The 55257-nt window shown below is 62.3% G+C and carries 60 protein-coding genes and 1 tRNA gene (2 of these 61 cut by a window edge); 30 read left to right on the top strand and 31 right to left on the bottom strand.

Annotation, left to right across the window (positions count from 1 at the left end):
• From C437_RS18690 to C437_RS18650, 9 genes are all read right to left on the bottom strand, one after another.
• Window positions 1–447, bottom strand: the 5' end (the start) of a protein-coding gene (locus C437_RS18690) for a PAS domain S-box protein (RefSeq protein ID WP_004518574.1). It extends 2574 nt beyond the left edge of the window; the window shows 447 of its 3021 coding nt (coding positions 1–447); it begins with the start codon at window positions 445–447; its stop codon lies off the left edge, out of view.
• 107 nt (window positions 448–554) lie between these two features.
• Window positions 555–3806 (bottom strand): carbamoyl-phosphate synthase large subunit, encoded by a 3252-nt coding sequence (gene carB / locus C437_RS18685; RefSeq protein ID WP_004518573.1) that lies wholly within the window; start codon window positions 3804–3806, stop codon window positions 555–557.
• 156 nt (window positions 3807–3962) lie between these two features.
• A complete protein-coding gene (locus C437_RS18680) occupies window positions 3963–4193 on the bottom strand; it encodes a hypothetical protein (protein WP_049919903.1) in 231 nt (76 codons plus the stop codon).
• Window positions 4194–4280: 87 nt separating this feature from the next.
• Window positions 4281–5048: a hypothetical protein gene (locus tag C437_RS18675; RefSeq protein WP_004518571.1), complete on the bottom strand. Its 768-nt coding sequence runs from the start codon at window positions 5046–5048 to the stop codon at window positions 4281–4283.
• Window positions 5049–5097: 49 nt separating this feature from the next.
• Window positions 5098–5631: a DUF5815 family protein gene (locus C437_RS18670; RefSeq protein WP_004518570.1), complete on the bottom strand. Its 534-nt coding sequence runs from the start codon at window positions 5629–5631 to the stop codon at window positions 5098–5100.
• Between the two features lie 54 nt (window positions 5632–5685).
• A complete protein-coding gene (locus tag C437_RS18665) occupies window positions 5686–6459 on the bottom strand; it encodes a DUF7847 domain-containing protein (protein ID WP_004518569.1) in 774 nt (257 codons plus the stop codon).
• A 66-nt stretch (window positions 6460–6525) separates the two neighbouring features.
• Window positions 6526–6942, bottom strand: a complete 417-nt coding sequence (locus C437_RS18660; RefSeq protein ID WP_004518568.1) for a DUF7124 domain-containing protein — start codon at window positions 6940–6942, stop codon at window positions 6526–6528.
• A 52-nt stretch (window positions 6943–6994) separates the two neighbouring features.
• Entirely contained in the window at window positions 6995–7219 is a 225-nt protein-coding gene (locus C437_RS18655; protein WP_004518567.1) for a hypothetical protein, read from the bottom strand.
• Window positions 7220–7267: 48 nt separating this feature from the next.
• Window positions 7268–8518 (bottom strand): NAD(P)/FAD-dependent oxidoreductase, encoded by a 1251-nt coding sequence (locus tag C437_RS18650; protein ID WP_004518566.1) that lies wholly within the window; start codon window positions 8516–8518, stop codon window positions 7268–7270.
• A gap of 121 nt (window positions 8519–8639) precedes the next feature.
• Here C437_RS18650 and C437_RS18645 point away from each other — a divergent pair, with 121 nt between their 5' ends.
• A complete protein-coding gene (locus tag C437_RS18645; RefSeq protein ID WP_004518565.1) occupies window positions 8640–9248 on the top strand; it encodes a DUF6149 family protein in 609 nt (202 codons plus the stop codon).
• Between the two features lie 39 nt (window positions 9249–9287).
• Here C437_RS18645 and C437_RS18640 read toward each other — a convergent pair whose 3' ends face one another.
• Both C437_RS18640 and C437_RS18635 read right to left on the bottom strand, forming a co-directional pair.
• Window positions 9288–10646 carry an NAD(P)/FAD-dependent oxidoreductase gene (locus C437_RS18640; RefSeq protein ID WP_004518564.1) on the bottom strand — a complete coding sequence of 453 codons (1359 nt, stop codon included), beginning with the start codon at window positions 10644–10646 and terminating at the stop codon, window positions 9288–9290.
• 11 nt (window positions 10647–10657) lie between these two features.
• On the bottom strand, window positions 10658–12886 hold the full coding sequence (locus C437_RS18635; RefSeq protein ID WP_004518563.1) for a sensor histidine kinase: 2229 nt from the start codon (window positions 12884–12886) through the stop codon (window positions 10658–10660).
• A gap of 123 nt (window positions 12887–13009) precedes the next feature.
• Between C437_RS18635 and C437_RS18630 the strand changes: the two genes are divergently transcribed.
• Window positions 13010–13885: a homoserine kinase gene (locus tag C437_RS18630; RefSeq protein ID WP_004518562.1), complete on the top strand. Its 876-nt coding sequence runs from the start codon at window positions 13010–13012 to the stop codon at window positions 13883–13885.
• An 87-nt stretch (window positions 13886–13972) separates the two neighbouring features.
• Here the strand turns inward: C437_RS18630 and C437_RS18625 are convergent, their stop codons facing one another.
• Window positions 13973–14425: a peroxiredoxin gene (locus C437_RS18625; RefSeq protein WP_004518561.1), complete on the bottom strand. Its 453-nt coding sequence runs from the start codon at window positions 14423–14425 to the stop codon at window positions 13973–13975.
• A gap of 106 nt (window positions 14426–14531) precedes the next feature.
• Here C437_RS18625 and C437_RS18620 point away from each other — a divergent pair, with 106 nt between their 5' ends.
• The 8 genes from C437_RS18620 (at window position 14532) to dnaK (ending at window position 21461) form a co-directional block, all read left to right on the top strand.
• On the top strand, window positions 14532–15182 hold the full coding sequence (locus C437_RS18620) for an adenylate kinase (RefSeq protein WP_004518560.1): 651 nt from the start codon (window positions 14532–14534) through the stop codon (window positions 15180–15182).
• 87 nt (window positions 15183–15269) lie between these two features.
• Entirely contained in the window at window positions 15270–16160 is an 891-nt protein-coding gene (locus tag C437_RS18615; RefSeq protein ID WP_004518559.1) for a DUF106 domain-containing protein, read from the top strand.
• 45 nt (window positions 16161–16205) lie between these two features.
• Window positions 16206–16784 (top strand): (d)CMP kinase, encoded by a 579-nt coding sequence (cmk, locus tag C437_RS18610; RefSeq protein ID WP_004518558.1) that lies wholly within the window; start codon window positions 16206–16208, stop codon window positions 16782–16784.
• A 4-nt stretch (window positions 16785–16788) separates the two neighbouring features.
• Window positions 16789–17679: an RNA-guided pseudouridylation complex pseudouridine synthase subunit Cbf5 gene (locus tag C437_RS18605; RefSeq protein ID WP_004518557.1), complete on the top strand. Its 891-nt coding sequence runs from the start codon at window positions 16789–16791 to the stop codon at window positions 17677–17679.
• A 92-nt stretch (window positions 17680–17771) separates the two neighbouring features.
• Window positions 17772–18392: a hypothetical protein gene (locus tag C437_RS18600; protein WP_004518556.1), complete on the top strand. Its 621-nt coding sequence runs from the start codon at window positions 17772–17774 to the stop codon at window positions 18390–18392.
• A gap of 45 nt (window positions 18393–18437) precedes the next feature.
• Entirely contained in the window at window positions 18438–18629 is a 192-nt protein-coding gene (locus C437_RS18595) for a DUF1328 family protein (RefSeq protein WP_004518555.1), read from the top strand.
• Between the two features lie 75 nt (window positions 18630–18704).
• On the top strand, window positions 18705–19391 hold the full coding sequence (gene grpE, locus C437_RS18590; RefSeq protein ID WP_004518554.1) for a nucleotide exchange factor GrpE: 687 nt from the start codon (window positions 18705–18707) through the stop codon (window positions 19389–19391).
• Window positions 19392–19556: 165 nt separating this feature from the next.
• Window positions 19557–21461, top strand: a complete 1905-nt coding sequence (gene dnaK, locus C437_RS18585; protein ID WP_004518553.1) for a molecular chaperone DnaK — start codon at window positions 19557–19559, stop codon at window positions 21459–21461.
• Between the two features lie 701 nt (window positions 21462–22162).
• Here the strand turns inward: dnaK and C437_RS18575 are convergent.
• Window positions 22163–22972 (bottom strand): TrmB family transcriptional regulator, encoded by an 810-nt coding sequence (locus C437_RS18575; protein WP_049919890.1) that lies wholly within the window; start codon window positions 22970–22972, stop codon window positions 22163–22165.
• Window positions 22973–23603: 631 nt separating this feature from the next.
• Here C437_RS18575 and C437_RS18570 point away from each other — a divergent pair.
• On the top strand, window positions 23604–23912 hold the full coding sequence (locus C437_RS18570; RefSeq protein WP_004518550.1) for a HalOD1 output domain-containing protein: 309 nt from the start codon (window positions 23604–23606) through the stop codon (window positions 23910–23912).
• Between the two features lie 74 nt (window positions 23913–23986).
• On the opposite strand, the gene C437_RS18565 is transcribed toward C437_RS18570, so the two are convergent.
• Window positions 23987–24505, bottom strand: coding sequence for a hypothetical protein (locus tag C437_RS18565; protein WP_004518549.1), 519 nt, complete (start codon window positions 24503–24505; stop codon window positions 23987–23989).
• Window positions 24506–24616: 111 nt separating this feature from the next.
• Here C437_RS18565 and dnaJ point away from each other — a divergent pair, with 111 nt between their 5' ends.
• Window positions 24617–25768, top strand: a complete 1152-nt coding sequence (gene dnaJ, locus C437_RS18560) for a molecular chaperone DnaJ (RefSeq protein WP_004518548.1) — start codon at window positions 24617–24619, stop codon at window positions 25766–25768.
• Here the strand turns inward: dnaJ and C437_RS18555 are convergent, their stop codons facing one another.
• Window positions 25769–26074 carry a MazG-like family protein gene (locus tag C437_RS18555; RefSeq protein ID WP_004518547.1) on the bottom strand — a complete coding sequence of 102 codons (306 nt, stop codon included), beginning with the start codon at window positions 26072–26074 and terminating at the stop codon, window positions 25769–25771.
• 79 nt (window positions 26075–26153) lie between these two features.
• Here C437_RS18555 and C437_RS18550 point away from each other — a divergent pair, with 79 nt between their 5' ends.
• Window positions 26154–26903, top strand: coding sequence for a hypothetical protein (locus tag C437_RS18550; RefSeq protein ID WP_004518546.1), 750 nt, complete (start codon window positions 26154–26156; stop codon window positions 26901–26903).
• A 106-nt stretch (window positions 26904–27009) separates the two neighbouring features.
• Window positions 27010–27195 (top strand): DUF7333 family protein, encoded by a 186-nt coding sequence (locus tag C437_RS18545; RefSeq protein ID WP_004518545.1) that lies wholly within the window; start codon window positions 27010–27012, stop codon window positions 27193–27195.
• A gap of 359 nt (window positions 27196–27554) precedes the next feature.
• Here C437_RS18545 and C437_RS18540 read toward each other — a convergent pair whose 3' ends face one another.
• Window positions 27555–28310 carry a hypothetical protein gene (locus C437_RS18540; RefSeq protein WP_004518544.1) on the bottom strand — a complete coding sequence of 252 codons (756 nt, stop codon included), beginning with the start codon at window positions 28308–28310 and terminating at the stop codon, window positions 27555–27557.
• A 128-nt stretch (window positions 28311–28438) separates the two neighbouring features.
• On the opposite strand from C437_RS18540, the gene C437_RS18535 reads away from it, so the two are divergent.
• Window positions 28439–29095, top strand: coding sequence for a halocyanin domain-containing protein (locus C437_RS18535; protein WP_004518543.1), 657 nt, complete (start codon window positions 28439–28441; stop codon window positions 29093–29095).
• A 15-nt stretch (window positions 29096–29110) separates the two neighbouring features.
• On the opposite strand, the gene C437_RS18530 is transcribed toward C437_RS18535, so the two are convergent.
• On the bottom strand, window positions 29111–29641 hold the full coding sequence (locus C437_RS18530) for a type II toxin-antitoxin system RatA family toxin (RefSeq protein WP_004518542.1): 531 nt from the start codon (window positions 29639–29641) through the stop codon (window positions 29111–29113).
• Between the two features lie 142 nt (window positions 29642–29783).
• On the opposite strand from C437_RS18530, the gene C437_RS18525 reads away from it, so the two are divergent.
• Both C437_RS18525 and C437_RS18520 read left to right on the top strand, forming a co-directional pair.
• The gene (locus C437_RS18525; RefSeq protein ID WP_004518541.1) at window positions 29784–30059 is read left to right on the top strand and encodes a MarR family transcriptional regulator; all 276 of its coding nucleotides are present in this window, start codon (window positions 29784–29786) and stop codon (window positions 30057–30059) included.
• Between the two features lie 100 nt (window positions 30060–30159).
• Complete coding sequence (locus C437_RS18520; RefSeq protein WP_004518540.1) at window positions 30160–31233, top strand: tubulin/FtsZ family protein; 1074 nt, start codon at window positions 30160–30162, stop codon at window positions 31231–31233.
• 46 nt (window positions 31234–31279) lie between these two features.
• On the opposite strand, the gene C437_RS18515 is transcribed toward C437_RS18520, so the two are convergent.
• The 3 genes from C437_RS18515 to C437_RS18510 all read right to left on the bottom strand — a co-directional run bounded on the left by C437_RS18515 (window position 31280) and on the right by C437_RS18510 (window position 33507).
• A complete protein-coding gene (locus C437_RS18515; protein ID WP_004518539.1) occupies window positions 31280–32623 on the bottom strand; it encodes an alkaline phosphatase family protein in 1344 nt (447 codons plus the stop codon).
• 87 nt (window positions 32624–32710) lie between these two features.
• Window positions 32711–32836 carry a hypothetical protein gene (locus C437_RS21170; RefSeq protein ID WP_004518538.1) on the bottom strand — a complete coding sequence of 42 codons (126 nt, stop codon included), beginning with the start codon at window positions 32834–32836 and terminating at the stop codon, window positions 32711–32713.
• A gap of 137 nt (window positions 32837–32973) precedes the next feature.
• Window positions 32974–33507, bottom strand: coding sequence for an inorganic diphosphatase (locus C437_RS18510; protein WP_004518537.1), 534 nt, complete (start codon window positions 33505–33507; stop codon window positions 32974–32976).
• A 297-nt stretch (window positions 33508–33804) separates the two neighbouring features.
• Between C437_RS18510 and C437_RS18505 the strand changes: the two genes are divergently transcribed.
• Window positions 33805–34164 carry a PadR family transcriptional regulator gene (locus C437_RS18505; protein ID WP_004518536.1) on the top strand — a complete coding sequence of 120 codons (360 nt, stop codon included), beginning with the start codon at window positions 33805–33807 and terminating at the stop codon, window positions 34162–34164.
• 84 nt (window positions 34165–34248) lie between these two features.
• Here the strand turns inward: C437_RS18505 and C437_RS18500 are convergent, their stop codons facing one another.
• Genes C437_RS18500 through C437_RS18490 form a run of 3 tightly spaced genes read right to left on the bottom strand, consistent with a single transcriptional unit; the run spans window position 34249 to window position 35835 of the window.
• On the bottom strand, window positions 34249–34803 hold the full coding sequence (locus C437_RS18500) for a DUF7108 family protein (protein WP_004518535.1): 555 nt from the start codon (window positions 34801–34803) through the stop codon (window positions 34249–34251).
• Window positions 34796–35392 carry a ribonuclease HI gene (rnhA, locus tag C437_RS18495; RefSeq protein WP_004518534.1) on the bottom strand — a complete coding sequence of 199 codons (597 nt, stop codon included), beginning with the start codon at window positions 35390–35392 and terminating at the stop codon, window positions 34796–34798. The genes C437_RS18500 and rnhA overlap by 8 nt, the downstream gene beginning before the upstream one ends.
• Window positions 35393–35439: 47 nt before the next feature.
• The gene (locus C437_RS18490; protein WP_004518533.1) at window positions 35440–35835 is read right to left on the bottom strand and encodes a hypothetical protein; all 396 of its coding nucleotides are present in this window, start codon (window positions 35833–35835) and stop codon (window positions 35440–35442) included.
• 100 nt (window positions 35836–35935) lie between these two features.
• Between C437_RS18490 and nreA the strand changes: the two genes are divergently transcribed.
• Window positions 35936–37225 carry a DNA repair protein NreA gene (gene nreA, locus C437_RS18485; RefSeq protein WP_004518532.1) on the top strand — a complete coding sequence of 430 codons (1290 nt, stop codon included), beginning with the start codon at window positions 35936–35938 and terminating at the stop codon, window positions 37223–37225.
• 93 nt (window positions 37226–37318) lie between these two features.
• Here nreA and C437_RS20265 read toward each other — a convergent pair whose 3' ends face one another.
• The gene (locus C437_RS20265) at window positions 37319–37474 is read right to left on the bottom strand and encodes a DUF7560 family zinc ribbon protein (RefSeq protein ID WP_139175260.1); all 156 of its coding nucleotides are present in this window, start codon (window positions 37472–37474) and stop codon (window positions 37319–37321) included.
• A 189-nt stretch (window positions 37475–37663) separates the two neighbouring features.
• Here C437_RS20265 and C437_RS18480 point away from each other — a divergent pair, with 189 nt between their 5' ends.
• Window positions 37664–38092 carry an arsenate-mycothiol transferase ArsC gene (locus C437_RS18480; RefSeq protein WP_004518531.1) on the top strand — a complete coding sequence of 143 codons (429 nt, stop codon included), beginning with the start codon at window positions 37664–37666 and terminating at the stop codon, window positions 38090–38092.
• A gap of 144 nt (window positions 38093–38236) precedes the next feature.
• Here C437_RS18480 and C437_RS18475 read toward each other — a convergent pair whose 3' ends face one another.
• From C437_RS18475 to C437_RS18460, 4 genes are all read right to left on the bottom strand, one after another.
• Entirely contained in the window at window positions 38237–39094 is an 858-nt protein-coding gene (locus tag C437_RS18475) for a hypothetical protein (RefSeq protein WP_004518530.1), read from the bottom strand.
• Window positions 39095–39226: 132 nt separating this feature from the next.
• Window positions 39227–39300: transfer RNA gene (locus C437_RS18470), tRNA-Ile, on the bottom strand.
• 81 nt (window positions 39301–39381) lie between these two features.
• On the bottom strand, window positions 39382–39945 hold the full coding sequence (locus C437_RS18465) for an FxsA family protein (RefSeq protein ID WP_004518529.1): 564 nt from the start codon (window positions 39943–39945) through the stop codon (window positions 39382–39384).
• Between the two features lie 71 nt (window positions 39946–40016).
• On the bottom strand, window positions 40017–41393 hold the full coding sequence (locus C437_RS18460) for a cytochrome P450 (protein ID WP_004518528.1): 1377 nt from the start codon (window positions 41391–41393) through the stop codon (window positions 40017–40019).
• 81 nt (window positions 41394–41474) lie between these two features.
• On the opposite strand from C437_RS18460, the gene C437_RS18455 reads away from it, so the two are divergent.
• Both C437_RS18455 and C437_RS18450 read left to right on the top strand, forming a co-directional pair.
• A complete protein-coding gene (locus C437_RS18455; protein WP_004518527.1) occupies window positions 41475–43088 on the top strand; it encodes a DUF255 domain-containing protein in 1614 nt (537 codons plus the stop codon).
• Window positions 43089–43164: 76 nt separating this feature from the next.
• Window positions 43165–43971, top strand: coding sequence for a TrmB family transcriptional regulator (locus C437_RS18450; RefSeq protein WP_004518526.1), 807 nt, complete (start codon window positions 43165–43167; stop codon window positions 43969–43971).
• 180 nt (window positions 43972–44151) lie between these two features.
• Here C437_RS18450 and mptA read toward each other — a convergent pair whose 3' ends face one another.
• From mptA to ahbB, 3 genes are all read right to left on the bottom strand, one after another.
• A complete protein-coding gene (gene mptA, locus C437_RS18445; protein ID WP_004518525.1) occupies window positions 44152–45081 on the bottom strand; it encodes a GTP cyclohydrolase MptA in 930 nt (309 codons plus the stop codon).
• A gap of 87 nt (window positions 45082–45168) precedes the next feature.
• Window positions 45169–45768, bottom strand: a complete 600-nt coding sequence (locus C437_RS18440; RefSeq protein ID WP_049919889.1) for a response regulator — start codon at window positions 45766–45768, stop codon at window positions 45169–45171.
• Between the two features lie 74 nt (window positions 45769–45842).
• On the bottom strand, window positions 45843–46880 hold the full coding sequence (gene ahbB, locus C437_RS18435; RefSeq protein ID WP_004518523.1) for a siroheme decarboxylase subunit beta: 1038 nt from the start codon (window positions 46878–46880) through the stop codon (window positions 45843–45845).
• A gap of 109 nt (window positions 46881–46989) precedes the next feature.
• On the opposite strand from ahbB, the gene C437_RS18430 reads away from it, so the two are divergent.
• The 8 genes from C437_RS18430 to C437_RS18395 form a co-directional block, all read left to right on the top strand.
• Complete coding sequence (locus C437_RS18430; RefSeq protein ID WP_004518522.1) at window positions 46990–48075, top strand: anthranilate phosphoribosyltransferase; 1086 nt, start codon at window positions 46990–46992, stop codon at window positions 48073–48075.
• Window positions 48076–48132: 57 nt separating this feature from the next.
• Window positions 48133–49065: an alpha/beta fold hydrolase gene (locus C437_RS18425; protein WP_004518521.1), complete on the top strand. Its 933-nt coding sequence runs from the start codon at window positions 48133–48135 to the stop codon at window positions 49063–49065.
• Between the two features lie 166 nt (window positions 49066–49231).
• On the top strand, window positions 49232–49780 hold the full coding sequence (locus tag C437_RS18420) for a peptidylprolyl isomerase (RefSeq protein WP_004518520.1): 549 nt from the start codon (window positions 49232–49234) through the stop codon (window positions 49778–49780).
• A gap of 40 nt (window positions 49781–49820) precedes the next feature.
• A complete protein-coding gene (locus C437_RS18415; RefSeq protein ID WP_004518519.1) occupies window positions 49821–50606 on the top strand; it encodes an MOSC domain-containing protein in 786 nt (261 codons plus the stop codon).
• A 192-nt stretch (window positions 50607–50798) separates the two neighbouring features.
• The gene (locus C437_RS18410; RefSeq protein ID WP_004518518.1) at window positions 50799–51140 is read left to right on the top strand and encodes a hypothetical protein; all 342 of its coding nucleotides are present in this window, start codon (window positions 50799–50801) and stop codon (window positions 51138–51140) included.
• Between the two features lie 266 nt (window positions 51141–51406).
• The gene (locus C437_RS18405) at window positions 51407–53254 is read left to right on the top strand and encodes an ABC transporter substrate-binding protein (protein WP_004518517.1); all 1848 of its coding nucleotides are present in this window, start codon (window positions 51407–51409) and stop codon (window positions 53252–53254) included.
• A gap of 112 nt (window positions 53255–53366) precedes the next feature.
• The gene (locus C437_RS18400; RefSeq protein WP_004518516.1) at window positions 53367–54407 is read left to right on the top strand and encodes an ABC transporter permease; all 1041 of its coding nucleotides are present in this window, start codon (window positions 53367–53369) and stop codon (window positions 54405–54407) included.
• Window positions 54407–55257: the 5' portion of an ABC transporter permease gene (locus C437_RS18395; protein WP_004518515.1), read on the top strand. 613 nt of this gene lie beyond the right edge of the window; the window shows 851 of its 1464 coding nt (coding positions 1–851); it begins with the start codon at window positions 54407–54409; the stop codon falls past the right edge of the window. Before C437_RS18400 ends, C437_RS18395 begins: the two co-directional genes overlap by 1 nt.

Below are 55257 nucleotides of genomic sequence, written 5' to 3'. Positions count from 1 at the left end.
CGGTGACTTATCTATAAACAGCGAGAGCCGCTTTCGGCTCGCATCCAGTGCCCGCTGTGACCGGTACTGCTCGACCGCGTTCGTGATGCGGTTGGCGAGAATCGTGTACTGGTCAGTGCCCTGCTGCTTCTGGAGGTAGTCAGTCACACCGGCCGAAATCGCCTCACTGGCCACTTCCTCGGAACCTTTCCCAGTAAAGAGAATGAACGGGAGGTCTTCATCGACAGCCCGGACGGATTCCAGAAACTCGATGCCATCCTGCTCGGGCATATCAAAATCAGAGACGACACAGTCGATTGGTTCCTCGCTGAGCCGGGTGAGTCCCTCGTCCGCCGACGTTGCCGAGACCACGTCGAATCGGTCGTCGGTACGGCTGAGAAACGCCGCCGTCATCGACGCAAACTCGGGGTCATCCTCAACGTGTAAGACACGTACGGCATCGACCATGAATGGTACGTGGGCGTGTCCAACGAATAAGTATTTGCGTATTTCTGTTCGAATGATAAGAATATGGGCCGCTGCGGTGAGCGGTCCGCTTCCGCGGCTAGCCGGCGTTACTCAGCGCCCCACTCGCGCTGGGTCTTTGGCCGTTCGTCGATGGCCTGAACAGCGAGTGGCTGGTCGGCGGAGTTGATGGCTTCCAGCGCCGCCTCGGCGCTCTCGTGGGTCGAGAAGTACGTCACGGTCTCCTCAACACAGGCTTCCAGTACGTCGCGGTTGCGGGAGAGGACAAGGTCGACCTCGCCGCTCTGGATGGCGTCGATGATGGCATCGGTGTCCTCGTAGTCGTCGAAGTCCCGCACGTCGAAGTGCTCCTCAAAGCCGAGGATGGGCAGGTCGACGATAGCCGTTCCTTCGAGCGGGATTGCCTTGCCGACGGCCATCTGGGCCTTCTGGTAGGCCTTGCCGAAGGAACCGGCGGTCCCCATGACCTCGCCGGTAGATTTCATCTCCGGGCCGAGACGCGGGTCCGACCCCGGCAGACGGTCGAAGGGCAGGACGACCTCTTTGACCGAGACCTGCTCGGGAATCTGCTCCTGCACATCGAGTTCGGACAGCGTCGCGCCAGACATCACCTTGGCGGCGATTTTCGCGATCGGGACGCCGGCCGTCTTTGAGATGAACGGCACAGTCCGGGACGACCGCGGGTTCGCTTCGAGGACGAACACCTCGCCGTCACGCACCGCCAGCTGGACGTTCAGCAGGCCGACCGTATCGAGCGCATCGGCGATGTCCTCGACGACCTCGCGGATGCGCGGCATCACGTCCTTGATCTCCTGAGACCGGGGCGGAATCATACAGGCGGAGTCACCCGAGTGGATACCCGCTGTCTCGACGTGTTCCATCACGCCGCCGATGAGGATGTCGTCCTCGTCGGCCACGGCGTCGACGTCCAGCTCGACGGCGTCGGCAAGGAACTCGTCGACGAGAATCGGCTTGTCCGGGGAGACGCGGACGGCCTCCTCGATGTACGTTTCGAGATCGTCGTCGTTGTACACCACGTCCATTGCACGGCCACCGAGCACGTAGCTCGGGCGCACGAGGACGGGATAGCCGATGTCGTGAGCCAGATCAAGTGCCTCCTCCTTCGAGGTGGCGGAGCCGCCCTCGGCCTGTGAGATGCCGAGTTCGTCCATCAGTTTGTTGAACCGGTCGCGGTCCTCGGCGAGGTCCATCGCGTCGACGGACGTGCCCATGATCTCGCAGTCGAGGTCGCGGCGCTGGAGTTCCTGTTCGAGCGGGTGGCCGATGTCGACGGAGGTCTGGCCGCCGAACTGGACCATCACGCCGTCGGCGTCGGTCGCCTCGATGACGTCGGCGACCTCCTCGGCGGTGACCGGCTCGAAGAACAGCCCGTCGGAGGTGTCGTAGTCGGTCGACACTGTCTCGGGGTTGTTGTTGACGACGTGGGCGTCGATGCCCAGGTCCTCCAGCGCGCGGACCGCGTGGACCGAACAGTAGTCGAACTCCACGCCCTGCCCGATACGGATGGGACCGCCGCCGACGACCACGACGCTTTCGAGGTCGGGGTCGATCTGGAGTTCGTTGCGGTCGATGCCCGACAGCGGGTCCCGCGTCGAGTAGTAGTACGGCGTCGTCGCCTCGAACTCGCCGGCGCAGGTGTCGACCAGCTTGAAGTCGCGGTCAGTCGTGTCCGTCTCAACGGTGTCAACTGTGACACCAGAGCCGTCGGTCGCGGCTTCGACTTCCGCCTCGTCACCGCCGTCCTCGTCGAGGTCGGCTGGGAGCCAGGAGACGTGCGTGTCGTTGAACTCGCCGCCGGCCAGCGCGGTGATCTCCTGGTCCGTGAAGCCGGCCTGTGCGGCGGTCTCGTAGTCGCCCTCGCGGGCGGCGTCGGCGGCATCGGCGACCTCCTTGAACCGCTCGACGTACCACTCCTTGATGTCAGTGATGTCGACGACTTCCTCGACGGAGTAGCCGCGACAGAACGCCTCGAACATCGCGTACGGGCGGTCTGGCGTCGGCTTTTCGAGGTACTCCGTTTCGAGTTCCGTATCGTCGATCTCGTTGAAGTCGGCGGCCGGGTTGTACTCAGAGGACCGAAGTGCCTTCAGCAGGCTCTCGGGGAAGGTCCGACCGATGGACATCGCCTCGCCGGTGGATTTCATCGCTGTCGAGAGCTCGAACTCCGTGTCGCGGAACTTGTCGATGGGCCAGCGCGGGACCTTCGTCACGACGTAGTCGATAGCCGGCTCGAAGGCAGCGGTCGTCTCCCCGGTGATTTCGTTGTCGATCTCGTGGAGGCGCTTGCCGAGCGCGACCTTCGCAGTAACGCGGGCAATCGGGTACCCGGTCGCTTTCGAGGCCAGCGCCGAGGAACGGGAGACGCGCGGGTTCACCTCGACCACGCGGTACTCGCCGCCCGGCGTGCCGTCGTCGTGCCAGGCGAACTGGATGTTACAGCCGCCCTGGATGCCGAGGTCACGGATGACCTTCAGCGCGGAGTCGCGCATCTCCTGATGACCCTCGTCGGGGATGACCTGCGACGGGGTGACGACGGTCGACTCCCCGGTGTGGATGCCCATCGGGTCGATGTTCTCCATGTTGCAGATGATGATACAGGAGTCGTCGGCGTCGCGCATCACCTCGTATTCGAGTTCGACCCAGCCGGAGATTGACTCTGTGATGAGGACCTCGTTGTTGCGCGAGAGGCGCAGACCCTTCCGGACGCGTTCGATGAGTTCGTCCATCTCGTCGACGACGCCGGAGCCGGAGCCACCCAGCGTGTACGTCGTGCGTGCGATGACCGGGAGCCCGCCGACCTCGTCGACGGCTGCTTCGACGCGGTCCACGAGCGATTCCTCGTCTAAGTCAGTGACCGACTCGCCCTCGTCGAGCGTGATAGTCGTCGAACGCGGCACCGGTTCGCCGATGTCTTCCATCCGCTGTTTGAACAGGTCGCGGTCCTCCGTCGCGTAGATGGTGTCCAGTGGCGTCCCCATCACGTCCACGTCGTACTCGTCGAGGACGCCTTCCTCAGCGAGTTCGGCCGTGACGTTGAGGCCGGTCTGACCACCGAGACCGGCGATGACGCCGTCGGGGTCTTCCTTCCGGATGATCTCAGAAATCGCCTCGGTGTTGATGGGTTCGAGATACACCTTGTCCGCCATCTCCGGGTCAGTCATAATCGTCGCCGGGTTCGAGTTCACGAGCACGACGCGGGCACCCTCTTCTTGAAGGGCGCGACACGCCTGTGCGCCGGAGTAATCGAACTCGGCCGCCTGTCCGATCTTGATCGGGCCGCTGCCGATGAGCAGGATTGTACGGTCCTCGTCCGCTGTCATTGTACGAGCGGAGTCTACACATCGTAATAAGCCCGGCGAAACAATGCGAAGCTCGAAGTCTAATTTCGAATATCGTAATGCGTGAGCGTCACATGATTGGCTGTCTCATATGCGGTGCACAGGATAGAATTCGGCCGACAGCGGTGCCAAGAGCGGTCAGTTGTCGCGGTCGGGAACGCGATACCGGTAGGGCTGGCCCTGAATGACTTCGACCTCGCCGGGTTGGGCACGGCGACCGAGCACAGTCGCTACTCGGTGGGCACTCCCGAACGCCTCGCCGTGGTCTTCGAGCAGGTCACAGATTTCACGGGCCGTCAATGTGCCGTCGGCGTCGGCTTCTTCGAGCACCGTCAGGATGCGCTCGAACTCACCCTCACGCATAGCCATACACAGGTACAACACCGCAGCCACCATATAACACCGTCAGACAGCAGTCAGACGGCGGATTTCGGGAAATCAACCGACAGCGGCGTATCAGTGGCTGTCGGACAGTTCGGGGTCGCTGTCTGTCGCGTTCGGCCAGCGCTGTCGGACCCACGCCGGCCGGGAGATGGTCGTGTCGCCGACTGCGGAGTACCTGATTTCGTAGCTGACCGGGGCCTTTCTGGAACGGTCCCAGTACGAGACGGTGAGCGACCGGACGAGTCCGTCCGGCCGGACAGTCGCCTGCACGCTGTAGTTGTCGGCCGGTTGGAACGCCGCCGGTGGCTCCGTGGCCGTGAGTATCACCGGACAGGTGTCACAGCCGTCTCTCGGCCGCTCGACGCTGACGTTCGTTGCGAGGTATGCTTCGATGAGTCGAGCGGGGTCAGGGTCGAGGAGGTCGCCGACCGGAGCCGGCCGCCTCGTTGCGCTCCAGGCTCCCTGTGCGCGCTTGTCGCGGACATAGCGCCGATTCCGGTTATTGTACACCCGCTTGGTGTAATTCTTGTTGACGATTTCGGTCCGGTACTGGTAGCGATACCTGTCTTCGACGACGAAACTGACGATTTGTGTCCCCCATTCGAGTGACAGCCGCATCCCCAGCACATACGAGCGGTTCCGCGTCGCGCGCCGGTGGGCCGCCGCGAGTCGCGTAGCGTCGACAGCGTTCTCGGTCACGGCGGGGTCGGCCCGATTGTCCTCGGACTGCTCGGGGACCGGAACCGGCGTCACCGTCTGTCGCTCCGCCCCGCCGAAGGCTCCACAGCCCGGAAAAAGCAAGAGCGCGAGCACAAGCAGGACCGCAGTGCGACCCGCCATGTGTCACTGTGTGGGCCGGACCGACAAAGTACTCAGGTCCCGGTCTGTTTCAGATAGCGGTGTCAGACCGGCCGTCGAAGTTCCGCTCGTCGCGGTACTGCTCGACAAAGGCGTCGACGTCGAACTGGAGCATCTGCTCCTCGAACTCGGCCATCACGTCGTCGTCCTCGGCGTGGCTGATGGCGTGTTCCATCAGTTCCACAAGCAGTTCGACGACGATTTCGTGAAGCCGGCGGGAGTCGAAGTCGCTTACCCACGCCAGCGAGAAGCCGACCGACCCGTCCTCGCTGGTGTCGGCGGCGACGACCTTCTCCGGGAACTCCTCCATGACGACGCCCATCAGGTGAACGGTGGTGAACTCGTCGTAGTCGTCGTTGGTCTCGATGGTCGCGTGTAGCACCTCGGTGAGAAACTCCGGGACGAAGCGTGCCAGCGGGTGCGGGTCGAGCACGACAGCATGCGTGTTTCCGCAGTCACACGCGAACTCCCGCATACCGAGATGGAGGTCATGCGTGTCGACGAGTTCGCCACAGGCCAGTTCGAGTTCGGACTCGCGCCCGCCGGGAACGCGCGGTTCAGCCATTACCTGAGATTGGTTGTTCTCGGGGTTAAAGGCCGCGATACGAACTACAGTCGTTTAGAGCTCGCCGATGGACTCTGTTTGCTGTGTGTAGCCGGATTCCGCTACTTGGAGGTACGCTACGGTCGTCACAGCGATCGAGAACACGGTGACAACACTGGAGAGGACCGTCGATACCGTCGTCAGGACCATCGGAGGTAGCGATATCGGGAGAAGGCTGAAAGCCCCGCCGAGAACGAATCCGAGCACCGCGAGCACAACGGCAAGGACGAACGTGGCGAGGAGATTGTCGGTGACGATACCGACGCTGTTACTGATCGATTCGATGATTCCACTGTCGTTCAGCGCAATCTCCTGTCGGACAAAGAAAAACAGGAGTGCGAACACCAGTCCGGGGATAATAAGCAGAACAAGGCCGATACCCACTGCGATGGTTGTGAGAATGCCGGCTGCGATCGCGACCACAACAGTTTTTCCCAGTCGCCGACCCACGTTGTCGGGAATCGGTTCCCGGTCATCGCTGGCAAAGGCACGAATCGCGACGATGTTCAGCGCTTCGCTGACCACAAACAGCACGAGCGCGCCGACGGCAGCAACCGCAAGCGGGAGGTCGAGTGCCAGTGGCGTCCCACCAGCCATTGCCGCCTGGTTGACCTGTGCATCGCTCGGCAATTGCCCCAGAAACAGTTCTGTGAACGCCTGCGAAAGCGACGCCCAGACGACAGAGCTGAGCAATCCATAGACGATGAATACGCCGGCAAACACCGCCCCGCGCTCACTGAGTAGTTCGTCGATACCGTCTTGGAAGGCACGGCCGATTTGGAGGGCCATACACACCACCCGTAACCGGGAAAATATAAAACTACGCGACTTGTTGTCAGCCGGAGATGTCCGCGCCTACGGCCAGTCGTCGCGCTCTTCATTCTCGTCGGTTGTCGCGTCCGGCGTCTCCGGTTCGCCGAGGTCCCAGTCGGCCGCTTCCGCGGCCTGCGTGACGGGGAGGTACTCCCAGCCCGCCGCCTCGGCGAGGTCGGCGTCCTCGTCGTTCACACCGACAAAGACGTGCCGGTCGGTGTCGAACTGCTCTTTGACGTTTTCGAGGCTCTCTTCGCGACCGCGCGGTCCGGAGAAGAAGTCCTGTCTGATCCGGTGTTTCCGGGTAAAGTTGGTCACGACGTAGGTGGGCTGTTCGGAGATGACGCCGACGTACTCGGACCACTGGCGCGCGTCGTTGAACACGCTGTCCGGATAGGCCAGTTGCTTGAGGGCGTCGAGGTCGAACGCGAGTGTCATATCGCCGCTGCCGCCATCCATACGCGACTCTCCGCTTTAGGGCAAAAAAAGAGCGTCGTTCTCCCGCCGACAGTCACCGCTCGCGATGCTGGTCCTGTTCGGCGAGGCGCTCGGCTTCCGCCTGTATCTCAGCCATCTCGCTGGCCGCCTGCGTATCGCTCTGACCGTGGCTGTAGTTGACTGACGAATCGAGCAGCGACCCGGCAAAGGCGCTGTCGTCCGACGGGTCGGACTCGTCCGGCTTGCCAGATCCGCTTCCGGTGAGCCAGGTGACCAGTCGGCGGAGGGCATCACGCATATGCGGCCCTACGTCCACAACACGTAAAAATATCGGTGTCGGTGAGCCTTATTCGGCCGGCGCGGGCGTCTGTGCCTTCACTTCTTCGAGGTCCACGTCCTTCTCCAGTAGCAGTTCCTTCTTGTCGGCGACCTGGCGCTCCTCGCGGATGAGCTGTTTGAACGCCGACTGCTGTGAGAGGTCGCCGATCAGCACGCCGCCGACGAGCTGGCCGTCCTCGAAGGCGAGGCGTCGCCACTCGCTATCGGAGTACTTCCGTTCGGCCTCGTCGTCGCCGCGAGTCGGGTGCCCGAACGAGAGGAACGGGAAGTCAAAGTGCGTGATGGAGTACGAGGAGACCCAGCGGAACTCTTTCTCCTCCGCGTCCGCGACCATGTTCGTCCCGGCGACCGACCCCTGCTCCTTGGCTGAACCCCACGCGCCGTTTTGTGCCTGGGAGTCGAGGATGGTGTCGTAGAACTGGGTGAGGTCACCCGCAGCGTAGATGTCCTCGACGTTGGTCTGCATGTACTCGTCGACGACGACGCCGTCGTCGAGTTCGAGTCCGGTCCCGTTGACGAACTCGGTGTTGAAGTCCAGACCGATAGCGACGCCGGCCCACTCGCCGTCGTAGTGGTTGCCGTCGGGATCGACCGCGCCCGTGACCCGGCCGTCGTCGTCGACTTCGAAGTGGTCGACGCCGGATTCGAACACCGGCTCGACGCCGTTTTCTTCGAGGGCTTCGTGGATGATCTCCGCGCCGTCCTCCGAGAGCGCGTAGCGCCACCAGCGGTTGCCACGCATCAGGTACTTCGCATCGATTTCCTGTGCGGCACACACGGCGGCGAGGTCGATACCGAGCAGTCCCGCCCCGACGATGATGCCCTGGTCGGCCTCGTCGGCGTGCTCGCGGATGCCACGCGCGTCCTGGAACGTCCAGAAGTGGTGGATGCCGTCGGCGTCGCTGTTTTCGACCGGAAGCTGTGCCGGGGTCCCGCCCGTCGCCACCAGCAGCTTGTCGTACTCGTAGGTATCGCCCTCGTGAGTCTGGATCTCGTGGGCGTCGGGGTCGATGTCCGTCACATGGGTGTTCAGCTGCAGGTCGATGTCACGCTCGTCGTACCACTCCGGCTCGTGGATCGAGATCGGCGCTTCGGGCAGTTTCCCCTTGGCGAACTCCTTGATGAGGATCCGGTTATACAGTGCCTCCCCCTCGTCGGTCAGGACTGTGACCGACGCGTCCGGGTCCGCTTCCCGGATTGTTTCGGCTGCGGACGCACCCGCGATGCCGTCACCGATGATTACGTGCGACGTGCTCATGTACGGCCGATACGAAATCAGGCCTAATGTGGATTGCTATCTGAGTATCGGTTTCGATAGCGCACTGAACACACCGATAGTCGGGGATTTGAAGGCGCTCGGGCCCGTATCCGGGAATGAAATGAAAATCTACCAGAACCCGCGCCACTGGGCGAGCAAGAAGGCGCTGACCACGCCCGGTATCCGGTCGGTGGCCAACTACGGGCTGGTGAAACTCCACACCAAAATCTTCCTCGGGAAGGCCGACGAGGCCCACCGGGAGGAGCGCCGTGACCACCTCGATGGCTTCTTCGACGCCACGATGGACACCTACGTGGCCGCGCTCAAAGCCGATTACTCGGAAGCCGAAGCGCGAGAGATCACCCATATTCAGGCCAACTTCGACTTCTACAACCACGGCTGGACGGAGATGATGGAGTTCCCAGCCGACGAACTCGAAGCCCACTACGAGCGGTACGCGGAGTTCTTCGACGCCCACGACATCACTATCGACGACCCCCTCGGAACCTTCCGCCCGGCCGGCGGCATTGCCGGCGCGCCGTCGACGCCGGAGCGGCTGGACGAACCGGAGCACCCCCACGCCGTCGGTGGCTTCGCAGACGATGTCTACGTCGAAACAGAGGACGGCGAGATGATCGTCGGCGGCGGCCGCGAGGAACCGGACGACGTGAGCCCGACCGACGCGCCGGTCGTCGATGAGGACGACGTAGAAAGCGCGGCGGGCGACTGAGCGGAGCGGCGATTGCAGGGTTTCTTCGGCAGGACGCGCTCAGCGCTGGGCTTCCGAAAGCGGCGAATCGTCGTCCGTCACCGCTGTCGGTCCGCGTGCGATCCGGTCGGCACACTCAAAGCCCGCGACGATGCCGCCGTTGAGTGAGCGCTCGGGGTACTGTGCACGCGAGGCCATCCCGGCGTAGTAGAGCCCGTCCGCGACGGCGTCGCCGAGGTCGTAGGGGATGACCATGTCGAGATAGCCGCGCTCGTAGACCGGTGCTGTCCGGGGGTTTCGGCCCGTGCGGATCCAGTTGACGGCGTCGCGGTCGAACGCGGGGAAGAGCGATTCGATGCCGTCCAGCCACGTCTCGGCGACTTCGTCGTCGCTCTGTTGCCAGACGGCTTCGGACTCGTCCTGGATGTAGCGGGCGACGTACAACAGGTGCTCACCGCCGTACCGCTCGGGAGAAACGAAGTTCGTGTGTTCGATGAGCGCGCCGAAGGGGGCCTCGTCGGCGATGTTCAGCCAGTAGGTATCCAGCAGCGGCTTGTCCATACTGATGACCGAACACACCGTTCCCTGGAAATCGATGTCGCAGGTGTAGCCGGTCAGCCCCTCTAAGACGTTCGGCATCGTCGCGACGACGACGCTGTCGACCTCGTGGACCGTCGTCTCGGTCCCGTTCGTGGCTGTCAGCGACGAGACTGCCCCGCCGCTCGTATCGATGTCAGAGACGCGCGTGCCCGTCGAAATATTATCTCGGCCAACGGCGTCGACCAGCGCGTCGAGCAACCGGCCGAATCCGCCATCAAAGTAGCCCAGAATCTCGCCGTTCAAGATGTCTCGTTCGCCGCGGAACTTGACTCGACCGAGCAGCCACGCGGCGCTCACGTCGTCTTTCCGGTCGCCGAACTTCGCATCGAGCAGCGGCTCGAAGAAGTTCTCGTAGACGCCTCGCGTGGTGTGTTCGACGACGAACTCCTCGATGGGAACGTCCTCGAAGTCCTCCAGGCGTTCGTAGGTGTCGAACTTTGGGACGCCGCCGCGAACGTCGATATCGAGGACGAGCATCCCCAGCCGGAACGTATCGTACAGCGAGAGATGCGGGTACGAGAGGATTTCCCAGGGCTTGTCCATGGGGTGGACGACGCCGTCGACGTAGTAGGCGTTCTCTCCGATATGCCACTCGACGGCGTCACCGAGGCCCAGTTCCTCGGCGAGGTCGACGATAGTCTCCTCTGATTTCGAGAGGTGATGATAGAACTTCTCGATGGGGTCACCAGCCGTCTCGTAGGTCGCTGCCAGGCCGCCGAGGTCCTCGCTCGCCTCGAAGACACGGACCTCGTGGCCGCGTTGCTGGAGCCGGTACGCTGCCGAGAGGCCGGCGATACCGCCACCGACGACGCCAATCATGCATCGACCTATCAGCGGTTGTGGGATTTAGTTTGCGTTTCGGTCGCCGCCGTCCCGGTGTCAGCAGGCCGGTCGTCTTCGGCCTCGTTGCCTGTCACCGCCTGCTGGAATTCGAGGACAGCGACCGTCCCAGTCGGGTGATTGTCTTCGAACCAGAGCGTTCCGCTGTACAGCTCCATCATGACAGAAACGAAGTAGAGGCCGAAGCCGCCGGCAGTCTGGTCGGGCGAGAGGCCGCGTTCGAACACTGTCGTCTTTAGTTCATCGCTCATCCCGGGGCCGTCGTCGGCGATACGGACCTGTAGCCAGTCGCTCGCCTGCTGGACCGAGATGGATACCTGCGGGGTGTCGGCGTCGTTGTGCTCGACCGCGTTCCGGAGGATACTCAACAGGACCTCTTCGAGCAGTTCGTTCGCCTGCACGCTGTAGTCCCCGTCGAGTTCACAGGAGACCGAGACCGAATCGTACTCGGCCCGGGTCGACTCAATCGAGCGACGGAGTGTGGCGTTGAGGTCGACGGCGTCCAACCGCTCGGCTTCGCTCGCAGTCACCGTGTTGTTGATATCCCGGATCGTTTCGCTCATCTCTGTGAGTGTCCCACACCAGTCGCTGATGCTGTCGAGATGCCGCTGTTTCGACCGCGGTACGGCTTCTCTGATGTGTTCTGCGCGGCCGCGGATGACGACCATCGCGTTGTGCAGCGAGTGTCTGAGGACGCCGTTGAAGAACTCGATCTGCTCGCGGCGTCGTTGGACAGAACTACGGCTCTGGCGGAGCTCGCGCTCGCGTTCGACCTGATCGAGGGCCACCTGTGTCGTCTGTGCGAGAATTGCTGCGTATCGCCTGTCCTCCGTGGCGAGGGTGCTGTCGTGTGACGTGATCGCCATCACGCCGTGGGAGCCAAGCGGCAGCATGAGGGCGTTATCGAGTGGTTCGAGTCCGTCCCGATCCAGTGAGACGGCCTGTATTTCACCCGTCTCGTACGTCTTCCAGAGTTTGCTTTCGGGTTCGTCCGTCGGCGAACCGTACAGCAGTTCTTCATCGACGTTGTTTTCGAGCGACTCGCTGATGACGGCCGGCTTAAGCACGGAATCGTCTTCGAGGAACACGCCCGCCGCGTTCTGGTCGAGGACGGCTGTCGCGAACTCGACGGCCATCTCAGCAACTCCCTCGGCGGTCTCGGCCTCGATGAACTGCTGTGTTGCGGCCTGCAGCGCTTCGAGTCGGTCCTGCCGGCGCTGCTGGCCGGTCACGTCTCTGAGAACAACGAGCCGACCGCGTTCTGTTCCGAACTGGTCGGTGAGGCTCGTCGTCTGTGGGTTGTAGTACGTGAGCGAATCCCCGAACGAGAACACCTCGCCACGCTCAATGTGGTCGATGATTCCCGGGACAAGGTCATCGAGTGACGCTCCGTCTGGGTCCGGATGCTCCAGCGCGCTGGCCGCCGCAGCGTTGTAATCGATGATAACACAGTCGTCGTTGAGAGCGATGACCGGGTCGGGGAGGTTGTCGACGAGGGTATCACCCGATAGCGTCGTCACAGACAGCGGCTCGTCGTTGAATAGCACCCACCCGACGAGCACCGCGTTGAGCGAGAACGCTACCGGCGTAAGGTCGATAGCCGGATGGGGTGTGTAGCCGAAATCATACAGCACAGCGACGAGTATCGGGAGACCGGTTCCGACAATGATCGCCGCGGTCTGTCGCCGATAGACGTTCTGTGACCGGAACAGAAACTCAACGAGGAGTCCGTATCCGAGCAGTAACAGCCCGTAAGTAACAGCGAGAAGAATCCCGAAAGTTTGGCCGCGCTGAATGGTAATCAGCGTCGTTCCGAGTTGAGTGACAGGGACGGCTGTCACCTCGATGAGGTCGTGTGCCTGAGCCGTCAACAGCAGGAGCACGTCCGCGTTCACCACAAGAAACAGCGGCCCGAGCAACGATGGCCGAAGCCACGACTGGCGGCCAGTGTAGACGAGCGCGAAGACGATCCAGAGCCCGATGACCTGCATAGCGGCGGTTCGCGACAGCAGGTACACTGTCTTGACAGCGGCGGGGTCCGAAACGACTATCTGCCATATCGAGATAGCACACCAGCAGCCCCCAGCGGCCGCGAGCCAGCCGTACTGGCGAGCGCCGGGGACATCCTGGTTTCGGGCGGCGACAACGGCGATTGCGAAGCCAATGAGCGCCCCACCCGCGTTCCCGAGGATGGCGACCGTTGCGATGCCGACATCCATATCGGTATCTACTCCAACGTCAGGTTTGGCTGTCTTATGCCTTTGGGCCGCGTTCTCAGTACTGCAAAACGGCCACAGTGTCGGTTCGCTACCTTTTTGCCTACACTGCTGAAATTCCCGGGCATGCTGACAGTCCGGGCGCCGGCTACCAGTGCGAACCTCGGGAGCGGCTTCGACGTGTTCGGTGTCGCACTGGAGCGTCCGGCCGACGTCGTCCGTCTGGAGAAAGCCGACCGGGTCACCATCGAGATGACCGGCGCTGGCAGCCAGTACATCCCAGAAGACCCCGAGAAAAACACCGTCGGCGCGGTCGCTGACGCGCTCGATGCACCAGCACGCATTCAGATAGACAAGGGCGTCCGCCCCGCATCGGGGCTTGGTTCTTCCGCGGCCAGCGCCGCCGCAGCGGCCGTCGGGCTGAACGAACTGTACGACCGCGGCTACTCTCGCGAGGAGCTGGTCCCTATCGCAGCCAAGGGCGAGGCCGTCGTCTCCGGGGACGCCCACGACGACAACGTCGCCCCCTCGATCATGGGCGGGTTCACCATCGCGACCGACAAGGGCGTCACGCAGGTCGACGCCGACATCCCCCTCGTCGCCTGTCTCCCTGACATCGTGGTTTCGACGCGGGACGCGCGCAACGTCGTCCCGGAGACCGCCCGCGTCGACCAGATGGTAGAGACGGTCGGAAACGCCGCAGCGCTGACGACGGGGATGCACCGCGACGACCCCGAACTCGTCGGCCGGGGGATGCACGACACTGTCGTGACACCGGCCCGTGCGAAACTCATCGACGGCTACGAACAGGTTCGTGAAGCTGCCCTGGCGGCCGGTGCGACCGGCGTCACCATCTCGGGGGCCGGCCCGACCGTCATCGCCGCGTGTGCTGAGAAAGACCGTCGAAAGATTGCGAGTACGATGCTCGACGCCTTCGGCGAGCGCGGCGTCGACGCTCGCGTCTACCAGACGCGTATCGGCGGCGGTGCGGAAGTGTTCTAAGCGGGGTACCGACGCCGCTGTTTCCGTCGTGTGTCGCGGCGTGCCAATCCACTCGGAATCGCGGCGTGACAGTCTACTCGGATCCAGCTATCCACCCTGGACGTACTCGTTGCGAACGTCACGCAGCACTTCCTCGGCGTGACCCTCGGGGTCCGAGAGATCCGGGTCGTAGACGGACTTCACTTCGCCGTCGGCCAGCACGAACGTCCGGCGGGCCGTCCGGCCGCCGCTCGTGTCTAGGCCGAACGCTTCGGCCACGGTCCCGTCAGGGTCTGCCAGCAGGTCGTACAGCAGGCCTTCTTCCTCTGCAAACTCCTCGTGGGTCGCCACATCGTCCATCGAGACGCCGTAGACGGCGATGCCGCCTTCGCGGAACTGCGGGAGGTGTTCCTGAAAGTCACGCGCTTCGATGGTGCAACCGCCGGTGAAATCTTCGGGATAGAAGTACACGACCGTCGGTTCCTCGAAGTCGAGCGAGACGGGTTCGCCGAACTGATTCTGTGCGCTGATGTCGGGCGCGGGCGCTCCGGGTTCGAGCATTACGCTCGGATATGCTCGGCAGGCCTACACACCTTTGGGTGGCGGCAGTGCGTCCCGACGGCAGGATTTGGACAACCATTTAACCGACCCCTCAGAAACCCTGCCTATGTCGAATCCGCGAATCCTGATTCTCGGGCCGCCGGGAGCCGGCAAAGGAACTCAGAGCGCCAACCTCGCCGAGGAATACGGCGTCGAACACGTCACCACCGGTGACGCGCTCCGGGCGAACAAGGACATGGACATCAGCGACATGGACACCGAATACGACACGCCCCGTGAGTACATGGAAGCGGGTGACCTCGTGCCGGACGCGGTCGTCAACGCCATCGTCGACGAGGCGCTGTCCCAGGCCGACGGGTTCGTCCTCGACGGCTATCCGCGCAACCTCGAACAGGCCGAGGAACTGGAAGGGATGACCGACCTTGACGTGGTCCTCTCGCTTTCCGTCTCCCGCGAGGAGCTGGTCGACCGGCTCACGGGCCGCCGCGTCTGTGACGACTGTGGCACGAACTACCACGTCGAGTTCAACCAGCCCGAAGAGGACGGTGTCTGTGACGAATGCGGCGGCGAACTCATCCAGCGTGACGACGACAACGAGGAGTCCGTCCGCAACCGACTGGACGTGTTCGACGACAACACCGCGCCAGTCATCGACCACTACGAGGACCACGATGGCTTCGTCGCCGTCGATGGTGAGCAGACGCCCGACGAGGTCTGGAGCGAGATTCAGGACGCTGTTGACGCACAGACGGCCTGAAACCCGACGGAACCACCGTTTGGGGCCGATACCGTCGAGACAGTCAGAGTAAAACGTTGATATGCCGTCGCAACTCAAACACACACAATGGCACGTACCGCGCCGAAGGTAGAACGACTCGCCGAAGACGGCGAGGCAATGACTGACGCGCTCTCGACGGTGCTCGCTGCGGCCGAAGAGAACGGGACCGTCACCTGGAGTGACGTGAGCGACGACCTCACGAGCGGCGAGTGGGGCCGGCTCATCGAGTCCGGCCTGCTCATCGACGCCGATGGCGAGGGGTTCGTCATCGACGACCCCGACGGCGTTCGTGAGGCGCTCGAAGAGTCGGATGCCGCCCCGAGTGACGATGACGAGGACAGCGGCTGGTCAAAGTGGGACAAGCTTGCCGGGCTCGCGACGCTCGGCCTGTTTGCCGGCTACTCGATGACCTCGGTCCGCGACGTTATTGCGGGCGATTTCATCGACATCTTCCTCGGGCCGCTCAACGACATGCTGCCGTTCTACGCCGTTATCCTGGTGCTTGCGATTATCACCGGGACCACCTCGACGATTCTGCAGGACAACCTCATGGACATGTCGGGGATGGGTGACCACCAAGAGAAGATGGAGGACCTGAAAGAGCGCCGCAAGGCCGCGAAAGAACGCGACGACCAGGAGGCGCTGGACCGCCTCGAAGAGGAACAGATGGAGCTGATGACCGACCAGATGGGGATGTTCAAACAGCAGTTCCGCCCGATGGTGTGGATCATGCTGGTCAACATCCCGCTGTTCCTCTGGCTCTACTGGATTGTCTTTGGCGCCGGCGTCGACGCGAGTCCGGTGATTACGCTCCCCATCTTCGGTGAGGTTGAGGCATGGAGCAACAGCGTCGCCGGCCCGGTCCAGGCGTGGATTGTCTGGTACTTCCTCTGTTCGCTCTCCTTCACCCAGATCATCCGGAAGGCGCTCAACGTCGAGACGACGCCGACTGGGTAGGCGCGAAGAGACAGCCCTTTCTATCGGGGCCTCCCGAACACCTCTATGTTGATTACCGTCTCCGGCCCGGCCGGCAGCGGCAAGAGTACGCTTGCCAAGAGCCTGGCCGACGCCCTGAACTACGAGCACGTCAGCGGCGGCGATATCTTCCGCTCGCTGGCTGAGGAACGCGGGATGACACCGCTGGAGCTGAACAAGGCCGCCGAGGAGGACGACCAGATAGACCGCGACCTCGACCGCCGGCTCCGAGACATCGCCGCCGAGCGCGACGATCTCGTGCTGGAATCCCGTCTCGCCGGCTGGATGGCGGGCGAGTACGCCGACATGAAACTGTGGCTGACCGCGCCCCTAGATGTGCGCGCCGACCGCATCGCGACGCGGGAGAACAAGCCCTTCGAGCAGGCCAAAACCGAGACGCGGGAGCGCGGCGAGAGCGAGGCCCAGCGCTACAGCGACTACTACGACATCAACTTCGACGACCTCTCTATCTACGACCTGTCGGTCAACACCGCCCGCTGGGACCCGCAGGGCGTCCTGAGCGTGACGTTACACGCCGTCGAGTCGTACAGCCCTGACGGCGACGAGGGGCAAGCGCCGGTCGAGAACATCCGGTACGAGTTCTGAGCCGATGACGCTTCGTGCCCCGCCCAACGAACGGGCCCCGGATTCGCTTCGCTCTTTCGGCGTCGTCAACCTCGATAAGCCGCCGGGCCCGTCGGCCCATCAGGTCGCGGCCTGGATTCGGGACGCCACCGGACAGGACCGGGTCGCCCACGGCGGGACGCTTGACCCGAAGGTGACCGGCTGTCTGCCCGTGTTGCTCGGCGACGCCGCCCGGATGGCACAGGTGTTCGACGACGCCGTCAAGGAGTACGTCACCGTGCTGGAACTCCATGATCAGGCCCCGGCCGATATCGCGGATATCGTCGCCGAGTTCGAGACCGAGGTCTACCAGAAGCCGCCCCGAAAGAGTGCGGTGAAGCGCCAGCTACGCGCGCGGCGGATTCACTCGCTGGACATCCTCGAACAGGGCGAGCGTCGATTGCTCCTGCGAGTACAGTGCGCGTCGGGCACGTACATCCGGAAGCTGTGTCACGATATCGGATTGGCGGCGGGGACCGGCGCGCACATGGGTGACCTCCGACGGACGGCGACCGGTACCTTCGACGACGCGTCGCTGTCGACGATGCACGACCTCGTGGATGCGCTCGCGTTCGCCGACGAGGGGGACGAATCACAACTGCGCGAGATCATCCAGCCGGCCGAGCGCGCGCTGGTCCACCTGCCGCGGGTCAGGATTGCCCCGAGTGCGGCCCGCGAAGTCGCCGAGGGCGCACCGGTGTACGCGCCGGGCGTCATCGGGGCCGGGCCGGCCGAGACGGGCGACGCGACACCCGAACAGGGTTCGCAAGTGGTCTGTGTCACACCGGACGGCGCTGCGGTCTGTCTGGGGACGCTCGTCGGCGACCCGGACGCCGATGACGGCCTTGTTGTCGAAATCAATCGCGTGCTGGTATAACTCGTCGTTCTGGTGTCAGCGTCAGTCGTCCCGGGTCGAGCATGCACACACGTCGCAGGAAAAACTAACAACGTCTGCAACATACTGCGAGCATGGACCGATGGGTCGACCCCGACGAGGCTGACCCAGCGCAGTGGCGTGGGACAGGGCCGTACGACGACCTGCGCCGGGGCGCTGAGACGGTCTCGGTGCTCGAACGCGCCCTCCGGACGCCGTTGCCGTATCAGCACGAGGTCGACATCCACCACGACGACGGCGTCGCTGACCAGTTCCAGTCCAGTGAGTACGACCACGCCCGTGTCATTTACAACAGCGGCGTGGACACCGACCGACGGATAAAGCTCCTTACCCGCGGGGTGCTGTGGGGTGGCGGCGAGACACACCAGCGGTTTCAGGCGCAGTACCGCCGACCACCGCCGCCGACTGAAACTGTTCCGTTCGGGGAGTACACCGTGTGGAGCCGATATCAGTACGGGACAATCGAACGAAGCGATGACGGCCTGACGTTCACCGAGAGCGATGAAACCCCCGATGAATCGCTCCGAGAACTCGACTGGGAGACCCTCTTCGACCCAGTTCAGGAGCGGCTTGCGGAACTGGAGCTGGTACGGAACCCCACCTTCAGCAAGTACCGGCTCGAAGAACTTGGCGAGTGGGAGACCTACCGCGTGAGGTTCCAGTACGACCCCGACGCGTTCGCTGTCGGCCCCTGATTAGTGGCTGTATAATAAACCGAGGAGACGGCGTTGTACACTGTCATGACGCACCTACTGACCGCGGTTCCGCTCCAAGCCGGTGGCGGGTTCCTCGAACTGGCGCTGCTGTTTCTCGTCCTCGCCGTCGTCGCCGGGCTCGCTGGCCTGGGTGGTATCGCGGGGCTTAGCATGCGAATCGCAAAGATACTGGTTGTCGTGTTCCTCGTTCTGATGGTCGTTAGCTTCCTCCTGTGACGCCGGCGTCGGTGGGCAGCGTCACCGCCAGCCCGTTTCTGAATCCTTTTATCCACGTGACGACTTCTATCGGGTATGACCGAGCAGGACGCAGCCGACGACACGGCCGCGACGGAGGAGTCGACCGCGAGCGAGGCGCAAGCGGACGGCGATGTCGACGCGGATCTTGAGGATGTCCCCGAAGACATCAACGCAGACGAGGTTGACCTGGGCGAGTTCGATGTCGACGACGATCTGGTCGACCGGGTCGCCGAGTCGGATGCCGAAGACATCGCTCGGGAGCTCTCTGCACTGCGAGCGCGCGTGGACAGCCTCGAATCGCAGGTCGAGCAACAGGACGGCGAGATAGCGGAACTGGAAGAGAAGCTCAAACGCAAGCAAGCAGAGTTCCAGAACTACAAGAAGCGGATGGACAAGCGGCGGGAGCAGGAACAGAAGCGTGCCACCGAAGACCTCGTAACGCGCCTGCTCGACGTTCGGGACAATCTGGAGCGCGCGCTCGAACAGGACGAGGACAGCGATATCAGAGGCGGGGTCGAATCCACGCTCCGCCAGCTTGACGACGTGCTCGATGCCGAGAATGTCGAGGTTATCGACCCCGAGCCCGGCGGAGACGTCGACCCGACACAGCATCAGGTGCTTGCCCGCGTCGACAGCGACCAGCCGGACGGGGCAATCGCTGATGTGCACCGGCCGGGCTACGAGATGGCCGACAAAGTGTTGCGCGAAGCACAGGTCACGGTCAGCGAGAGCGAGGAGTAGCGGGCGATATCGACGGTATAGCGGTCGTATAGCGGTACATTAAATAATCACCGGTCAGAGGAGACTATCGAGTATAAAACCGCCCGGAGGAAGGCCCTTTGTCCGTTTTTCCAATCAGTGCATCTAGCAACTTTTAACCGGCCCAATCCGCTATGAGCGGGTAAGATGGCGAGCAACAAGATTCTGGGTATCGACCTTGGGACCACGAACAGCGCGTTCGCGGTCATGGAAGGTGGCGACCCTGAAATCATTGTCAACGGCGAAGGCGAGCGGACAACACCGTCCGTCGTCGCATTCGACGACGGCGAGCGGCTCGTTGGGAAACCGGCGAAGAACCAGGCGGTAAAGAACCCCGACGAGACGATCCAGTCGATCAAGCGCCACATGGGCGAAGACGATTACACGGTCGAACTGGACGGGGAGGAGTACACGCCGGAGCAGGTCTCGGCGATGATTCTCCAGAAGATCAAACACGACGCCGAAGAGTATCTCGGCGACGAAATCGAGAAGGCTGTCATTACCGTTCCAGCGTACTTCAACGACCGACAGCGTCAGGCGACCAAGGACGCCGGCGAAATCGCCGGCTTCGAGGTCGAGCGTATCGTCAACGAGCCGACGGCGGCCGCGATGGCCTACGGCCTCGACGACGAGTCAGACCAGACCGTCCTCGTGTACGACCTCGGGGGCGGAACCTTCGACGTGTCCATCCTCGACCTGGGCGGGGGCGTCTACGAAGTCGTCGCGACCAACGGGGACAACGACCTCGGTGGCGACGACTGGGACCACGCTATCATCGACTACCTCGCCGACGAGTTCGAGGCCGAACACGGTATCGATCTCCGTGACGACCGGCAGGCCCTCCAGCGGCTGACCGAGGCCGCCGAGGAAGCCAAGATCGAACTCTCCTCGCGTAAGGAGACCCGCATCAACCTCCCGTTCATCGCGACCACGGACGACGGGCCGCTGGACCTCGAACAGAAGATCACGCGTGCGAAGTTCGAGTCCCTGACCGAGGATCTCATCGAGCGCACCGTCGGTCCGACGGAGCAGGCACTTGCTGACGCCGACTACACCAAGAGCGACATCGACGAGGTCATTCTCGTCGGTGGCTCGACGCGGATGCCACAGGTGCAGGACCAGGTCGAGGAGATGACCGGCCAGGAGCCGAAGAAGAACGTCAACCCCGATGAGGCTGTCGCGCTGGGCGCGGCCATCCAGGCCGGTGTCCTCTCGGGCGATGTGGATGACATCGTTCTGCTCGACGTGACACCGCTGTCCCTCGGTGTCGAAGTCAAAGGTGGCCTGTTCGAGCGCCTCATCGACAAGAACACCACCATCCCGACCGAGGAGTCGAAGATCTTCACGACTGCACAGGACAACCAGACGCAGGTCCAGATCCGCGTCTTCCAGGGCGAACGCGAGATCGCCGAGGAGAACGAACTGCTCGGCGCGTTCGCGCTCTCGGGCATCCCGCCGGCCCCCGCGGGCACGCCTCAGATTGAAGTGTCGTTCAACATCGACGAGAACGGCATCGTCAACGTCGAAGCCGAGGACAAGGGGTCGGGCAACAAGGAGGACATCACCATCGAAGGCGGTGCTGGCCTCTCCGACGAGCAGATCGAAGAGATGCAGCAGGAGGCCGAACAGCACGCCGAGGAGGACGAGCAGCGCCGCGAGCGCATCGAAGCCCGTAACGAGGCCGAGGCGTCCGTCCGCCGTGCCGAGACGCTTCTCGACGAGAACGAGGAGGAGATCGACGACGACCTCCGGTCCGATATCGAGGCCAAGATCGAGGACGTCGAGGAAGTCCTCGAAGACGAGGACGCCACGAAGGAAGACTACGAGGCGGTTACCGAGACCCTGAGTGAGGAGCTACAGGAGATCGGCAAGCAGATGTATCAGGAGCAGGCCCAGCAGGCCGCCGGCGGCGCTGCGGGCGCTGGTCCGGGTGGCGCAGCCGGCCCCGGCGGGGCTGCCGGTCCCGGCGGCGCAGCAGGCGGCGCGGCCGAGCAGGGAGAGGAGTACGTCGACGCTGACTTCGAAGACGTCGACGAAGACGACGAAGAATAGGGCGTCTCTATCAGCCCGTCAGACGTGGTCTAACGGCGTGAAAAAAGCGAGTGGGCGCTAATTTCTTATTCGCTCGGAGTACTGAAACCGAGTGAACACGTCTACGGGGTACTATCGGATTTGTGAAGCAGTTGGACTGGGTTAGAAGAGTTACCGATGAGATTCAGTGGCAGAATACTATCACTCTGCGGTGGCAGTAACGGGTAGTGCCGCCACCGTAGGTCCACCGTTTCACACCGATATTCGGGCCATCTGTGGGCGTAGCTCCGGATTAGTCACTCTGATAATCAAAACTGTTAGAGTGGTTAAAATAGTGCATACCTATCAGGTAGTCAGACATACACCCGTACAATGAACAACCAGAACCAGATGCAGCCACAGCGTCTGCGTACTCAACTCAACGCGGTGCGACATGAAGACCGCCGCCGGATACTATTCGCGTTACGTGACGTAGAGCGGTGGCGGCCATCCGTTTCGGCGTTCGATGACGAGCGGACGCCAGTTGGAGAGCCGCCGATCCCGGCGGACCTCTATCACTGCCAGCTCCCGAAACTGGCAGATGGGGCTCATCGAATGGGATCGGGAGACTCACTGGGTAACACGCGGTTCGGAGTACGAGCGGATCCGGCCGCTACTTGCGTTCCTCGCCGAGCGGTACACCGAGTGAGAGAACCGGTGAGAATTCCGAGCCGCGTTGCTCGCTAATCCTGTTCTAGCGGTGTCATTTCCATGACGCCCTGAGAGAGAAGCCGTCGTGCGATAACGATGAGTCCGTTTCTGAGTCCGGTCGCGAAGATGGCCTGTTCGTCGCTGGTCTGCGGGTCGATTGAGCTGACGAGCAGCGTCGACCGGTCGACGAGCAGGAGTCGTCCGACAGCAGCGTCCTCCGCAGGAGTCAGTTCACCGTGGAGCCACCCCAGCTCCGACAGAAACGCGGTGGCGCGTGGGATTTGCTGTTCCACGCGGTCACGAATCGAGGCGGACCCGCTCCCGACGATGAGTTCGATGTCCGGGTCGAGCGAATTGAGTTCCTCGATCAGCGACTCTGAGAGGACCGCTTCAGTGCCGATGACGAGCACTACTTCGTCGGTCGCGTCCTCGATGATCGCCGCAGCCCGGTTCTCGATGGCATCGGACCCGGAAAGCGACCAGACTTCCTGTAGCTCGGCCTCTTCGTCTTCCGACTCGATGCTCCCCATCTCGCGCAGTGTAGACTGGAGGCGCTCGACGCGGTCCTCGTACTGAGTGCGAAGCGTTTCGGTGGCCTCAGAGAGCGGGACAGCCCGGAACTGCTGTGGGCTCGAGTGTTGTACCTCGACCAGCCCCTTCGCTTCGAGGATCCGGACGGCATCGTAGACGCGGGTCCTCGGAACCTCCGTCACCTCGCTCAGCCCCTTTGCTGTACCGCTGGTCATCCGAGAAAGTCCGACAAAACATTTTGCCTCATACTCTTTCAATCCCAGCTCCTGCAGTAAACTGACCGCCTCTTCGTGTGTTGCATCAGATGTCATGTGTCCCAACCTTCATCTCGGTCAAATCCGAGGATATAGAGAGATGACACTCACAGGTAAAAGACGTTGTTACTGTAACACTGCTGGCTCTTGTCTCGGTGATCGTTGGCCGACAGACGGTCCATAGCGTGTTGTGACGGAACAAGCTTCTAGCCGCTGTAATCGTCGACTTATGGCTATATTGTTTCGGCAATACATTTTTGTTTTACTCAATTAATCACACAACTGTTATACATGGGTGCTGAGTATGAGTAAGTGGCACGCAGCACTCTATGTGTCCCAACCACATCTGCTGCGTGCTACTTTCAAGATGCCGGTCCGACAGACCCAGAGCGACGCGTTCAGAGCGTGATGCTGCCGAAGCGGGTCGCTGGCAGATCACCCACAGCAGTCATTTCGCTGCCCGTATTTCGACCGTGACTTCACCGTTCGGCAGAAACGGTGTACCTGAAAAATCACGTTCATCGGATAGCTATCGTATCAGTCCACGGTTATAAGCCGGAACTGGCATTGCGTAGTCACAGACACGTCGCCGTTATTTATTCGATATCGGCTAGCCGTTTTGTACATCATATTTCCAACTAATAAATTGACAGTAGAATTAAGATGATAGATGGATATATTTCTAGTAATGAGTGGGTCCGATAGGCGGCCCGACCGGACATCCGACGACCCGGACACTCTCCACGCGGAGTTCGACTGGGACGTCGTCTCACCGTCAGTAGCGGTGGTACAGATGGTTGCAACCGCGGCTGACCGGGAGGCCACAGAGCTATCCCCACTCATCGAAACACTCGATCCAGACGCGCTTGACGAACTATTCAGCCATTCATCAGGCCCGGACAGTGCCGTCTCGCTCTCGTTTCAGCTGGGGCGGTACGCGGTGACTGTGACCGGGGCCGGGGACGTGTATGTCCGCACCCAGCCCGTCCGTTCGTGACTACTCGTAGGACAGAAGCATCGCCACCGATGGCCGGAGGCGCTGCCCGGCCGACTCACTGTGAGACGTATCAATCAGCCAGTCTCGTTACCGAGCGTTACCGTGCCAAGCGTCGTCGTCCGCTCGCCCGGCGCACCGAGTGGGCGGCCGGTCCAGCGAACCGCAACGGTATCACCGCTGTCGAGGAAGAAACCGACTGAGACATCGCCGTCAAGATAGTTCCCGTCACCGTCGGAATCCACGCGTGGATCGTCAACAACGACTGTATCGCCGGGCGCAACGGGCAACTGGTCCGCCCCGGCCCACGTCAGCGTGGTCGACCGGTTCCGGTCGGCGTCGGTGACGACGAGTCTTAGCGCGCGCGTGTTAGTGTCTGTGAGCCGGTCCCCGCCGGTGTGGGTGAGCGTGACCGCCCCCGCATCAGCGTCGAACTGGCCGTCGATGGTGACCGATGGGGACGCCGTCCGCAAGTCCGCGCCGGGCCCGGCGACGAGTGCGACCAGTCCGGCAACAGCCAGCGCCGCGAGTCCCCAGACGACGACCCGCTCGACAGTGACGAGACCCCGGCGACCACACGACGACTCAGGACTCATTGCCCAAATCCTCCCCCGGCACGAAAATAAGCGCCCCGGTACGGGCCGAACACAACTAGTCGGCAACCCGTTCTTTTGAAGTAGCTCAATCGTCTAAGCCTTGTACAACGAATGAGTCAGGATTTCTACGAGATACTGGGTGTCTCTCGGGACGCCTCCGAAGACGAGATTAAGGAGGCCTATCGGGAGAAAGCCCGGGAATACCACCCGGACGTGAGCGACGACCCCGACGCCGAGGAGAAGTTCAAGCAGGCCAAGAAGGCCAAGGAGGTCCTCACCGACGAGGAGAAGCGCCAGATGTACGACCAGATGGGCCACGAGCGCTTCGAGCAGGCCGAAAAACGTGGCGGCGCTGGCGGCGGCGGCCGCGGTGGGATGGGCGGAGACCCCTTTGGCGGCGGCGCTGGCGGCTTCGATATGCAGGATATCTTCGACCAGTTCTTCGGTGGTGGCGGTCGCGGCGGCCGCGGTGGCAGCCGTCGGCGACAGGGTCAGGACCTCCAGACGCGACTGGAGATCGACCTCGAAGAGGCCTACAACGGCGCGACGAAGCAACTGAACGTCACCCGGCCGGAAGCCTGCGACGACTGCGACGGAGCCGGGCATCCGCCGGGGGCCGACTCAGAGACCTGTCCTGAGTGTAACGGCCAGGGCCAGACGACGCAGGTCCAGCAGACGCCGATGGGACGGGTCCAGCAGACGACGACCTGCCGCCGGTGTGACGGCGAGGGGACGCTGTACGACGAGACGTGCTCGACCTGCCGGGGTAACGGCGTCGTCCAGAACGACGCGAGCCTCGAAATCGAGGTTCCGGCCGGCATCGCCAACGGGCAGACCCTCCGGATGGGACGCGAGGGCGCACCCGGCGAGAACGGCGGCCCGAACGGCGACCTGCTCATCGAGGTGAGCGTCCGCGACCACCCGGACTTCGAGCGCGACGGCGACGACCTGCAACACCAGCAGGCCATCTCGTTCCCGCAGGCGGTGTTCGGTGACACCATCACCGTTCCGACGCTGGACGGCGAAGTCGAAGTCGACGTGCCCAGCGGGACCCAGAGCGGCGAAGTGTTCCGACTGGAGGGCAAAGGAATGCCGCGACTCCAGCGTCGGGGCCATGGCGACCTCTACGTGCAGGTGCAGGTCGTCACGCCCGACAGCCTCAACACCGAGCAGAAGGAGGCCCTCGAACAGTTCGCTGAGGCCGGCGGCGAGGAGGTCGACGTCGAGGAAGGCTTCTTCGAGAAGCTGAAGAACTCACTGTAATCAGTCGCCGCTCGTTGGCGTCCCGCTTGTGCCTGACCGTCCTTCGTATTTCGCCAGCGCCGTCGAGAGTGCGGCGTCGGCGTCGACATCAAGTTGTTCACACAGCGCAAGCAACGCAAACAGCGCATCGCCGAGTTCGTCTTCCCGTACCGATAGCGCCGTCGAATCGGTGCCGTATCCGGTCGTCTCGTTGATTTCGGCGGCGATGTCGCCGAGTTCAGTCACTACGTCAAGCAACCGGTAGGCGGGCGGTGTGTCGATGTCGCTGTGCCTGAGTATGTCGGCAACTTGTTGTTGTCGTTTCATTTCTAGGGTGTGGGGAGAGCCACTTACATCGGCTTTGTGGCCGCGCTGTTTTTTTATCGGTGGGGCCGAACGACGACGTATGCAGGTACTCGGTGACCTCGTCGCGCAGGCGCGCGACCGTGACGACGTTCTCTTTCGCTCGCCGGAGCGGTCGACACCGTACAGTTACTCCGACTTCGCCACGAACGCCTGGAAAGGCGGGAATCTGCTGCGGCACTACGGCGTTCGGCACGGGACGCGGGTCGCTGTCGTCGTCGGGCCGAAAGAGCCGACCGATGAGGACCAGCCGGGCTACCTCCGGGATGCACCGGACGCGCTGCTTGCCTTCCTCGCGGCCGCGCTCGACGGCGCAATCGTCGACATGGACCCACCGAAGGCGGTTGACGCAACGGCGCTCGTCGCGCCAGCGGCGTGGCTCGACCGCTACACGCAGGGACCGGGAACCAAGGGGCTGGCCTACGGCGGCCCGGTCGATGACCCGACTATCGCCCAGTTCGAGCGGGAGCTGTGGAGCGAGAACCCGCTGCAGCCGCCGGGCGAAGTTGCGCCCGAGGACGACGTACTGACGGCCGACAGAACGTACACACACGGCGAACTCATGGCTGAGAGCGGCCGTGTCGTCGCCGACTACGACATCGACGCGGAGACGACCCTCGCGCTCCGGGCACCGATGACCACAGCGGGAGCGGTCGTCGCCGGACTGCTCGCACCGATGCGGGCCGGCGCGACCGTGGTGTTCGGCGGCGACGAGGCGGCGGATATCGCCGTCGCTGACGGGGACACGCCGGAAGAAACGGTCGTTCAGCCGGCCGACGCGACGCCGTCGTAACAGTCTGTCACGCGGGCGCTATCGGTTTCCCACCAGCATCGGTCAGTCAATTGTCCGGGAGATTTGCTTTCTTAAAGAATTTAATTGTCCAGCTACAACCTAGGGTATGGATTTTGACTTCGTGCCCGCGGTGGCTCCACTGGTTGTCATCGTCGCCGTCGCGACGGTTGGACTCACATCCGTAATGACGCTCTCGACAGTCTTGATGATGGTTCTACCCTCGATGATCGTATTTTCCGTCGTTGCGTTCTTCCTCGGGATGAAACACGGCGAATTCCGCGCCAGTCCGTAGCGGTCCACCTCGGTTTGTCAGGCTGTAAGATTGTCCTGTCTGGTTCTGGGTTCAGAGGCCGAGCCACCCGGCCGTACCGCACTCTTCACACTCAATTTTGACCGAACCGTGTTCGTTCCTCGGTCCGCGAATAATCTCCCGGGAATCACAGTCCGGGCAGCACAGCCACTCGTAGATAGAGGTCGTATCTGAGTTAGGCATCGAATACCTATATGCAGCGGATGGGTAAGGTTCCACTCCCCTGATAGTTTGGCTGCTGTAAACTGTATTTTTCAGCGGTCGGGACACGAATGGGGTGCCGTCTTCGTGATAGTCGAGAACAGCAAAGCGCCAGAGTCGAGGTCCCCCGCAGGTTTATTTTACCGTCGCTCAGTCGGGCGGACGAAGTCCGCGAGCGTCACCAGCACGCCGAGTACCCATCCAAGCGGGATGGAGATTCCGAGCCAGATGATGACGTAGGCGATGCCTTCCCGGTCGAAGTTCTCGATGAAGAACTCCGCGACGCCGACGGTAGCCAGCACCTCATAGAGGAACCACCGGGACAGTGAATCGCTCGCGGGAATGACGACCGAAGCGACAGTCGTCGAGTACAGCGCTGCGACGACCGGCGGCAGGAATATCGCCGTCATTGCGAACGGGTATGCCAGCACGACAGTTGTCACGCGACCGCCGACACGCCGGAACGTGACAGCCAGTGCGGCCGACAGTGTCGCAACGCCGCCAGCGACAGCGACGGCGGTGAACCCGCCCGACACGAGGTTGATGCTCCCCGGTTCAAACCGGGCGAGGGCCGCTAGACCGCCCCAGGCGAGGACAGAAAGGAGAACGACGCCAACAATGCCCAGGCGGGTCACCGTGCCGTCGATGCGGCGGGTCTGATACCGCAGGACGACACCACACAGCACCAGCGGATACACCAGCGCGATGACTGGGACCCCAAGCGCAGACCAGAGGCGGTAGAGGGCCATCCCGACCGCCGAGTCTGGCGTCCACGTCCCGAGTACGGTGTCGTTGGCGTTGCGCTGGCGTGGATACACGAGTTCCATCCACGTTTCGTGTAATCTGTTGAGGTCGATACGGATCCCGCCGACGACCCCGTGGCTTCCGGTAGACATACCGGTGGTTTCGTTCTACCGGCGTTAAATGTTTCACGGCACCCGTGACTGTTGTGTGAACGCTCCGAGGCGTATCGCCGCGATTCGAAACCGACATATTCAGGACGGGGAGTCCCAAACGGTCAGGTATGACAGACGGTAGAGCGGACGTGTCCCGTCGGGGCTTCCTGCGGACGGCGGCAGGGGCCACGGCTGCGTCGGCCGCTGCAGGCACCGCGACCGCACAGGAAGACGGTGAATCGGGCGGGGGCAAGCCGGATTTTGGTGGGTTCCTCGACCAAGTCGGAAACTACGATGGCTCGGTCGCCGATGCGACCGGACAGGACACGGCGACAGTGGAGGTCGGCGTGGAGGCAAACGGCGGAGCCTTTGGCTTCGGCCCGCCCGCGATTCACGTCGACAACGGCGCAACTGTCCAGTTCGAGTGGACCGGCGAAGGCGGCGGCCACAACGTCGTCTCTGACGGCGACGGACCGCTGGACTCGGGGAGTGCAGTCTCAGAGGCCGGCGTTAATTACGAGCACACCTTCGAGGAGGACGGCATCTATCCCTACGTCTGCGTGCCACACGAGGGGCTCGGAATGAAAGGGGCCGTCGTCGTCGGAACGGACTACCCGACACAGTCCTCTGGTGACGGCGGCGGTGGCGGCGGAAGCTCCGGTCCGCCAGCAGTGCCAAACAGCGCGAAAACGCTCGGCGTCGCAACCTCGTTCGTGATGGTCGCGACGCTCGGACTCGCGTACTTCTTCATCCGGTACGGCGGCGACTACGAGACGCCCGAGTAACGCTCTGTCACCGCGTTACACCGAATCCGGGCCAGCGTGAATTTCCAGATCGACATCCCGCTCCTGCCCTTCGAGGTCCTCGACGACGCGTTCGACGATTTTGGTCGCCTCCTTGCGGATGAGTGGCTTGACTTTCTCGATAACCCAGTCCATCGAAACGAGTCGGGGGAGGTCGATGGCACTGCTCGAGGCCGACCCAGGGTCGAACGCGACGTGAAACCGCACCCGTGACGCCGACTGTACGTCCGCCGGAACGCCGTCCGGATCAGGCTCGACCGCCCAGTGCCCTTCTGCGTCGATGTCTTTGACGATTCGCCAGTCGATTCGCGTCGGGGGAGAGACGTCAGTCACCTCCGAGCGCGCGGTGTAAGAGAGCTTCCACCACGAAAACACGAGGTCGTAGTTCGTCCCCGGCGAGCCGTCGCCGTCCTGTACCACTCGGTCGAGATACTCCGAGTATTGTGCGTAGCCCGGGAAGTCAAGCAGAAACTCATAGACCTCTTCGGGTGGGACATACACGACTGTGCTGACCTCAACTTCGTCCACGTCTGTGACACCGGATGTACTGCAGGTAAACTTTCGGGCATAGTGCTGGGTCCGCGCCCGAGATTTTTGCCGTAACATTTCTGCAGGGCATAATTCTGAACAGAAAATATTATCACTCTGTATTGGATACAGTAATAATACCATGAGTGCATCCGATACCCAGTCCGCTGATACCGACAGCGAGTATGAGAATGGGGGATGGGAGGCTGTCCGTGAGCTCCCGCCGAGCGCGAAACTCGTCGCGAAAGTCTTGGAATACAACGAAACCCTGACTCAGAGCCAGCTCGCCGAGGAGACGCTCCTGCCGCCACGGACAGTTCGGTACGCCCTCTCCCGTCTCGAAGATATCGGCGTCATCGAGTCCCGGTTTTCCTTCGCCGACGCTCGCAAACGGATCTACACGCTTCAGGTAGAGTAACCACATCCCGTATTCCGGATTGAGAGCCGTTTTACTCCTCCTTGTCGCCAGTTCAGGCGTGAGGACAACGTTGATTAGTCAGCCTCACAAGACATTTGGTATGAAAGTCGTCCTGATTGGTGTCGGGCAGGCTGGCGGGAAAGTAACCCAGTCGCTTGCCCAGTTCGATTACGACATGGGGTTCGATGCTGTTCGGGGTGCCCTTGCCGTTAATACGGCACGAGCTGACCTCCAGAATCTCGATATAGATACGGCCCTCATCGGCCAGGACCGCGTGAAAGGTCACGGTGTCGGCGGTGACAACGAGCTCGGGGCACAGATTATGCAGGAGAATGCCACCGAAGTGCTCGACGAACTCGACGGTCGCATCACGACCGAGGCCGAGGCTATCGTTGTCGTCGCCGGACTCGGCGGTGGCACCGGCTCTGGTGGCGCACCGATGCTCGCCCGCGAACTCAAGCGCATCTACGAGAAGCCAGTGTACGTCCTCGGCATCCTCCCCGGCCGAGACGAGGGCGGCCTCTACCAGGCCAACGCCGGTCGGTCCCTCAAGACTGCTGCCCGCGAGGCGGACTCCCTCCTGCTCGTCGACAACGACGCCTGGCGGGGCAGCGGCGACAGCGTCGCCGCCGGCTTCGAACGCGTCAACGACGCCATCTCACAGCGCGTCGGCCTGCTGTTTGCCTCCGGTGAGGCGGTCGAGGGGGTCGGCGAGAGCGTCGTCGACTCCTCGGAAATAATCAACACGCTCAGGGGCGGCGGAATCGCCTCTATCGGTTACGCCAGCGCCGAGGCCAGCGAAGACGCCGGCGAGAACGTCAACACCATCACCAGCGTTACCCGGAACGCCCTCCTTACGAGTATGAGCCTGCCAAACGCGGTCAAGGCCGACTCGGCCCTTCTCGTCGTCGCGGGCGACCCCGAACGCCTCTCGCGGAAGGGTATCGAACGAGCGCGCCGCTGGGTGGAAGACCAGACCGGGAGTATGGAGGTCCGAGGCGGAGACTTCCCGCTCGGCTCCGATAAAGTCGCGTCGCTCGTCGTTCTTTCGGGCGTCGAGCGGTCCGAACGGGTCAACGAGTTCATGGACCGTGCCAAAGAAGCAGCGAACTCACAGGGCGCAACGGCCGATCCAGACGAGTTCACGAACGACGAACTGGACGGCCTGTTTTAACCGCTGTTTTCGGCTCAGAAAACGAACCGCTACCACGGTAGCGGCCTCAAGCGAGGCTGCTGCCGTCGAACTTCGCGCGGTCGAAGTCGTGGTCGAGCAGGTCGAGAATGGTCGGTGCGATGTCGTAGAGATCGGCGTCTTCGATGCGAACGTCCGGGTCGTCGACCAGCAGCGTCGCGTTGTCGAAGCTGTGCATGCCGTTTCGCGGCCCGACGCCAAACACGTCCTCGGAGCCCTTGAATCCGGCCTTCAGGTCGAAGCCGTGGTTCGGGACGACAGTGAGGTCCGGCGCGATGTCGTCGTGGTCGCCGCGGAAGGCCTTTTCCTTGGTCACGACACGGTCAGCGACCTTCTTGCCGTCCGGGCCTTCGAGCGATTCGAGTTTCTCTTTGAGGTCCGCACGGACGGAGTCGTACTCGGATTCGGGAACGCTGCCGTTCGGTTCCCGGCCCTCTAGGTTGATGTAGAACCGTCCGGGGATGAGCGAGTAGGCCTTCGTGTCCTCGCTGATATCACCGAGTTCAGAGTGGTCGTCAGTCCCGTAGTCGAGCCACCCCTCCTGCTTGAGCCACTCGTTGAAGTGGACCTCGTAGTCAAGCGAGGTGAAGCCGTGGTCCGAGGCGACGACCATCGTCACGTCGTCGGGGAGTCGGTCGCGCAGGTCGCCGAGATAGGCGTCGACCTGCTTGTAGAACTCGAAGAAGGCGTCCTGATTCTCGCCGTCGCGCTCGTAGTCTTTGAACAGGAAGTGGTTGACCCGGTCCGTGGTCATGAACACGCCGAAAAACAGGTCCCAGTCGTCCTGTTCGACGTAGTGCTTGAAGCTCTCGTAGCGCTTTTCGAGCGTCTTGTGCGCGTCTTCGACGAAGTCGCTCTTGTCGTCGTCGTGGCCGAGTTTGGCGTTGACATCGATCCGGTAGTCGCTATCCTGAAGATGGTCCCGGAGTTCGTCCGGGTAGGCGGCCTTGTCCACGCCGGGTGACAGGAAGCCCGACACCATCCGCTGGACGTTCCGCTGTGGCGGGAAGGTGACTGGCACGTTCAGGACTGTCGCGTTGCGGCCATCGTCAGTGACACGGTCCCAGAGGCGCGTCGCCTGCACATCACGGCCCATCGGGACATAGGTGTCGTAGGAGCCGACCTCGCGGTCCTGAAAGCCGTACACGCCGGTCTGGCCGGGGTTGACGCCAGTCGTGAGCGCCGGCCAGCAGGCGCTAGACTCAGGGGGGACAATGCTGTCGATGGGGCCGGCGCTTCCGTCCGACGCCATCTCCGTGAGGTTCGGGAACACGTCAGGGTGTTCGTCGATGAGGCTGAACGGTACGCCGTCAATGCCGAAGAAGGCAACACGCGGTGCGTCGTCGCCCTTCAATCGGTCGAATAATCCCATACGACCCGTTAGTCAGGTCAGGAACAAGAAACTTCTTTTCGGAGCCGCGTCACCGAAAGCGGCAATATCATCGCCATAGCCCAGCAATCAGGACGACTGGTCCGCGTTCTCCGGAACCACCGTCAGATGTGCGATTCCGGGTGTCGACCGTCGCTCGACTCGCGGAACGACAGTCGTGTGGTCCAGCGCCGTGTCGGTGTCATCAGTAGCCATACACGTACCGATAGTGTGTCCACGGGCAAAAAATTACCCATGCTCATACATCATCGGAGACACCTGCCGGTATTACCCCAGGAAATACACTGTACACTGCCAGTAGAACAAAACCGCGGAAGGTGGTCTCAGACGCGTCAGTTGAACTCTTCGTCGTACAGTTCCTGCGCGTGGACGATAGCGTCCTTTGCGGCTTCCTTGTCTTCCCAGCCCAGCGTTTCGACCTCTTTGCCCTCTTCGAGGTTCTTGTAGGTCGCGAAGAACTCGTCAATCTCGTCGAGGGTCTGCTGTGGGATATCGTCGAGGTCTTCAATGTGGTCGTAGCGCGGGTCCTCTGTCGGGACTGCGATGACCTTGTCGTCTTGCTCGCCGTCGTCGTCCATCTTCATCAGGGCAACGGGGCGGGCCTCGATGACACAGCCGGGGAACGTCTGATCTTCGACAAGGACGAGCACGTCGAACGGGTCCTCGTCGTCGTAATACGACTGCGGGATGAAACCGTAGTCGGACGGGTAATGAACGTTTGAATGCAGGACGCGGTCGAGAACGACACCGGGGATGTCCTTCTCGTACTCGTACTTGTTACGCTCGCCTTTCAGGCACTCGACGACGGCATAGATTTCTTCGGGTGGGTTCGGTCCAGTTTCGAGGTCTTCCCAGAGGTTCGTCATCACCGGCGACTGCGCGACGCCGTCAAAAAATCCTTTCGTAATAGCCACAGCTACTCGGTATTATGCCCTATATAACCCAATAATATCTAACTACAGATATATTCTTAGATTACACTTACCGCCTGTAAACGACAATCTGAAAGCAAATTAATCGAAAAAGCCATTCGGCCGAGAGTGTATAATATAACTTTCACAACAGTATTGTACCTGCTAGTTGTGTGGTGGTTAATGCCCCACAGAAGGCGTTGTGCGCCAGAGTTAACAAGTGTTAAATAGCTTGCTGACATTTACCCAAGTATGTCAGAGGCACAAACAGTTACTGACAGTCCGGGCATCGCAAAAGAACTTACCGCTTTTCAGCAGAATATCCTAGTAATACTCGCTGAAGAGCCACGGTATGGTCTCGCTATCAAGCGCGAACTCGAAGAATACTACGACGACGAAGTCAACCACGGTCGCCTGTACCCGAACCTCGACGACCTCGTCGAGATGGGTCTCGTCGAGAAGAGCGAACTCGACAAGCGAACGAACCAGTACTCCCTGACGGAGTCGGGCAAGGACGCAGTCCTTGACCAGCTTGGATGGGTGTTCGGAAAGTTCATTTCCGACGACGGTCGAGCCGACGAACTCCGTGATCTGATCGCGGCACAGCAGTAGACTCGCATCTGGGCACCTGCGAACTACTGTTAATCAGTTCTTAACGCGAAACAAACACTGATTACCGACGGGTGTGCCGAACAGTTACGCATCGGGAACGCAGCCACCGGCTTCTTCGACGGTAAGACGGATCGACTGGTCCAGAACGGATTGTTGCTCCGCAGTTGGCCAGGCGTTCCGGCGGACGTAGTCGTCCCGAAACTCCTGTAGTTCGTCCGGCGTCGCCTCCGAAATCGGTTTCGCGTAGTGATTCCCCATGAAATCGGCGAGCAGTTCCGCGTTGGCCCCGTGAGTCTCGCCGTGTGCTTCGGTGACAGCTTCGACGACGGCTCGGTTTGCAGCGTCGATCTCTGCCCACTCGTCCGGGTCACCGGGTCCTGAGAGCCGTCTCTCGACACCACGGTCGATATCGTCGACCCGTTCCGGACGGATGACACCGTCTTCGACCCATTCGACGGGATGGCAGACGAGCACGTCACCCGTCTCGTCGTTCCTAACACGGGCAGTGTAGTCGTACCCGGCGAGGATTTCGTCACGTTCGGTCCTGTAAGCGTCGGCTTCGGCATCGTCGACCGCCTCGCGAGCGAGTCTAGTTAGCCGTTCGGCCTGTTCAACCACGTCTGTCGGCAGGTCAGTCATCGTCAAGTGCGTCGTTCGCTAGTTCGTCTGCCCGGTCGTTTATTTCCCGCGGAACGTGCTCTATCTGCCAGTCGTCGAAGTCGGTCAGCAGTTCACGCACACGGACACGGTTTTCACGCAGCTCTGGGTCGTTCGTATCCCACTCACCACGGACCTGTTTGACAATAAGCTCAGAGTCGCCTCGAATATGGACATCGTCGAACCCGTAATTACGTGCGACTTCGATCGCGCGGATGAGTGCTTTGTATTCCGCCTGGTTGTTCGTCGCTGTTCCGATCGTCTCCCCACCCTCCGTGACGATTCCGCTGTCGTCGACCAGTACGTAGCCGACTGAAGCCGGCCCCGGGTTGCCACGCGATGCACCATCAAAATACGCATGCACGCGCCCGCCATCGTTGCCCCGCAGCAGGGCCTCAAGTTGTGCAGTCCCCTCGCCCTGCACGACGACTTTTCCGTCGTAGGCGACCGCTGTCGCACCGCCGTGTGCAACGCGCCAGCGCTCGTGGTCAGTGTTTCCCTGTTGAACATCGAGTCCTGCGTCCGCCAGTCGCTTGCGTGCCGTCGTCTCGTCGCATTCGATAACCGGCATTGTCCGAGGGTGGCTGACCCGTCGATATAGACGTTGTGATTGGGCTATCAGTTCCCGGCTCTACTGCTGATTCGTTCAGCACCAGTCTGTCGGCCCTCTTCCCCGCCCAGAAACCGACCCAGAACGCCGACTAGCCCACCGATGGTGACAACAGCTCCAGTGGCAAACATTACCGACAGGATTGGGTCGACAGGCTCGATGAGGATGGGTGAGAGAAACAGGACAACCCCGGACAGAATGGCTATCGCTGCTGCAGTTGGACTTACCTGTTTCCCCGATGAGACACGGTACGTGGAATGGGCGAGCGTGAGAGCCGCGAGTTCCCCGACGAGGAGGTTGACCAGTGCCTGCTGGTACGCGACCGGAATAAGCGCCGAAACGAATATCACAGCCATGCTGACCAGCGTTGCCCCGAGCAGGAACCACTTCGTTATATTTACCATGATTTATATCACCTGTTGTTACTCAACCCAACCCTGTAAGAGTTGCTCTCCCACGGACCGCCGGAAAGGTTCTTATCGGGGAGGAACGAAAGCGTGACAGATGCAACTCGACGAGTTCATCGAGGGGTTCGAGGAGGACGAGGCCGCACAGCGGCGGCGCCTCGCGGCAGAGAAGTCCTACGCCATCACGGACCACCTCGAAGACGTCGAGCAGCAGTTCGAGGCAGCGGTGCAGGGCGATTCGCTGTTCGGGTCGACGGCCCCGGAAATCTTCGTCGGCCGGTCGGGATACCCCAACGTCTCGACGGGTCTGCTCTCCCCGGTCGACACCGACGCCGCCGCTGCCGGGTTCGCGACAAGCGGCGACTGGTATCAGGAGGGGCTTGGCATCGAAGACGTACTCCAGCGCCGGACCGGCATGGTGAACTCGACGCAGACGACGTCGGTCGATTCCGTCAGCGCCGGTAGCGGGCGCGGCAGCGGTGGGGTCCACGATGTCTGGAACGGTTTCGTCGGCGTCCAGCGGGAAGTCGCTATCGCGGACCATCCCGTCGACGTAGAGGTCGGACTCGACGGCACCCCCGAGATGGACGTGAAATTCGACGACGTGGGCACGCCGACGGGACCGCGGGCACACGCGACAGGGGCCGACCTAGCGGAGAACCCCCACGTCCCCCGTCCAGTCGAGAAGACGCTGTCCGATGACGACTGGCGCGCGGAGGGCGCGATGGCGTACCTGTACCGGCGTGGATTCGACGTGTACGACATCAACACTATCCTCTCTGCGGGCGCGCTGGGACAGGCCAGCGAGCGGTCACTGGTGCCGACGCGGTGGTCGATCACCGCCGTCGACGATACCGTCGGCCAGTACGTCCGGGGCACGCTACGCAACGCCGACACCATCGACAAGCCCGAATTGTGGTACAACGAGTACATGGGGAACCGCTACTGGGTCGTGCTCGCCCCCGGCCGCTGGGAGTTCGAACTCGTCGAGATGAAAGCGCCCCAGAGCGTCTGGAACCCGCGTCCAGAGACTGGGTACTACATGTCCAGCGCCCACGAGGGGTACGAGGGTCGGACCGCCTACGTCGAGGAGACGGCCGGAGCGTACTATGCGGCACGGCTGGGCGTCCTCGAACATCTGCAGGAGCGCGACAGACAGGCGAAGTGTCTGGTGTTGCGGGAAATCACCGATGAGTACTGGGCTCCTGTCGGCGTCTGGCAAGTGCGCGAGGGCGTCCGAAATGCGTTTGACGGCGAAGCCGGGACTGCCCAGTCCTTCCGGGAGACGCTGACGGCCATCGCCGACCAGCTCCCCGTCACTCTTGGGCAGTTGCGGCGCAAATCCGAACTGGTTGCCGGGCTGCAGTCGCAGTTAAGCGATTTCTAACGGCAACTGAACTCGACAACGACGGCTACTTACGCACCTGCTGTCGGCACCGCCAGCCATCACTGCTACTCAGGTCGACGGTACGTCTCAGGTTCACTCGGTGTTGTGTGGCGAAACCTCGACGAACGCCGGGGTATCGACCGCTCCGGCACAGACGGGGCATCCAACAATCAACAGGCGCTCGCGGACCCCGCCGTCGACCGTTGCACACGCATCACAGTTCGGGCACGTGAAGCGGTACTCCGACATGTACTCAGCCACGGACTGGGATAGCCGAAGGAACTGGCCCCTCAATGTGGAGGGAATATACATGCGCGGGGCGACCCACCCATGGTTCGGCTCGCCGACCGGTGCGCCGTACGGTGAAGAGTCCCAGATATATAGCCCACAATAGCGGTCTTAGGAAGGGTTAAATCGGTGGCTTGGAACGGTTACACAATGACTGATACGCCCCTGAGGTTCGGATTCGTCTGCGTCCAGAACGCCGGCCGGAGCCAGATGTCCGCGGCGTTTGCCGAACGCGAACGGGTCCGTCGTGGCCTCGAAGACGAGGTCGAAATCCTGACAGGCGGTACAGACCCCGCAGACGAAGTGCATCCGGAGGTCGTCGAGGCGATGGCCGAACTCGACATCGACCTCTCCGACCGGGTCCCGCAGGCTGTTTCGGACGACGAACTCAACGGGTGTACCGTCGTTGCGACGATGGGCTGTTCGACGCTCGAACTCGACGCCGACGTCGCGGTTCGCGACTGGGCGCTAGATGACCCACACGGGCAGTCAGTCGAGCGGGTGCGAGAAATCCGAGATGAAATCGAAGAGCGTGTTGCCGATCTGTTCGACGAATTCACCGACGAGACCACCGCTTGAAGCCATAGACACACCGGACGCACTGCGCTCGTACACTCAAGTGCCATCGGATTTCAATGGCTGGGATAACGGCCATCTGATGCAGACGCTGAACCTATCGCGGTCCGAGGCGGTGACCGCGTCGTGTTAGTTCTTGGCTGCTGGCTACCACTCGACGTAGGTGAGATAGTCGACCTGTTCGTAGCTCAGAAGCCACGTTCCGTAGCTATCTGTGACCTCGATTCCATCGTGCTCCCGGATGCGGTCGGTGACCGATCGGAACGCCTTATCATCCTGAAAGTACCCGCCGTCGATGGCTTCCTCGACAACTTCTCGCTCGGCTTCGGAAAGGCCCGTGAGCGTGAACAGGTATCGGTCTCGGATCTGGTCAGCAAACGAGTCCACACCCGACGCAACTTCCGTCACCTCGTACCGGTATTCGGTCTCCGTGGTCGTTCGCGTGCTAACTGTCAGCCGGTAACGGTCGCCGTCGTGGACGATAATATCGTACTGTTGCTCGGGAACGAACACCGAGCCGTCGCCCACCTCCTCGGCGGTACCGTACCCGACACCCACGTCGTACCCGTCCCCGCTGGGCGGGTTGTCGTCTGAAATGATTGGATCAAGGCGCTGTCGGTCTGCCTCCGGTAGCTCCTCGTAGTCGACCGCACCGATTTCCGGCGTCGAATCGGCTGGGTCGAAATCGATTCGGACCTCGTACACGGTCACTTCGTTGCTCTCGAGAGGCGTCTCCGAAACGTCGTAGAACGTCTCGTCAATCCGGACAGTATCGATCTGGTCGAACAGTTCGTTTCGACCCCGGCGCGTCGCAGTGCCGTTTTCGATGGCTGCCGAGACGACGGTGTGCTCCGCCGACGTGGGGTCGGGCGACATCGACACTTCGTCGGCGATGTCAGCTGCCGTCGCGTCGTCCATATCCAGCACGACAGCAGGATGACCGCAGCCGGCGACAGCGACCGAGAGGAGGGTTGCTCCACTTGCGAGGAACCGGCGTCTGCGCATACAGCTACTGACAAGCAACCGGAATGAAAGCGTTCCGGGTCGGTTTCCCTGACTACTGGGGTACGAGCGCCGGTGCGCCGGTAGACTGCCTGCAGTCAAGACTATGTGAACGATAGTTCGCGACGAGAATAGTGGGCCAACGCGGATTTGAACCGCGAACCTCCCGGTTATCAGCCGAGCGCTCAACCTGATTGAGCTATTGGCCCGACGCATTCAGTTGTACCCGAGGGGTATTGAAAAGGGTAACGTTTCGAGACCGGTTGGGGATGTGAAACCGCGTCAGGGCTTCAGTTTTCGTCGTTGTCTTCGAAGTCGACGTCGGTGGCTTCGTTGGGGTCGAATGAAGTCCCGGAGCCGGATCTGGAACCGGAACCGGGACTGGGGCCGCCATCTGGACCGGTCGGACCGGGGCCAGCGGGGCCGTTTTCGTCGTTGGGAAAGCCGCCGACGTACACCTGACCGCTGGCGAAGCCGCCGGTCTTGGCGTCGACGTACGGCTGGACGACCCAGCGGCGCGTGGCGGCGCGGACGGGGTAGCGAGTGAACGGCACCGCAAGCAGAAGGCCGACGAAATCTGTCACCAGGCCGGGGGTAAGGAAGAACGCGCCGGCGGCGATGAGAAGGCCGCCGTCGATGAGTTCGTCGGTCGGAAGTTCGCCGACTGCGAGCCGCTGTTGGATCTTCCGAAGCGTCGCCCGGCCTTCGGCGCGGACCAGCAGCATGCCGACCAGCGCCGTCAGAACGACGAGCGCGACCGTCACGAGCGAACCGAGGAACGGTATCGCAACCGTCACCAGCAACACGATGTCAAACAGCGGGATGAGCAGCAATAGCCCGATGACCCGGAGCATACGACTGCTTGCAGGCCCGTCCCCAAACGCCTTTCGAGAGCGAGACCGGGCTGTCGGTCGCCGGAGGAGCGTCAGCGTTTCCGCAGTCGAACTTCGACCGGGTCCGTGGGACTCAGGGTAATCTGCATCGCCAGCGACAGCGGCGGTTCGGTGACCGCTTCGACGGCATACTGCTGGGCGATGGTCGCCAGGGCGAGTTTGGCCTCCATCCGGGCGAAGCGCATTCCGATGCAGTGGCGCGGGCCACCGCCGAAGGGGTAGTAGGCGTAGTCTGGGAGAGACGCTTCGAGGTCGTCGTCCCACCGTTCAGGGCGGAACGCATCGGGCGCGTCGTACCAGCGGTCGTCCCTGTGGACGAGCCACTGCGGAAGGGTGAGCTGTGCGTCGGGAGAAATATCGTAGCCGCCGAGGGTCACCGGTTCTTTGGGCTGACGAAACACCGTGAACGCAGGGGGGTACAGTCGCAGCACCTCGTTCAGCACGGCGTCGAGATACGGCAGTTCGAACAGGTCCTCGGGCGTCGGCTGGCTGTTCCCCAGCGTTTCGTCGAGTTCATCGTGGAGTCGTTGCTGGCACTCGGGGTTGTTCGCCAGCAGGAACCAAGCGTAAGTCAGCGTCAGCGCCGTCGTGTCGTGGCCGGCGACGAGAAAGGTAAGCAGCTGGTGGCCCAGTCGCTCGCGGTCCATCGTCTCGTCGTCGAGCGAGAGCAGCAGCGAAAGCACGTCGTCGCGCGCCTCACGGGCGCGCTCATCCTCGCGCTGGCGGGCGGCGATAACGTCGTCGAGCGTGGACTGGAACTCGGCCAGCGAGCTGTTGACAGCGCGGTTCGTCGCCGTCGGAACCCACAGCGGGAGGTACGCCGACAGCGACCGCGGGTCCAGTCGCTTGCGCAGCGCGTCCAGGAGCGGTTCAAGGGCAGCCGCGGTGGTCTCAATGTCGACATCCAGCAGCGTCTTTCCGAGAATGTTCAGCGTCAGCGACTGCATATGCGGGAGCACGTCGATGCGCTGGCCGTCACTCCAGCCTGTCGCCGTCCGGTCGGCGAATGCGGTCATCGTGTCGCCGTAAGCGGCGATGCGTTCCCGGTAGAACGCCGGCTGGAGCGCCGTCCGCTGGCGCTGCCACTCCTCGCCTTCCAGCAGGAACAGCCCCTCGCCGATGAACTGGCCGAGGGTGTCCTGAAGGAGTTGCCCCTTCTCGTAGGCGTCGGCGTCGGTCACCAGCACCTGCTCGACGAGGTCGGGATGGCAGACGAAACAGCCCGTCGTCCCGGCGACGCTGTACCCCACCACGTCGGCCTCGTGGGCACCGGCACGGTCGTAGAAGCCCAGCGGGTCACGCAGCATCGCGGCGGTGTTGTCGAGAAACGGGACACGGCCGAGACGAGGCGGCCGGTCGCCCGGTGTGACCGGCTCCGGTGGTTCGAGAAGCGCCTGCTGAGTATCCATCGCCCACGCTTGGGTCGCCCCGCCAATCGGTCTTTCGCCGGGAGTGAGAGGGCCTTTGTACGCCCACCGCCCAGACCCGGTATGGATGAGTACGCACGCGACACGAAGGTCGAGTGGCGCGAGTGGGGCCTGGCCCCCTTCGAGGACGCCGCCGAGTCGGGGAAGCCGGTGCTGCTGGCGCTGACAGTCCCGTGGAGCGCCGAGTGCCGGGCGATGGACCGGGGCACGTACGGCGAACCGCGCATTGCGGCCAACATCAACGACGGATTTGTTCCGGTCCGCGTCGACGCCGACCGGAACCCGCGCGTCCGAGAGCGGTACACGATGGGCGGGTTCCCGTCGACGGTGTTTCTCACCTCCGAGGGCGAGGTCATCACTGGCGCGACGTTCCTTGGGCCGGATGGGTTCCGCGGCATTCTGGACTCTGTCCGAGAGTCGTGGGACGCCCAGGGCGCGGCAGCGGGCTCGATTCCCCGACAGCTACAGGACGAGTCGCCGCCGGCCGGCGAACTCCGGCCACGCATCGAGGAGCACATGGTCGAGCAACTGCTGGGCGCGTTCGACGACGAGTTCGGTGGCTGGGGAACCGACGTGAAGTTTCCGCTCCCCCGAACCGTGGAGTTCGCCCTCGTCCGGGCGCGTGACCAAGCCACTCGGACGCTCGAAGCGATCCGCACACACCTGCTTGACACCTACGATGGCGGCTTCTTCCGATACTCGACGGAGCGCAACTGGGGGAACCCGCGACGTGAGAAACTGCTCGACGAGAACGCCGCCCTAGTCCGGGCGTTCGCCCACGGCTACCGCTACACGGGAACCGAGGCGTACCGGGACGCCGCCCAGCGGACCGTCGACTACCTCACGACGACGCTGTGGGCCGGCGACGCGTTCGCGGCGAGCCAGGCCGGTTCAGACGAATACTACCGGCTGGAACCGAGCGAGCGCGAAGGGACAGTGTCGCCAAACGTCGACAAGACGGTGTTCGCCGACCGCAACGGGCTCGCAATCGATGCCCTGCTGTGGGTCGCTGCCTACACCGACGACGAGCGGGCCCAGCAGTACGCCAGTCGCGCCCGGGACGCTGTCTGTGCGACGCTCGTCGACGGCGGCGAGGTGGCACACTACGACGGCACGGACAGCGACACCGGCATGCTACTGGACCAAGCCCAGCTCCTCCAGGGGCTGACGACGAGCTGGCAGGTCCTCGGTGAGCCGGGGCCTGCAGAAGCTATCGCGGACTGGACCATCGAAAACCGCCAACAGGATACGGGTGCGTTCCGCGACGGGCCTGCAAGCGGGCCGGGACTTTGCGACCGCTCGCTTCACCCGCTCGACGCGACGGTGGAACTGGCCGACGCACTGGTCGACCTCGCGGCGCTCACCGGCGAGGATCGGTACCGCAACGCGGCGCTGTCGGCCGTCGAGTCCTTCGCCGGGGCGGCCGAACGGATGGGCGTCGAAGTGGCCGGCTACGCCGGTGTCGCGGCCCGTCTTCAGCAGCCCCAGACGCTCACGGTCGGCACCGAAGCGGGGACCGACCTCCACCGCGCGGCGCTACGACTGGCCGACCACGAAACAACGGTCGTCCCGGAGCCGGACGGCGACGGCACGGCACGACTCCTCGACGGGGATGCTATCGTCGCTGAGGGGACGACGCCGGCCGAGCTCGAAGCCTCGCTAACTGGCGAGCGCTGACACGAACAACGGTAGCAAACGTGGACAAACGGTAAACCCACGACAAGTTTTTGCACACGTACCTTGATGTATGGGTATGTCCAGTCTCAGAGATCTCGGACTCTCCGAATATGAAGCCAGAGCATACCGGTCACTGCTGGAAACGGGACCGACAACAGCCAAGGAACTATCGCGGGCCAGTGATGTCCCGATGGGCCGCATCTACGACGTCCTAAACAGCCTCGAAACGTACAATCTCGTCCGCAGCCAGACCGCCAGCCGACCCAAAAAGTACGTCGCCGTCGAGCCGGACACGGCCCTCGACCGCCTGCTCGAAGACAAGAAGCGCGAGCTTCAGGAGAAGGTCGGCCAGTACGAGGAGATCGTCGACGACCTCTCCTCGCAACTGGAGTCGGCAGACCCTGTCGAGGAGCCGTTCTGGACGGCCGCCGTCGGCCCCAACAATTCGCTTGACCTGTTGCTTGAGCGGCTGGCCGCCGCCGACGACGAGATTGTCATGGTCGGCTCGGCACCCGCCCGGCAGGTGGACATTCTCTCCGGGACCGAGCGGATTGTGGATGAACTCGAAGCGGCGCTGGAACGGGGCGTCGAAGTGTCCCTGCTCGTCCGACCGGATCTGTTCGAGAGCCTTCCTGAAGAAGCCAACCGCGAGTACTACGAGCGCCTCTTCCACTACGACAACTACAGCGCCCGCGCCAGTCCCAATATCAGGACCACATTCGAGCTACTCGATGGGGTCGAGGTCTGTATCGAGGTCCCACATCCGCTGGGCCGCGAGGAAACCTTCGGCGTCATCGACATGAAAGACTCCGATTTCACTGCCGATATCAGCCAGGCGTTCGAAGAACACTGGGCCGAAGCAAAGCCGGTCGGCCCGCCGTAGTTCGAGCACCGGAACGGGGGAGCGAAAAGCGAGTCACAGATAGTGGCCGTACGCCAGTGAATCACCTGGCACAAGAACAACGGCGGTTTCGCGAACTGCTGTGCTCAGACTTTAGCGTTCGCAACTGAGACACGTAGCGTCTCGCGCGCCCCGCTCAGCGTTCTGAGGCAGTCGCTGGACTCAGTCCTCGCTGACTTCCTGTCGCAGAGCACCCAGCTGCGCTACACGCTCGGCGTGGGCGTTGTGCTGGTGGATGGACTCGTCGTTGGACTGTTTCATCGTCACGACGGCATCGTCCGGCAGGTCCGGGAACGTGTCGACGACGCCCTCGGCGAGCGCGCGCACACAGTCCTCGACGAACTTGGCGTCCTTATGGGCCTCGTAGGTCATGTGGTCCTCGTCGGGCCGCTTCGCGAGGTTGTAGATGCGGGCGCTCATCGAATCCCGGGCTACCTCGATAAGTTCGTTCAGGTCGACCTCAGGCGCGCCGTCGCTCTGGACGGTGAGCGTGGCGTGGCCTCGCTGTGAGTGGCCGGCCTGCGGATTGGTTTCGAGGAACTCCTCGATGACATCGTCTTCGACGTTTAGCTGCTGGAGCGTCTCGCGTGCGCGGGACGCGGACATCCCCTGAGAGCACGGGCAGACGGTCATCCCGGTGACGCGGGCACCGATCTCCTCGCTCGTCCCGTCTTCGGTCGCTGTCGCCGAGGCGATGATATCGGCTGTCGACTGGGTGGCCATCCCCGACTCCGGCGTCTTCTCGTGGGTGACGTACTCGGCCTCCATCCGAACCTCCGCTTTCGTCGTATAGTCGTGCTTCTCAAGCAGCAGTTCGGCGGCGTCACCGCAGACATCCTCGACCCGGTAGGCCTCTTCCGAGACGGCGGTTTCTAGCGTCTCGTCGATAACCTCCATATTGCGGGACATATCCGCTCCCTTTCGCCAGGACGGCAGGTCCACGAACACTTCGAACTCCGCCATGAGTACGATGGGGTCGCGGTCGCGACGCCCCAGTTTGACGAGTTTCTCGACGCCCGTCACACCGACGCGATTGAGACCGACCGTTACGTCCGGACTCGACGCCTGCACGTCCGGGAGTTGTTGACTCATTGCCCTCCCTATGGAAGAGAATCGGTTAGTGCTTTCGAAAGGGTGGGCGGGTCGCCGTGAGTCTCGAAGAGACCACTCCAAGCTGGGTCAAAGCTGCGTGCTGTCAGGCATTGATTCGTCCGTCTCAAAGTTCCGGAACAGCAACTCGAAGTCAGTGGCGTCGAACGACTCCGTGAGTTCGTCAAGTTCCGCACGGACTTCCTCAAGCTCGGCTCTCAGTGCAGTGAACTCCTCGCTCTCATCGAGGACGGCCTGTGGTTTTGACGAGTCCAGTGCAGCGTATTTGGCCGTGAGCGAGTAGCACTCACGCAGTCGTTCCTCGTAATCGGCGTACAGCAGTAACTGTTCGATCGTCTGGAAGAGGTCCTCCTTCGACACTGGTTTGAGGACGTAGTCATCGAAGGGCATCTCGATGATGTCGAAATCGGGGTCAACTGCGGTCACCATCGCCACGCGCGTGTCGTAGCGTTTCTCACGGATGGCCGACAGCACCTCGTCGCCGGAGAGGTCCGGCATCCGCCGGTCTAACAGGACAACGTCGACCGTGGAATCGAGCTTCGAAAGGGCGGCCTCACCGCTGTATGCTGTCTCGACTACGTACCGGTCCTGTAACTGTTCCGCGTACACGTCGGCCACCGCTGGTTCGTCGTCGACGACGAGGATTGTCACTCGCCGACTCCTTGTCATTATATAGCATATTTACAACAGAATCGCAAAAGGATTCCGGCCGTCCCAAGCTGGGCTGCTTTATCCGCCAGGCCTTACTGGCCGACGATGTCGTCGTACCGTGCCCCGGTCTGTTTGAGCGTCTCCGTCGAGTACAGTCGGTCGTGGTCGTACGGCAGGTGTTCGGTCGCGAGTTCGTCTATCTTCTGGTCGACAATGGCCGCTTCGCGCCCGTGAATCATCGTAAACAGGTTGTACTGCCAGTCCTGCTCCGGGCGGCGTGGCCGATGGTAGCAGAGCGTGACGTAGGGGAGTTCGCCGACTGCCTGCCCACGCTCGTCAAGGGCGTCGTCCGGCACATTCCAGACGACCATACAGTTGCTGTCGAATCCGGTGACGATGTGATTCACGACACAGCCAATGCGCTTGATGCAGCCGGTTCGCTGGAGCCGCTTGATCGCCGAGAGTACGTCTAACACGTCGGCATCGACAGCGTCCGCCACGTTCCGGTAAGGCGTTGCGACGAGTGGGAACCCAGTCTGAATTTCGAGCAACAACCGGCGGTCCAGTTCCGAGAGGTCGACGGCGGCATCCTCGCTTATCCGCGTTGCGCTGGCGTCAGTCGTCTCTAGACTCTCTCGGGCGAACCGGTCGCTGTTGACGACCGGGAACTCCAAGTCGATGTAGTAGTCGGTCAACATCGGCAAGACGAGCACTGAGCAGCCGGTCTGGTCCTCAATCTCGGCCAATATCTCGTCGCGTCGCTGTCGGGACCCCGCGGTGACAACGAACCACATATTCCACTCGTGGTCGCGAGCGTAGTTGTGGTTCACCTGCCGGTAGCCGTTGATTATCTCTGCGACCTCGTCGAACCGGTCCTCCGGCGCACTGACAGCGGCCAGCGTCGAAGAGCCGATAACCGGCGGATTCAGAACCGGGCCGAACCGACGGAAGATTCCGTCGTCACGGAGTGATTTGACCCGGTCAAGTGCTTCCCCTGCCGAAACCCCCAGCGCGTCACCGACAGCCTCGAACGGACGTTCCTGAATCGGGAAATCACTCTGGAACTCGTCGATGAGCGCAGCGTCTACCGCATCGATCTGCTCACGCCACTCACCCGACTTAAGACTCATTGTACCCGATTAGGAGCGTAGTCGTGTATCCCTTTCGGGAAGGCAGTCGGTTCCCACAAATTGAGAACGAAACGCAGGGGCTTTTGAACTCTGGCCCGAACACGTTTCCATGGCGCAAGCGACCCGGGAATACGGCGAATGGCCGCTCAAACGACTCATGACGGACGTCGTCGGCTCCGGTCACAAATCAGCCGACGATATGTCTCGCACACAGGCCCGGGAGGCGTTCCAACGCATCCTTGGCGACGAACCCGACCATACGACGCTTGGTGCGTTCTGGCTCGCCAACCGCTGGAAACGCAACACCCCCGAGGAACTGGGTGCGTACGTCGACGTGATGTCCGAGGAATCGGTCGAGACAGCCACACCCGAAGCTGACCCGGTCGACTGCGGGGCCAACTACGACGGCAAGGGCCGGTCAGCGATTCTCGGTGTCGCCGCGGGCGTCGTCGCCGCCGCCGCAGGCACACCCGTTGTCGTCCACTCCGGCGACCGCGTCCCCACGCAGAAGCAGGACGCCTACAAGCACGTGCTAGACGAGCTGGGCGTCCGAACCGAAATCGAACCGAGCGAGAGCGCCGACATGGTCGACGAGGTCGGCTTCGGCTTCTACTACCAGCCAGCGTTCAACCCCGGCATCGACGCCCTGTTCGAGCGCCGTGACAACATGGGCGTCCGAACGTTCGTCAACACTGTCGAGACACTCGCGAACCCAGCCAGCGCCAACGTGCATCTTGGCAGCTTCTATCACCTCGCGTTCGCGAAGAAGATGGTCCGAACGCTCGTACAGTCCGAGACCAGCAACGTCGAGCGTGCCCTGTTCTTCCAGGGAATGGAAGGGTACGACGATGTTCGCCCCGGCGAAACGGTCGTCGCCGAATGGCCCGTCGACGGCGACGAATCCGACGACGAGGACATCGCGGACTTCGAGATCCGGACCGGCGAGTACGGTATGGACATCGAGAGCGAGGACCTGCAGGTCGACGATGTGGCCGGAGAGTCGGCGGCGATAACTGAGGCCGTACTGACCGGCGAGCGCGAGGACGGCTTCGCCGACGCTGTCGCGCTCAACGCCGCCCTCCGAATCTACGCCCGTGAAGACGCAGACAGTATTCAAGATGGCCTCGAACAGGCCCGTGAGGCGATTGCCGACGGCAGCGCTGCCGATAGACTCGACGACCTCCGGGCCTTCTAATCCGGCGACGGCGAGTAGAGCGGAACCGACTTCTACCGAGCGGGCAAAGTTGTGCTGATGGGACAACACGCCAGCGCTCGTGACAGCACTGCGTGGACAGTACCCGCATCGGAAACACCTGGAATCCACGAACTAATCGACACGAACGGTATCAGGCTCCACACCGTGACCGCTGGGCCGCCAGACGGCGACCTCGTCGTCCTGTTGCACGGCTTTCCGGAGTTCTGGTACGCCTGGAAACACCAGATTCCGGCGCTCGCGGACGCTGGCTACCGCGTGGTTGCACCCGACCTCCGGGGGTACAACCACTCCGACAAGCCCGACGTTGTCGCCGCGTATCACATCGACGAGCTGGTCGCCGACGTGGCAGGCCTCGTTTCGGCGTTCGACCGCGAACAGGCCCACGTTGTTGGCCACGACTGGGGCGGTCTAGTTGCCTGGCAGACCGCTATCGACCGCCCCGATATCGTCGACCAGCTAGCGGTCCTGAATGCACCCCACCCGTCGGCATACGAGCGAGAGCTCCGCCGCTCGGTCGACCAGCTCCTGCGGTCCTGGTACGTGCTGTTCTTTCAGCTCCCCATGCTTCCGGAAGCCAGCCTCCGCTGGAACGATTTCACCGTGTTAGAGCGCATCCTCGCTGACGGGCCGACCCGCCCCGACGCCTTCACCGATACCGACGTGCGGCGGTACAAGCAGGCGCTCGGGCAGCCAGGCGCGCGCACGGCCGCGGTCAACTACTACCGGGCACTCGGCCGACGGAACGCAAAGCTGACGCTCACCGCGGGCGGCGTCGGCGACCGTCCGGTGACAGCGCCGACGCTCCTTATCTGGGGTGTTCAGGACGATGCGCTCTCGCTCGCCCTGACTGAGGACCTCGACGAGTGGGTCCCAGACTGTCGAGTCGAGCGGCTCCCGGCGGCGAGCCACTGGGTCCAGTTCGATGCCCCCGAGCAGGTGTCGAAGCTGCTACTGTCACACCTGCCGTAGCCCGGAATAGCGAACAGCCGACACTCCCGCTCGCGTGGCGACGTGTCGGGCTCCCGCGACCCGCCACGCGACGGCTACTCAGGTCATGGCGGCGATGGCTTCGTTTCGGTACTTGAACTCTCGGTCAGTAAGCAGGCTTTTCTGCCGGGCTTCCCTCCGACCGAGTATGAGCGACCTGACTGCGACCCTCCACACGACAGAGGGCGAGATCGAAGTCGAACTGTACGACGAGCGCGTGCCGACCACCGTCGAGAACTTCGTCGGCCTGGCCGAGGGTGCCGACGACTACGACGGCACCGAAGTCGGTCCGGGGACCGGCGCGTGGGAAGACCCCGAGTCCGGCGAGAAGCGCATCGACCCGCTGTACACCGACATCGACATCCACCGCATCATCGAGGACTTCATGATCCAGATGGGTGACCCGACGGGCACCGGCCGCGGCGGCCCCGGCTATCAGTTCGAGGATGAGTTCCACGATGAACTCAGCCACGATGGGCCGGGCGTGCTCAGCATGGCCAACAGTGGCCCGAACACCAACGGCTCGCAGTTCTTCATCACGCTCGACGCACAGCCCCACCTCGACGGCAAACACGCCGTCTTCGGGAAGGTCATCGACGGCATGGAGGTTGTCGAGTCCATCGGCAGCGTCGACACGGACCGCAACGACGCGCCGACCGAGGAGATGCTGCTCGAATCCGTCGAGATTCACAGGTAACCAGACAACGTTTTCGTTGTTCCGACCGAGCCATCCGGTAGTGGCACACGTCGAGCGACTCACCGTCTACCCCGTCAAGGCGCTGGACGGCATGGACTGCGATTCTGTATCGATCCGCCCGGGTGGAACACTGGCGCACGACCGCGAGTTCGCCATGTTCGACGCCGACGGCGACGTTGTCAACGGGAAACGGACCGACCGCGTCCACGACATCGACACCAGCTATAACTCCGAGACAGGAACGCTGTCGGTCACAGCCGACGGCGACAGCGCGTCGTTCGAACTCCAGGATGCAGGTGAGCGCACCCGAGCAGCCGACTGGCTCGGCGCGTTCTTCGGCGTGGACCTGACCGTCGAGCGCGACGAGACGCTTGGCTACGTCGACCGGCGGGAGATGGGGCCATCAGTTATCAGCACCGCGACGCTAGAAACCGTCGCGTCGTGGTTCGACGACGTGACCGTTGCCGGACTGCGTCGGCGGCTCCGGGCGAACGTCGAAATCGGCGGCGTCCCGGCGTTCTGGGAGGACCGCTTCGTCGGCGCGGACGCTCCTGCGTTCCGCGCCGGCGGCGTCCGCTTCGAAGGCGTGACACCCTGCGGTCGTTGTGTCGTCCCACAGCGGGATCCCGACACCGGCGAGACAACCCCGGAGTTCAGACAGCGGTTCATCGAACGCCGTCAGGAGGCGTTCCCGGAGTGGGCCGACCGGGACGCCTTTGATCACTTCTACACGCTGATGCTCATTGCACGCGTGCCCGAGGACGACCGCGATTCGGAGCTGACCGTCGGAGACTCCGTCGAAGTCGTGCCGGCAGCCGGGACATAATGATTGGGAGTTAGCAGGCAGCAATCGGGTAGCTGGCCAGTGCCGAGTCGGCTTCCTCCCCACCCTACTCGCTCGTGCTTCCGATACGTCGGAAGCCCGGCGCTCCTTGAGGGGGGGCCTCCGCCTCGAATTAGGTGAATTTCCGACCGCGAGACCGACAATCGAAAGGCGGTCCGCCCCGAACGAGGAGTAATGGCAGACGCGGACGACCACGTCGACCCGAGCGAGTTCGGCGAACAGGATGGCCCCCCAATCGAGGAGAAACCGTACAAGATAATCTTCGAGGCCAACAAGTGCTTCGGGGCGGGCAAATGCGCCGAGAAGTCGCGCAACTGGACGCTCGACCTGGATACTGGCATCGCCAAGCCCGAGGCGTACTTCATCGACGAATCGGATCTTGACCACAACATCGCGGCCGCAGAGGCCTGCCCGGCGAAGAAAGACCGTGGTATCATCCACGTCATCGACCGGCGAACCAACGAGGAGATCGCCCCAGACCCGAACGGCGACGGGTCACTCTCCGTCGACTGGTAGCGCAGTTTCTAATAGCGGCAGTCTTGTCACCACTTATCAGTCCGCGTAAACACCCCTGCGCGCTGTCAATGACACCGAGAATTCAGCGCTGTGTGGCAACGCCTCTGTATCCAGAAAGCAGCCGCCGCAGTATATATCATGTAAGATTACTATAGATAATAAACTGAATTTCTTCATGCGAGCAGTTTAATATTTCAAGCTACTGTATGACAAAACTTCTATTTGTAGGGGGCAATTTGGATTTCAATATGCCACGTTCAAGTAGCATGGAACGGCGATCGTTTCTGAAAGCAACTGGCAGTGCTGCGGCGGCCGCAGCGCTGGCGGGATGTTCCAGTGATAGTGACGAGACTGAGGGCGGAGAGGAGGAGACCGGCGGCGGCATGGACTCGACAGACTCCAGTGGGGGCGATGTCGGGACCGACCTGAAACAGGACGGGGACCTCTGGCGGGTCAACACGGGGACAATGACGACGATGGACCCGATCGAGGCGACCGACACCCAGTCAGGCATCGTTATCCAGCAGATGTTCGACCCGCTGATGAACTATCCCGACAGCCAGCCCGCTGTAGAGGGGCTTATGGCTGCGGACTACGAGGTATCCGATGATTTCACGACCTACACGTTCCAGCTGAAGGACGCGACCTTCCACAACGGCGACACCGTAACCGCCAGTGACTTCGCCTACGCCTTCGAGCGGCTGACTGCATCTGATAACTCCAGTCGTGCCTACTTCGTGCTGGACTCGCTGGGTGTGACACACGAGACGACGACTGAGACGATTGACGGCGAAGAGCAGGAGGTGTACGAGCCCGGAACACTCGGTGTTACGGCTGTTGACGAAACAACACTCGAAATTCAGCTGGAGTCGCCGTTCGCCTCCACGCTGGAGATGCTCGCGTACTCCTCCTTCTCACCGGTTCCTGAGGGTATGATCGGCGACATCGAAGGGTACGACGGCGAGGTGAGCCAGGGCGAGTTCTCCAGTTCGAGCCCCGTCGGCAACGGTCCCTTCGAGTTCGATACGTGGGACTCCGGAACCGAGGCCAGGGTCAGTGCGTACGACGACTACTACGGCGAGAGCCCGAACGTCGACGGCGTCCACTTTGCGGTCATCGAGAACGATTCGGCTAATTACAATTACGCGATGAACCGCAATGCCGACATCTTCGAACTCCCCACGGCGCAGTACGACCCCGGGAAGGTATCTGTCGAGGAAGAAGACGACCAGGGCCGTCAGAACGGGACCTACGGTGAGTTGCGTAACGGCGATACGGCCAATTACTCCGGTGTGTCAAACATCGGTGTGTTCTATCTCGGTTTCAACATGGCCAGTGTGCCAAAGCCGGTCCGCCAGGCAGTCGCGTACGCGATGAACCAGCACACGGTTGTCGAGCAGGTCTTTAAACAGCGCGGCGAGCCCGCGTACAACTTCACGCCGAAGTCAATCTTCCCCGGCGGCGCGCAGAACTACAACGACCGCGCCGAAAACGAGTACCCGTACGGCTACGACGACAGCCGGCTCGGAGAGGCCCGCTCAGTGATGGAAGACGCCGGATACGGCCAGAACGAGCGCGTCGCCATCGAACTGACGATATACGAGTCTGGGGTGTGGAGTGAGACGGCAAGCATCCTTCGGGACCAGCTCGAGAGTGTCTACATCGACCTCGAAGTCAATCAGGCGCCGTTCAACACGCTTCTTGAACGTGGCCGCAACGGCGAGCTAGAGATGTACTCGCTCGGCTGGGTCGCTGACTGGCCCGCCCCGGATAACTTCCTCCAGCTGCTGAACCCGCCACAGACCGATACGAGCCTCGACTTCCCGATTTCGTACGTCAACTGGCAGCCGGAGAACGGCGACGCTGCGCAGCGGGCTGAGGAGGCGTACCAGTCAATCGCCGAGAACCCGGAACCGACAGAGGAAGATCAGGCCGCCCGGAACGAAGCGTACGTCGAGCTAGAGGACGCAAACTGGGAAGACGTCGCAATGCTGCCGGTGTATCACGAGCTGACTGAGCTGTTCTGGTACGATCACGTCGACTTCACGCCGCCGGCCGGGATGGGTCCGAGCCGACAGAAGATGAACACTGTGTCGCTCGGAGACAGACAGTAATCGCGTCCCTGCTGGCGTAATCGTCCCCGCCACGGTTGGTGGCGGGACCGACTTCACAGCCCTCAGAGATTATGAACTCACAAGTACCCGTACAACGGAGACAAGCTAAGCCATGAGCCGCGCTACGTATCTGCTCAAGCGCTTGGTACTGTCAATCCCTGTTATCATATTCGGGACGACAGTAACGTTCGCAATTATCCGGCTAGGGCCGCTCAGTCCTGCAGCGGCGATCCTCGGCCCCCAAGGTGATGCTCGTGCGATTCGACAGATTGAGGAGCGATTGGGATTGAACGACCCGCTCTGGGAACAGTACTTCAACTTTATGGGAGACCTATTCCTGTTTGATCTGGGCCAGTCGTGGGTCGTCAACTCCGGAACACCGGCCATCGATCTCATCATCAGCTACGCACCACGGACCATCTGGCTCGGGTTCTGGGCGGTCCTGATCGCCCTCGGTATCGGGATTCCGCTCGGCTTCTACGCCGGCCTGAACCCCAATACGTTCTCGGACTACTTCGCCTCCTTCGGCGGGATTGTCTGGCGGGCGATGCCGAACTTCTGGCTCGCGGTCATTCTGGTGACGCTGCTCTCGCAGTCGGAACAGCTGTTTGGGTTCAGCTGGACCAGCTTTATTGTCGAGACCAACGTCGTGACCTCGCCGAACCTCGCCGTGCTCAAGAATCCCACCAGGCTGATAACCGACCCGGGACAGGCATGGACCAACCTCGCGAAGGCGACAAAACAGATACTGCCGCCCGCACTGGTGCTTGGGTCCGCGTCGATGGGTACAGAGATGCGGATTGGCCGAACTGCCGTTCTCGAAACGATCAACTCGAAGTACGTCGAAACGGCCAAGGCCAAAGGCGTCTCGCCGCGGGTACTGGTCTGGAAGCACATCTTCCGGAACGCTCTGATTCCGCTCGTGCCGGTGATTACTGCGGAGGCGTTCATCTTGATCGGCGGGTCAGTGCTCGTCGAGACTGTCTTCTCAATCAACGGTATCGGTCTCCTGTTCTTCCGGGCGGCAGAACAGGGTGACCTCCCACTTGTTGGAACGCTGATGTATCTGTTCATCCTCCTCATCGTCGGGCTGAATATCGTACAGGACTTCGCGTACACAATCATCGACCCACGCGTGGGGTACGACGGATGATGGGAACCGAGACAGAGCTTACCGATGACATCGATCAACCACTGAGGGACCGGCTCAAGGCACACCCTAAGCCGGCACTGCTGTGGGGAATCGGACTGTGTGTGTTGTTGCTGCTTGAAGGACCGACATACCTCGATGGGCTGCTCGGTGCGATAGGGTACGGACTCGGGGTGCTCCCGGGAGCGCCCGGAGCCGAGGCGTTTGCCAGTGCTTCAGCCTTCTTCGGCGAGCTACCACATCTGCTAAGCCGCGAACTGATACCCAACCGTGGGTACTACGACGGGAGTAGCTGGCAGGGCACGTTCCTCGGCCTTGAGCCGAAGTACGCATGGCTCATTCGCTTCCTGCTGGTATATGTCTACGTTGCAGTGTTGCTGGGCTGGCTGTGGTACGGCTACGTCCTCTTCCGTCGGCACTACCGGGCGGCTGACTGGACGCCGACTGACGACGTCATCGACCGGCTCCGAAGCCACTACTGGGGCCTGTTCGGGCTCGCTGTCGTCGTGTTCTTCATCACGATGGCTGTGTTCGCTCCCGTTGTCGGCCCAACGACGGCCGAAGAGAATATCCAGGGGCCGTATTCCCACGAGATGCAGTACTTCAACGAGGACACGGAGACGGTCGAAACGATTACTATCGGCGAGGCGAATCTCGGGTCCGCATCCCGCGGGAGCGGGGACAGCAACGTCGGGATCTGGAGTTACGACGACTTCGGGCGGTTCCACCCTGTCGGAACGCTCGTCAGCGGCAAAGACCTGTTTACCTTCCTCGCCTTTGGCGCACGAGTGTCGCTGTTCATCGGGCTCGGGTCGATGGCGATTGCGGGCTTTATTGCGACGACACTGGCGTT

This window comes from Haloarcula vallismortis ATCC 29715 (assembly GCF_000337775.1).
Classification (GTDB): Archaea; Halobacteriota; Halobacteria; order Halobacteriales; family Haloarculaceae; genus Haloarcula; species Haloarcula vallismortis.
The sequence above is the reverse complement of the archived record's forward strand: the minus strand, read 5'-3'. Positions and strand labels throughout refer to the sequence as shown.

What these genes read in the sequence shown, in the direction of transcription:
- carB (WP_004518573.1), bottom strand. Translation starts at nt 3,806, where the DNA reads ATGACAGCGGACGAGGACCGTACAATCCTGCTCATCGGCAGCGGCCCG.
- C437_RS18680 (WP_049919903.1), bottom strand. Translation starts at nt 4,193, where the DNA reads ATGGCTATGCGTGAGGGTGAGTTCGAGCGCATCCTGACGGTGCTCGAA.
- C437_RS18675 (WP_004518571.1), bottom strand. Translation starts at nt 5,048, where the DNA reads ATGGCGGGTCGCACTGCGGTCCTGCTTGTGCTCGCGCTCTTGCTTTTT.
- C437_RS18670 (WP_004518570.1), bottom strand. Translation starts at nt 5,631, where the DNA reads ATGGCTGAACCGCGCGTTCCCGGCGGGCGCGAGTCCGAACTCGAACTG.
- C437_RS18665 (WP_004518569.1), bottom strand. Translation starts at nt 6,459, where the DNA reads ATGGCCCTCCAAATCGGCCGTGCCTTCCAAGACGGTATCGACGAACTA.
- C437_RS18660 (WP_004518568.1), bottom strand. Translation starts at nt 6,942, where the DNA reads ATGGATGGCGGCAGCGGCGATATGACACTCGCGTTCGACCTCGACGCC.
- C437_RS18655 (WP_004518567.1), bottom strand. Translation starts at nt 7,219, where the DNA reads ATGCGTGATGCCCTCCGCCGACTGGTCACCTGGCTCACCGGAAGCGGA.
- C437_RS18650 (WP_004518566.1), bottom strand. Translation starts at nt 8,518, where the DNA reads ATGAGCACGTCGCACGTAATCATCGGTGACGGCATCGCGGGTGCGTCC.
- C437_RS18645 (WP_004518565.1), top strand. Translation starts at nt 8,640, where the DNA reads ATGAAAATCTACCAGAACCCGCGCCACTGGGCGAGCAAGAAGGCGCTG.
- C437_RS18640 (WP_004518564.1), bottom strand. Translation starts at nt 10,646, where the DNA reads ATGATTGGCGTCGTCGGTGGCGGTATCGCCGGCCTCTCGGCAGCGTAC.
- C437_RS18635 (WP_004518563.1), bottom strand. Translation starts at nt 12,886, where the DNA reads ATGGATGTCGGCATCGCAACGGTCGCCATCCTCGGGAACGCGGGTGGG.
- C437_RS18630 (WP_004518562.1), top strand. Translation starts at nt 13,010, where the DNA reads ATGCTGACAGTCCGGGCGCCGGCTACCAGTGCGAACCTCGGGAGCGGC.
- C437_RS18625 (WP_004518561.1), bottom strand. Translation starts at nt 14,425, where the DNA reads ATGCTCGAACCCGGAGCGCCCGCGCCCGACATCAGCGCACAGAATCAG.
- C437_RS18620 (WP_004518560.1), top strand. Translation starts at nt 14,532, where the DNA reads ATGTCGAATCCGCGAATCCTGATTCTCGGGCCGCCGGGAGCCGGCAAA.
- C437_RS18615 (WP_004518559.1), top strand. Translation starts at nt 15,270, where the DNA reads ATGGCACGTACCGCGCCGAAGGTAGAACGACTCGCCGAAGACGGCGAG.
- cmk (WP_004518558.1), top strand. Translation starts at nt 16,206, where the DNA reads ATGTTGATTACCGTCTCCGGCCCGGCCGGCAGCGGCAAGAGTACGCTT.
- C437_RS18605 (WP_004518557.1), top strand. Translation starts at nt 16,789, where the DNA reads ATGACGCTTCGTGCCCCGCCCAACGAACGGGCCCCGGATTCGCTTCGC.
- C437_RS18600 (WP_004518556.1), top strand. Translation starts at nt 17,772, where the DNA reads ATGGACCGATGGGTCGACCCCGACGAGGCTGACCCAGCGCAGTGGCGT.
- C437_RS18595 (WP_004518555.1), top strand. Translation starts at nt 18,438, where the DNA reads ATGACGCACCTACTGACCGCGGTTCCGCTCCAAGCCGGTGGCGGGTTC.
- grpE (WP_004518554.1), top strand. Translation starts at nt 18,705, where the DNA reads ATGACCGAGCAGGACGCAGCCGACGACACGGCCGCGACGGAGGAGTCG.
- dnaK (WP_004518553.1), top strand. Translation starts at nt 19,557, where the DNA reads ATGGCGAGCAACAAGATTCTGGGTATCGACCTTGGGACCACGAACAGC.
- C437_RS18575 (WP_049919890.1), bottom strand. Translation starts at nt 22,972, where the DNA reads ATGACATCTGATGCAACACACGAAGAGGCGGTCAGTTTACTGCAGGAG.
- C437_RS18570 (WP_004518550.1), top strand. Translation starts at nt 23,604, where the DNA reads ATGAGTGGGTCCGATAGGCGGCCCGACCGGACATCCGACGACCCGGAC.
- C437_RS18565 (WP_004518549.1), bottom strand. Translation starts at nt 24,505, where the DNA reads ATGAGTCCTGAGTCGTCGTGTGGTCGCCGGGGTCTCGTCACTGTCGAG.
- dnaJ (WP_004518548.1), top strand. Translation starts at nt 24,617, where the DNA reads ATGAGTCAGGATTTCTACGAGATACTGGGTGTCTCTCGGGACGCCTCC.
- C437_RS18555 (WP_004518547.1), bottom strand. Translation starts at nt 26,074, where the DNA reads ATGAAACGACAACAACAAGTTGCCGACATACTCAGGCACAGCGACATC.
- C437_RS18550 (WP_004518546.1), top strand. Translation starts at nt 26,154, where the DNA reads ATGCAGGTACTCGGTGACCTCGTCGCGCAGGCGCGCGACCGTGACGAC.
- C437_RS18545 (WP_004518545.1), top strand. Translation starts at nt 27,010, where the DNA reads ATGGATTTTGACTTCGTGCCCGCGGTGGCTCCACTGGTTGTCATCGTC.
- C437_RS18540 (WP_004518544.1), bottom strand. Translation starts at nt 28,310, where the DNA reads ATGTCTACCGGAAGCCACGGGGTCGTCGGCGGGATCCGTATCGACCTC.
- C437_RS18535 (WP_004518543.1), top strand. Translation starts at nt 28,439, where the DNA reads ATGACAGACGGTAGAGCGGACGTGTCCCGTCGGGGCTTCCTGCGGACG.
- C437_RS18525 (WP_004518541.1), top strand. Translation starts at nt 29,784, where the DNA reads ATGAGTGCATCCGATACCCAGTCCGCTGATACCGACAGCGAGTATGAG.
- C437_RS18520 (WP_004518540.1), top strand. Translation starts at nt 30,160, where the DNA reads ATGAAAGTCGTCCTGATTGGTGTCGGGCAGGCTGGCGGGAAAGTAACC.
- C437_RS18515 (WP_004518539.1), bottom strand. Translation starts at nt 32,623, where the DNA reads ATGGGATTATTCGACCGATTGAAGGGCGACGACGCACCGCGTGTTGCC.
- C437_RS21170 (WP_004518538.1), bottom strand. Translation starts at nt 32,836, where the DNA reads ATGGCTACTGATGACACCGACACGGCGCTGGACCACACGACTGTCGTT.
- C437_RS18510 (WP_004518537.1), bottom strand. Translation starts at nt 33,507, where the DNA reads ATGACGAACCTCTGGGAAGACCTCGAAACTGGACCGAACCCACCCGAA.
- C437_RS18505 (WP_004518536.1), top strand. Translation starts at nt 33,805, where the DNA reads ATGTCAGAGGCACAAACAGTTACTGACAGTCCGGGCATCGCAAAAGAA.
- C437_RS18500 (WP_004518535.1), bottom strand. Translation starts at nt 34,803, where the DNA reads ATGACTGACCTGCCGACAGACGTGGTTGAACAGGCCGAACGGCTAACT.
- rnhA (WP_004518534.1), bottom strand. Translation starts at nt 35,392, where the DNA reads ATGCCGGTTATCGAATGCGACGAGACGACGGCACGCAAGCGACTGGCG.
- C437_RS18490 (WP_004518533.1), bottom strand. Translation starts at nt 35,835, where the DNA reads ATGGTAAATATAACGAAGTGGTTCCTGCTCGGGGCAACGCTGGTCAGC.
- nreA (WP_004518532.1), top strand. Translation starts at nt 35,936, where the DNA reads ATGCAACTCGACGAGTTCATCGAGGGGTTCGAGGAGGACGAGGCCGCA.
- C437_RS20265 (WP_139175260.1), bottom strand. Translation starts at nt 37,474, where the DNA reads ATGTCGGAGTACCGCTTCACGTGCCCGAACTGTGATGCGTGTGCAACG.
- C437_RS18480 (WP_004518531.1), top strand. Translation starts at nt 37,664, where the DNA reads ATGACTGATACGCCCCTGAGGTTCGGATTCGTCTGCGTCCAGAACGCC.
- C437_RS18475 (WP_004518530.1), bottom strand. Translation starts at nt 39,094, where the DNA reads ATGCGCAGACGCCGGTTCCTCGCAAGTGGAGCAACCCTCCTCTCGGTC.
- C437_RS18465 (WP_004518529.1), bottom strand. Translation starts at nt 39,945, where the DNA reads ATGCTCCGGGTCATCGGGCTATTGCTGCTCATCCCGCTGTTTGACATC.
- C437_RS18460 (WP_004518528.1), bottom strand. Translation starts at nt 41,393, where the DNA reads ATGGATACTCAGCAGGCGCTTCTCGAACCACCGGAGCCGGTCACACCG.
- C437_RS18455 (WP_004518527.1), top strand. Translation starts at nt 41,475, where the DNA reads ATGGATGAGTACGCACGCGACACGAAGGTCGAGTGGCGCGAGTGGGGC.
- C437_RS18450 (WP_004518526.1), top strand. Translation starts at nt 43,165, where the DNA reads ATGTCCAGTCTCAGAGATCTCGGACTCTCCGAATATGAAGCCAGAGCA.
- mptA (WP_004518525.1), bottom strand. Translation starts at nt 45,081, where the DNA reads ATGAGTCAACAACTCCCGGACGTGCAGGCGTCGAGTCCGGACGTAACG.
- C437_RS18440 (WP_049919889.1), bottom strand. Translation starts at nt 45,768, where the DNA reads ATGACAAGGAGTCGGCGAGTGACAATCCTCGTCGTCGACGACGAACCA.
- ahbB (WP_004518523.1), bottom strand. Translation starts at nt 46,880, where the DNA reads ATGAGTCTTAAGTCGGGTGAGTGGCGTGAGCAGATCGATGCGGTAGAC.
- C437_RS18430 (WP_004518522.1), top strand. Translation starts at nt 46,990, where the DNA reads ATGGCGCAAGCGACCCGGGAATACGGCGAATGGCCGCTCAAACGACTC.
- C437_RS18425 (WP_004518521.1), top strand. Translation starts at nt 48,133, where the DNA reads ATGGGACAACACGCCAGCGCTCGTGACAGCACTGCGTGGACAGTACCC.
- C437_RS18420 (WP_004518520.1), top strand. Translation starts at nt 49,232, where the DNA reads ATGAGCGACCTGACTGCGACCCTCCACACGACAGAGGGCGAGATCGAA.
- C437_RS18410 (WP_004518518.1), top strand. Translation starts at nt 50,799, where the DNA reads ATGGCAGACGCGGACGACCACGTCGACCCGAGCGAGTTCGGCGAACAG.
- C437_RS18405 (WP_004518517.1), top strand. Translation starts at nt 51,407, where the DNA reads ATGGAACGGCGATCGTTTCTGAAAGCAACTGGCAGTGCTGCGGCGGCC.
- C437_RS18400 (WP_004518516.1), top strand. Translation starts at nt 53,367, where the DNA reads ATGAGCCGCGCTACGTATCTGCTCAAGCGCTTGGTACTGTCAATCCCT.